Origin of the sequence: Synechococcus sp. CCY9202, from assembly GCF_034931685.1 — a bacterium.
Taxonomy (GTDB): Bacteria; Cyanobacteriota; Cyanobacteriia; order PCC-6307; family Cyanobiaceae; genus CBW1002.
Genome location: NZ_JAYGID010000043.1, coordinates 1 through 54,899 on the forward strand (window position 1 = coordinate 1; position 54,899 = coordinate 54,899).

Annotated in this window: 54 protein-coding genes and 1 tRNA gene (1 of these 55 running past the window's edge); 31 read left to right on the forward strand and 24 right to left on the reverse strand. The window is 68.7% G+C overall.

What is annotated here, in order from left to right:
• Positions 1-76 precede the first annotated feature (76 nt).
• The gene (locus VB777_RS06475) at positions 77-547 is read left to right on the forward strand and encodes a hypothetical protein (RefSeq protein WP_323247822.1); all 471 of its coding nucleotides are present in this window, start codon (positions 77-79) and stop codon (positions 545-547) included.
• Between the two features lie 75 nt (positions 548-622).
• On the opposite strand, the gene VB777_RS06480 is transcribed toward VB777_RS06475, so the two are convergent.
• On the reverse strand, positions 623-757 hold the full coding sequence (locus VB777_RS06480) for a hypothetical protein (protein WP_323247824.1): 135 nt from the start codon (positions 755-757) through the stop codon (positions 623-625).
• Between the two features lie 16 nt (positions 758-773).
• Between VB777_RS06480 and VB777_RS06485 the strand changes: the two genes are divergently transcribed.
• Positions 774-1,151, forward strand: coding sequence for a hypothetical protein (locus VB777_RS06485; protein ID WP_323247826.1), 378 nt, complete (start codon positions 774-776; stop codon positions 1,149-1,151).
• An 11-nt stretch (positions 1,152-1,162) separates the two neighbouring features.
• Here VB777_RS06485 and VB777_RS06490 read toward each other — a convergent pair whose 3' ends face one another.
• Entirely contained in the window at positions 1,163-5,908 is a 4,746-nt protein-coding gene (locus VB777_RS06490) for an EAL domain-containing protein (RefSeq protein ID WP_323247828.1), read from the reverse strand.
• 61 nt (positions 5,909-5,969) lie between these two features.
• Positions 5,970-6,356, reverse strand: coding sequence for a cupin domain-containing protein (locus tag VB777_RS06495; protein ID WP_323247830.1), 387 nt, complete (start codon positions 6,354-6,356; stop codon positions 5,970-5,972).
• A gap of 429 nt (positions 6,357-6,785) precedes the next feature.
• Between VB777_RS06495 and VB777_RS06500 the strand changes: the two genes are divergently transcribed.
• The 4 genes from VB777_RS06500 to VB777_RS06515 all read left to right on the forward strand — a co-directional run bounded on the left by VB777_RS06500 (position 6,786) and on the right by VB777_RS06515 (position 12,415).
• Positions 6,786-8,288: a serine hydrolase gene (locus VB777_RS06500; RefSeq protein ID WP_323247832.1), complete on the forward strand. Its 1,503-nt coding sequence runs from the start codon at positions 6,786-6,788 to the stop codon at positions 8,286-8,288.
• A 19-nt stretch (positions 8,289-8,307) separates the two neighbouring features.
• Positions 8,308-10,023, forward strand: coding sequence for a class I adenylate-forming enzyme family protein (locus VB777_RS06505; protein WP_323247834.1), 1,716 nt, complete (start codon positions 8,308-8,310; stop codon positions 10,021-10,023).
• Between the two features lie 11 nt (positions 10,024-10,034).
• Positions 10,035-11,306, forward strand: coding sequence for a hemolysin family protein (locus VB777_RS06510; RefSeq protein ID WP_197157365.1), 1,272 nt, complete (start codon positions 10,035-10,037; stop codon positions 11,304-11,306).
• A gap of 116 nt (positions 11,307-11,422) precedes the next feature.
• A complete protein-coding gene (locus VB777_RS06515; protein WP_197157363.1) occupies positions 11,423-12,415 on the forward strand; it encodes a Gfo/Idh/MocA family protein in 993 nt (330 codons plus the stop codon).
• Between the two features lie 3 nt (positions 12,416-12,418).
• On the opposite strand, the gene VB777_RS06520 is transcribed toward VB777_RS06515, so the two are convergent.
• A complete protein-coding gene (locus VB777_RS06520; RefSeq protein ID WP_323247836.1) occupies positions 12,419-15,676 on the reverse strand; it encodes a glycoside hydrolase family 15 protein in 3,258 nt (1,085 codons plus the stop codon).
• A gap of 89 nt (positions 15,677-15,765) precedes the next feature.
• Between VB777_RS06520 and VB777_RS06525 the strand changes: the two genes are divergently transcribed.
• On the forward strand, positions 15,766-16,512 hold the full coding sequence (locus tag VB777_RS06525) for a WecB/TagA/CpsF family glycosyltransferase (RefSeq protein ID WP_323247838.1): 747 nt from the start codon (positions 15,766-15,768) through the stop codon (positions 16,510-16,512).
• A 142-nt stretch (positions 16,513-16,654) separates the two neighbouring features.
• Here the strand turns inward: VB777_RS06525 and VB777_RS06530 are convergent, their stop codons facing one another.
• Both VB777_RS06530 and tgt read right to left on the reverse strand, forming a co-directional pair.
• Entirely contained in the window at positions 16,655-16,816 is a 162-nt protein-coding gene (locus tag VB777_RS06530; protein ID WP_370594667.1) for a photosystem II reaction center protein K, read from the reverse strand.
• 26 nt (positions 16,817-16,842) lie between these two features.
• Complete coding sequence (tgt, locus tag VB777_RS06535) at positions 16,843-17,970, reverse strand: tRNA guanosine(34) transglycosylase Tgt (protein WP_370594816.1); 1,128 nt, start codon at positions 17,968-17,970, stop codon at positions 16,843-16,845.
• Positions 17,971-18,078: 108 nt separating this feature from the next.
• Here tgt and VB777_RS06540 point away from each other — a divergent pair, with 108 nt between their 5' ends.
• Positions 18,079-18,867 (forward strand): adenosylcobinamide-GDP ribazoletransferase, encoded by a 789-nt coding sequence (locus tag VB777_RS06540; RefSeq protein WP_323247884.1) that lies wholly within the window; start codon positions 18,079-18,081, stop codon positions 18,865-18,867.
• Here VB777_RS06540 and VB777_RS06545 read toward each other — a convergent pair.
• Positions 18,833-19,963 (reverse strand): sensor histidine kinase, encoded by a 1,131-nt coding sequence (locus tag VB777_RS06545; RefSeq protein WP_323247840.1) that lies wholly within the window; start codon positions 19,961-19,963, stop codon positions 18,833-18,835. The genes VB777_RS06540 and VB777_RS06545 overlap by 35 nt on opposite strands.
• Positions 19,964-20,384: 421 nt before the next feature.
• Between VB777_RS06545 and VB777_RS06550 the strand changes: the two genes are divergently transcribed.
• Positions 20,385-20,756 carry a DUF3155 domain-containing protein gene (locus VB777_RS06550; RefSeq protein WP_197157360.1) on the forward strand — a complete coding sequence of 124 codons (372 nt, stop codon included), beginning with the start codon at positions 20,385-20,387 and terminating at the stop codon, positions 20,754-20,756.
• 153 nt (positions 20,757-20,909) lie between these two features.
• Here the strand turns inward: VB777_RS06550 and VB777_RS06555 are convergent, their stop codons facing one another.
• Positions 20,910-21,560 (reverse strand): alpha/beta hydrolase, encoded by a 651-nt coding sequence (locus VB777_RS06555; RefSeq protein ID WP_197171622.1) that lies wholly within the window; start codon positions 21,558-21,560, stop codon positions 20,910-20,912.
• Positions 21,561-21,726: 166 nt separating this feature from the next.
• Between VB777_RS06555 and purH the strand changes: the two genes are divergently transcribed.
• Together purH and VB777_RS06565 are read left to right on the forward strand one after the other, a co-directional pair.
• On the forward strand, positions 21,727-23,310 hold the full coding sequence (gene purH, locus VB777_RS06560) for a bifunctional phosphoribosylaminoimidazolecarboxamide formyltransferase/IMP cyclohydrolase (RefSeq protein ID WP_322757760.1): 1,584 nt from the start codon (positions 21,727-21,729) through the stop codon (positions 23,308-23,310).
• Between the two features lie 64 nt (positions 23,311-23,374).
• A complete protein-coding gene (locus VB777_RS06565; protein WP_197157357.1) occupies positions 23,375-23,845 on the forward strand; it encodes a DUF4079 domain-containing protein in 471 nt (156 codons plus the stop codon).
• A gap of 54 nt (positions 23,846-23,899) precedes the next feature.
• Here the strand turns inward: VB777_RS06565 and VB777_RS06570 are convergent, their stop codons facing one another.
• The 3 genes from VB777_RS06570 to sfsA all read right to left on the reverse strand — a co-directional run bounded on the left by VB777_RS06570 (position 23,900) and on the right by sfsA (position 26,808).
• Positions 23,900-24,553, reverse strand: a complete 654-nt coding sequence (locus VB777_RS06570) for a DUF1997 domain-containing protein (protein WP_197158937.1) — start codon at positions 24,551-24,553, stop codon at positions 23,900-23,902.
• A gap of 211 nt (positions 24,554-24,764) precedes the next feature.
• Complete coding sequence (locus VB777_RS06575; RefSeq protein ID WP_323247886.1) at positions 24,765-25,964, reverse strand: 4-hydroxy-3-methylbut-2-enyl diphosphate reductase; 1,200 nt, start codon at positions 25,962-25,964, stop codon at positions 24,765-24,767.
• Positions 25,965-26,031: 67 nt separating this feature from the next.
• On the reverse strand, positions 26,032-26,808 hold the full coding sequence (sfsA, locus tag VB777_RS06580) for a DNA/RNA nuclease SfsA (RefSeq protein ID WP_323247888.1): 777 nt from the start codon (positions 26,806-26,808) through the stop codon (positions 26,032-26,034).
• Positions 26,809-26,990: 182 nt separating this feature from the next.
• Between sfsA and murJ the strand changes: the two genes are divergently transcribed.
• Positions 26,991-28,607, forward strand: a complete 1,617-nt coding sequence (gene murJ / locus VB777_RS06585) for a murein biosynthesis integral membrane protein MurJ (protein ID WP_323247842.1) — start codon at positions 26,991-26,993, stop codon at positions 28,605-28,607.
• A gap of 47 nt (positions 28,608-28,654) precedes the next feature.
• Here murJ and VB777_RS06590 read toward each other — a convergent pair whose 3' ends face one another.
• Complete coding sequence (locus VB777_RS06590; RefSeq protein WP_322757758.1) at positions 28,655-28,981, reverse strand: hypothetical protein; 327 nt, start codon at positions 28,979-28,981, stop codon at positions 28,655-28,657.
• A gap of 180 nt (positions 28,982-29,161) precedes the next feature.
• Between VB777_RS06590 and VB777_RS06595 the strand changes: the two genes are divergently transcribed.
• From VB777_RS06595 to VB777_RS06605, 3 genes are read left to right on the forward strand one after another with little or no spacing between them, the layout of a single operon-like run.
• The gene (locus VB777_RS06595; protein WP_323247844.1) at positions 29,162-29,560 is read left to right on the forward strand and encodes a hypothetical protein; all 399 of its coding nucleotides are present in this window, start codon (positions 29,162-29,164) and stop codon (positions 29,558-29,560) included.
• A gap of 58 nt (positions 29,561-29,618) precedes the next feature.
• On the forward strand, positions 29,619-29,768 hold the full coding sequence (locus VB777_RS06600; RefSeq protein ID WP_323247847.1) for a hypothetical protein: 150 nt from the start codon (positions 29,619-29,621) through the stop codon (positions 29,766-29,768).
• Between the two features lie 31 nt (positions 29,769-29,799).
• Positions 29,800-30,114 (forward strand): hypothetical protein, encoded by a 315-nt coding sequence (locus tag VB777_RS06605; RefSeq protein WP_323247849.1) that lies wholly within the window; start codon positions 29,800-29,802, stop codon positions 30,112-30,114.
• Positions 30,115-30,298: 184 nt separating this feature from the next.
• Here VB777_RS06605 and VB777_RS06610 read toward each other — a convergent pair whose 3' ends face one another.
• From VB777_RS06610 to VB777_RS06620, 3 genes are read right to left on the reverse strand one after another with little or no spacing between them, the layout of a single operon-like run.
• Positions 30,299-30,565 carry a cytochrome-c oxidase gene (locus VB777_RS06610; protein WP_322757755.1) on the reverse strand — a complete coding sequence of 89 codons (267 nt, stop codon included), beginning with the start codon at positions 30,563-30,565 and terminating at the stop codon, positions 30,299-30,301.
• A 42-nt stretch (positions 30,566-30,607) separates the two neighbouring features.
• On the reverse strand, positions 30,608-30,895 hold the full coding sequence (locus tag VB777_RS06615) for a DUF3181 family protein (protein ID WP_197157346.1): 288 nt from the start codon (positions 30,893-30,895) through the stop codon (positions 30,608-30,610).
• 58 nt (positions 30,896-30,953) lie between these two features.
• Positions 30,954-31,199 carry a hypothetical protein gene (locus VB777_RS06620; protein ID WP_322757754.1) on the reverse strand — a complete coding sequence of 82 codons (246 nt, stop codon included), beginning with the start codon at positions 31,197-31,199 and terminating at the stop codon, positions 30,954-30,956.
• A gap of 187 nt (positions 31,200-31,386) precedes the next feature.
• Between VB777_RS06620 and VB777_RS06625 the strand changes: the two genes are divergently transcribed.
• From VB777_RS06625 to VB777_RS06640, 4 genes are all read left to right on the forward strand, one after another.
• Positions 31,387-31,460 (forward strand) — tRNA-Arg (locus VB777_RS06625).
• Positions 31,461-31,612: 152 nt separating this feature from the next.
• The gene (gene glyA, locus VB777_RS06630) at positions 31,613-32,899 is read left to right on the forward strand and encodes a serine hydroxymethyltransferase (RefSeq protein ID WP_322758889.1); all 1,287 of its coding nucleotides are present in this window, start codon (positions 31,613-31,615) and stop codon (positions 32,897-32,899) included.
• A gap of 67 nt (positions 32,900-32,966) precedes the next feature.
• Positions 32,967-34,109: an MraY family glycosyltransferase gene (locus VB777_RS06635; protein WP_197157342.1), complete on the forward strand. Its 1,143-nt coding sequence runs from the start codon at positions 32,967-32,969 to the stop codon at positions 34,107-34,109.
• Complete coding sequence (locus tag VB777_RS06640; RefSeq protein ID WP_323247852.1) at positions 34,096-35,403, forward strand: competence/damage-inducible protein A; 1,308 nt, start codon at positions 34,096-34,098, stop codon at positions 35,401-35,403. The genes VB777_RS06635 and VB777_RS06640 overlap by 14 nt, the downstream gene beginning before the upstream one ends.
• Here VB777_RS06640 and VB777_RS06645 read toward each other — a convergent pair.
• Positions 35,321-35,911, reverse strand: coding sequence for an antibiotic biosynthesis monooxygenase (locus VB777_RS06645; RefSeq protein ID WP_197157338.1), 591 nt, complete (start codon positions 35,909-35,911; stop codon positions 35,321-35,323). The genes VB777_RS06640 and VB777_RS06645 overlap by 83 nt on opposite strands.
• 88 nt (positions 35,912-35,999) lie before the next feature.
• Here VB777_RS06645 and VB777_RS06650 point away from each other — a divergent pair, with 88 nt between their 5' ends.
• The 3 genes from VB777_RS06650 (at position 36,000) to VB777_RS06660 (ending at position 39,178) form a co-directional block, all read left to right on the forward strand.
• A complete protein-coding gene (locus tag VB777_RS06650; protein ID WP_323247855.1) occupies positions 36,000-36,827 on the forward strand; it encodes a trimeric intracellular cation channel family protein in 828 nt (275 codons plus the stop codon).
• 51 nt (positions 36,828-36,878) lie between these two features.
• Positions 36,879-38,336 (forward strand): 3-isopropylmalate dehydratase large subunit, encoded by a 1,458-nt coding sequence (leuC, locus tag VB777_RS06655; protein WP_197157334.1) that lies wholly within the window; start codon positions 36,879-36,881, stop codon positions 38,334-38,336.
• A 182-nt stretch (positions 38,337-38,518) separates the two neighbouring features.
• Complete coding sequence (locus VB777_RS06660) at positions 38,519-39,178, forward strand: 3-isopropylmalate dehydratase small subunit (RefSeq protein ID WP_323247857.1); 660 nt, start codon at positions 38,519-38,521, stop codon at positions 39,176-39,178.
• A gap of 81 nt (positions 39,179-39,259) precedes the next feature.
• Here VB777_RS06660 and VB777_RS06665 read toward each other — a convergent pair whose 3' ends face one another.
• From VB777_RS06665 to VB777_RS06675, 3 genes are all read right to left on the reverse strand, one after another.
• Positions 39,260-40,195 carry a J domain-containing protein gene (locus VB777_RS06665; RefSeq protein WP_323247859.1) on the reverse strand — a complete coding sequence of 312 codons (936 nt, stop codon included), beginning with the start codon at positions 40,193-40,195 and terminating at the stop codon, positions 39,260-39,262.
• Positions 40,196-40,248: 53 nt separating this feature from the next.
• Positions 40,249-43,386 (reverse strand): DUF3769 domain-containing protein, encoded by a 3,138-nt coding sequence (locus VB777_RS06670; protein WP_323247861.1) that lies wholly within the window; start codon positions 43,384-43,386, stop codon positions 40,249-40,251.
• A 104-nt stretch (positions 43,387-43,490) separates the two neighbouring features.
• Positions 43,491-43,610 (reverse strand): photosystem II reaction center protein I, encoded by a 120-nt coding sequence (locus tag VB777_RS06675; RefSeq protein WP_006172424.1) that lies wholly within the window; start codon positions 43,608-43,610, stop codon positions 43,491-43,493.
• A gap of 124 nt (positions 43,611-43,734) precedes the next feature.
• Between VB777_RS06675 and VB777_RS06680 the strand changes: the two genes are divergently transcribed.
• Positions 43,735-46,905: an alpha-mannosidase gene (locus VB777_RS06680; RefSeq protein ID WP_323247863.1), complete on the forward strand. Its 3,171-nt coding sequence runs from the start codon at positions 43,735-43,737 to the stop codon at positions 46,903-46,905.
• Positions 46,906-46,972: 67 nt separating this feature from the next.
• Here the strand turns inward: VB777_RS06680 and psbN are convergent, their stop codons facing one another.
• Positions 46,973-47,116, reverse strand: a complete 144-nt coding sequence (gene psbN / locus VB777_RS06685) for a photosystem II reaction center protein PsbN (protein WP_197157326.1) — start codon at positions 47,114-47,116, stop codon at positions 46,973-46,975.
• 85 nt (positions 47,117-47,201) lie between these two features.
• Here psbN and psbH point away from each other — a divergent pair, with 85 nt between their 5' ends.
• The 4 genes from psbH to VB777_RS06705 all read left to right on the forward strand — a co-directional run bounded on the left by psbH (position 47,202) and on the right by VB777_RS06705 (position 48,823).
• Entirely contained in the window at positions 47,202-47,402 is a 201-nt protein-coding gene (gene psbH, locus VB777_RS06690) for a photosystem II reaction center phosphoprotein PsbH (RefSeq protein WP_197157324.1), read from the forward strand.
• A gap of 25 nt (positions 47,403-47,427) precedes the next feature.
• On the forward strand, positions 47,428-47,715 hold the full coding sequence (locus VB777_RS06695) for a TatA/E family twin arginine-targeting protein translocase (RefSeq protein ID WP_323247865.1): 288 nt from the start codon (positions 47,428-47,430) through the stop codon (positions 47,713-47,715).
• A 147-nt stretch (positions 47,716-47,862) separates the two neighbouring features.
• Positions 47,863-48,498, forward strand: a complete 636-nt coding sequence (gene pth, locus VB777_RS06700) for an aminoacyl-tRNA hydrolase (RefSeq protein WP_416238317.1) — start codon at positions 47,863-47,865, stop codon at positions 48,496-48,498.
• A 67-nt stretch (positions 48,499-48,565) separates the two neighbouring features.
• Entirely contained in the window at positions 48,566-48,823 is a 258-nt protein-coding gene (locus VB777_RS06705; protein ID WP_197157320.1) for a DUF3146 family protein, read from the forward strand.
• Between the two features lie 52 nt (positions 48,824-48,875).
• On the opposite strand, the gene VB777_RS06710 is transcribed toward VB777_RS06705, so the two are convergent.
• A complete protein-coding gene (locus tag VB777_RS06710; protein ID WP_323247867.1) occupies positions 48,876-49,343 on the reverse strand; it encodes a resolvase in 468 nt (155 codons plus the stop codon).
• 10 nt (positions 49,344-49,353) lie between these two features.
• Positions 49,354-50,589, reverse strand: a complete 1,236-nt coding sequence (locus VB777_RS06715; protein ID WP_197157318.1) for a DUF3084 domain-containing protein — start codon at positions 50,587-50,589, stop codon at positions 49,354-49,356.
• A gap of 211 nt (positions 50,590-50,800) precedes the next feature.
• Here VB777_RS06715 and VB777_RS06720 point away from each other — a divergent pair, with 211 nt between their 5' ends.
• Complete coding sequence (locus VB777_RS06720) at positions 50,801-51,631, forward strand: sulfotransferase (protein ID WP_323247869.1); 831 nt, start codon at positions 50,801-50,803, stop codon at positions 51,629-51,631.
• 20 nt (positions 51,632-51,651) lie between these two features.
• Here VB777_RS06720 and ntcA read toward each other — a convergent pair whose 3' ends face one another.
• Positions 51,652-52,386, reverse strand: coding sequence for a global nitrogen regulator NtcA (gene ntcA / locus VB777_RS06725; protein WP_197157314.1), 735 nt, complete (start codon positions 52,384-52,386; stop codon positions 51,652-51,654).
• Positions 52,387-52,714: 328 nt separating this feature from the next.
• On the opposite strand from ntcA, the gene VB777_RS06730 reads away from it, so the two are divergent.
• From VB777_RS06730 to VB777_RS06740, 3 genes are all read left to right on the forward strand, one after another.
• Positions 52,715-53,356: a cob(I)yrinic acid a,c-diamide adenosyltransferase gene (locus tag VB777_RS06730; RefSeq protein WP_197171646.1), complete on the forward strand. Its 642-nt coding sequence runs from the start codon at positions 52,715-52,717 to the stop codon at positions 53,354-53,356.
• Positions 53,356-53,949: a dCTP deaminase gene (dcd, locus tag VB777_RS06735; RefSeq protein WP_197157310.1), complete on the forward strand. Its 594-nt coding sequence runs from the start codon at positions 53,356-53,358 to the stop codon at positions 53,947-53,949. The genes VB777_RS06730 and dcd overlap by 1 nt, the downstream gene beginning before the upstream one ends.
• Before the next feature lie 348 nt (positions 53,950-54,297).
• Positions 54,298-54,444: a hypothetical protein gene (locus VB777_RS06740; protein WP_323247871.1), complete on the forward strand. Its 147-nt coding sequence runs from the start codon at positions 54,298-54,300 to the stop codon at positions 54,442-54,444.
• A gap of 79 nt (positions 54,445-54,523) precedes the next feature.
• Here the strand turns inward: VB777_RS06740 and thyX are convergent, their stop codons facing one another.
• Positions 54,524-54,899: the 3' portion of an FAD-dependent thymidylate synthase gene (gene thyX, locus VB777_RS06745; RefSeq protein ID WP_323247873.1), read on the reverse strand. It continues 350 nt past the right edge of the window; only the last 376 of its 726 coding nucleotides appear in the window; its start codon lies beyond the right edge, outside the window; its stop codon occupies positions 54,524-54,526.

Here is a 54,899-nt window from a genome sequence, read left to right on the forward strand (position 1 = left end):
TGTATAGGCGGCAGCTCTGCATCTCCACCTCCTCCCGCGGCTGGCGGGGCAGGCGGCGCTGGTGGGTGGCGAGGCGATGGCGCGCTTTCAGGATGCGGCCCACCTGGAGGCCCTGGGCCTGGTTCAGCTCTGCTGCGAGCGGCTGCAGAGCCTGCCGGAGCGGATCGAGCAGCGCCGCTCCCTGCTCGAATCCGGTGGCGGTGTGCTGCTCAGCGCCGAAGACCTGCAGCGGCGCCTCAAGCAGGAGGAGACAGCCCTGCGCCGCGAGCAGGCCGGCCCCCTGCGGCTGGAGCGCCAACGGCTGGTGGAGCAGCTGCGCCGCAATCTGGAGGCGGCCGAACAGGGCATGGACGAGCGCGAAGCCCGCCTGGTCGCCCTCTCCACCCGGCTGGAGCAGATCGATGGCGGCCTGCGCCATCTGCGCCGCCAGGTGGATCGCCAATGGCCCTCCAGCCAGGCCACCGATGCGGCGATGGCCGAGGCCCTGAATCCCCTCGATGCGGCCCTCGATCAGATCGAACGCCTGCTCGACGAAGGCTCCCGCTGAGGGGGGTCGCCCCTCTGGATTGGACCTCAATCGCTGCGGCCGCCCCGCCCCGATTGACGCGGCGGCCTGCGGGGCTCACCCTGGCGTCGATGCCGCCGCCTGCCGTGTTGCCGTGATGCCGCCGTTGCTTTCAACCCTCCGGCCCTGCTTCAGGGACGGGATCAGGTGCGGGATCAGGGTCTCGGCGTTCAGCCTGGCCCTGGCGGCCATCTCTGCAGGCGAGGCTGTGTCCCCAGGCGAGGCTGTCTCCGCAGCCAAGGCCGGCCCGGTGCCGGTGCCGCTGGTGGTGCAACCGGCCGGCTCCCGGGTCAAGACGCAGCCCACCGCCTCCAGGGCGGCGCTGCCGGGTCTGGGTGCCCGCAAACCGGAGTGGCGCCTTTACGGCCCCCTGCGGGTCGACTGGTCGAGCTGGACATCGATGGGGGGCAGTGTGGTGGCTCCCACCATCAATCCCAAGGGGCAGACCATCCATCTGTCGGTGAACTGCCAGGTGGGCAAGATCAACGTGGCCGGCGCCAACGGCGTCTGGCGGGGCTGGCAGGCACCCCAGGTTGATTTCGAAAACCAGCTGGTCAAGGATGCCTGCGCCGCCCGGCGCGGCTGAGCCGGCTGGGCCTAGGCCGGCAGCCCATGGGCTGACTCCAGCCAGCCCAGCAGATCCGGCAGGGGCATCGGCCTGGCGATGGCGAAGCCCTGCAGGTAATCCGCCCCCAGCTCCTGGCAGAAGGTGGCCATGCCCGGGTCACTGATGCCTTCCACCACCACGACGGCCCCGAGTCCATGGGCCAGCTCGATGGCGGATCGCATCAACTGCTTGCCGCGATCATCCTCAAGGCTGAGCAGCAGCAGGGAGCGGTCCAGCTTGATGAAGGCGGGCTCCAGCATCTTGAGCAGCCTGAGGTTGGAATAGCCGGTGCCGTAGTCGTCGATCGAAATGGCGGCGCCGTGATCGATCAGGCCATGCACCACTTGGAGGGCCGCGCTGTTGTCCGGCAGCAGGATCGATTCCACCACTTCCACCACAAGACCCTTGAGGCCGTGGGCCGCGGGCCAGCTCTGCAGCAGGGAGGAGAGCTGGGGATCTTCCAGCTGCTTCACCGACATGTTCAGGCTCACCGACAGATCGCTGCGGCCCCTGGCGCTGAGGCGCTCCAGATCGGCCCGCAGCAGGCGCAGGGTGAGGGGGCCGAGCTCGCGGATCAGGCCGCTCTGCTCAGCGAACTCGATGAAATCACCGGCGCTCACCACCTGCCCGTCGCGGTGCCAGCGAATCAGCGCTTCCACCCCCCAGAGCGTTCCTTGCGTGGCCGCCACGATCGGCTGGTAATACAGCTCAAACGACTCTGAGGCGATCGCCTCCGCCAGCGCGCGGCGCAGCAGGCGGCGCTGCTCGGCGGCAGCATTCATCGCCTCAGTGAAGTATTGAAAGGTGTTGCCGCCCTGCTTCTTGATGCCATACATCGCCGCATCGGCGGCGCGCAGAAAGTCGTCCACCGTGGTGGCGTCTTTTCCGTAGATCGCCACCCCCACACTGGTGCCCACCTTGAGTTCCACATCCGCCGCAAGAATTGGCTGGCTCAGTCCCAGCATCAGGCGTTCGAGGATGGCGTCGAGTTCGTGTTGGTCGGCGTAGCCGGCGATGATCACGCCGAATTCATCACCGCCCAGCCGGCCCACGTAATCCTTGCCGCTGCGGATTTCTTTCTGCAGGCGGTTGCCAATCGCGCACAGCACCTCATCGCCAGCGGCGTGGCCGTATTGGTCGTTGATCTCTTTGAAGTGATCCAGATCCACCCAGGCCAGGGCCAGGGGCAGCATTTCCCTGGAGGATCTGGCGATCTCGCGATTGAGGGCCTCCGAGAAGCTGAGTCGATTGAGCAGCCCGGTCGCGCTATCAAAGCGGGCCATTCGCTCCAGCTGCAGGGTCGATTCCCGCAGGCTGGTCACGTCTTGCACGATCACCAGAACCACGGCGTTGGTGATCGGTCGCGGTAGGCGCCGCACCTCGGCCGTCACCCAGGGGGCTTGGCCATCCTTGCCCTTGAGCTGCAGGGTCCGGGTGGCGGTGAGCGCATTGCCGCTGAGCACGTCTGTGGCGGCGGAGACAATCTCCTGCTCGAACCCCGGCGAGGCGATCAGGCTGATCGGAATGCCTTGGATCAACGTGGCATCCAGGTTCACCAACTTGCAGAGCGCTTCGTTGCCCATCACCACCCGATGCTGGTCATCGAGGATGGCCACACCGAAGACCTGGGTCTGGAACACCGCTTCGAAGATTGCGGACATGTCATGGGCCCGTTCCTCTGTGGCGTGCTGTTCGTTGATGTCGGCCAGGGTGCCCACCACGAAGGTGTCGCTGATCACCTTGGCTGTTTCGAGCACCCAGATGCGCTGGCCATCGCGACGGAGCAGCTGATAGCGCACGGCCCACCCATCGGGCGCTTGCCTGGCCAGATTGACGCGGTCGCGGTCGGCTGGATCGATCGCCTCATCCAGCTGTTCAGGGTGTTCGAGGAGCTCGGCCATGCTCCAGCCGGTGAGGCTCTGCATGCGCTGGCTCACATAATCAATCACCGTCATCGTTCGGTCCCGTTTCCACACGGCCTCCTGCAGGGCATCGGTGAGCTGGGTGAATTGCTGCAGCGATGATTCCGCGCGCTCGCGCAGAGAAACCAGCTCCGTCACATCGGTGAGCGTCACGATGGCGCCATGGCGGCCGCCGCGGTGATCCCGATACGGGAGGATCTGGGCCAGGTAGGCGATGTTGGGGCCTCGCGCCTCAATCGCCTCCCTGACGCCGGCCCGGATCACCCGCTCCAGCGCCTGACGCAGGTTCGGCAGGGGCACCGTGGTGGGCACACCGGGCAGCATCTGGCCGATATCGTTGTCCACCAGGGCGAACACCCGCACCGCCAGCGGCGTGAAGCGGGTGACCCGCAGATTCTGATCCACGATCACCATCCCCTGGCTCACCGACGACTGGATGTTCTCCATGTCGCCGTTCAGCGCCTGCAGTTCGTCGGTGCGGGATCGCAGCTGCTGGTTGAGGGTCCCCAGGGCCTCATTGGTGGCCTGCAGTTCCTCGTTGGAGGCCTCCAGCTCCTCATTGGAGGATTGCAGCTCCTCCGACGACGCCTGCAGTTCCTCGGAGGAGGCCTCCAGCTCCTCATTGGCGCTTTCCAGTTCGGCAAGGGAGCGGTGCAGCGAGTCCTGGCTGCTGAGCAGCTCCTCCTCCAGCCGCTTCACCTCCTGATCGAAGCTGGTGTCCCGTTCGACCAGGCGACTCCGCACGGGACCCGTTCTGGTCTCGGTGGGGTTCTCCGCGATGAAGCTCAGAATCGTGAGGCTCCGTTCACCCGCCCTCAGGGGCCGGGCCTCAAGGCGCACCTTGTCCTCCAGGCCCTCCAGCTGCAGCGGCTGGCCCACCACCGGCACGCCGTCGGCGCGGACAATCAGGAACAGAGCTCGCGCTTCGGCCTGCAGCTCCGGCCTCAGGTAGGAGCTGGCGGCGGTGGTGACCTGGCCCTCCGGCAGGCGGCAGTAGGGGGTCACGTTCCCATGCACCTCCACCAGGTCGTGGTGTTCGTCGAGGATGAGGCAGGGATGGCACAGCTGGCGGATCATCGCCTCCAGCAGGGTGATGTGCTGTTCCGGCACCTTCTCGCGCATGATCGCGACCCGGTTACCCGCCGCGCCGCTGAACGCCGTCAGCACCCGGAGCTGGGAGCTGCTGGTCAGGGGCGGCAGCAGCCGCGTCGGGCTTTCTGCTTCCTGCGTCCGCCTATACAGATGCTGTTCGGCGCAGGCCGCCTCAAACCCCGCGGTGCGGCTGTTGAGGGATTCGGAGCTCCCCAGAAACAGCAGGCCGCCGGGCAGGAGGCCGTAGCGAAACAGGCTCAGCACCCGATCCCGCAGGGGAGCGGTGAAATAGATCAGCGTGTTGCGGCAGCTGATCAGGTCCAGCCGCGGGAAGGGAGGATCTTCCCCGACGTTGTGACGGGCAAACACGGCGCATTCGCGCAGCGTTTCGCTCAGTGTCATCTCGCCGTTGGTGAGGGTGACGAACTTTGCGCGCAGGGCCTCCGGGATCGCCTTGGCGGCCGAGATCGGATAGATGGCTCGGCGGGCGATCGAGAGGCTCGCCTCATCGAGGTCTGTGCCGAAGATCTTCAGATGTCGGCAGAGATCGGCGGGATGATTGAGCAGTTCGCTCACCACCATGGCGAGGGAATACACCTCCTCTCCGGTGGCGCAGCCCGGTACCCAGACGCGGAGGCAGTAGCCCTCCTCCTGCTTGGCGAGGTAGTGCAGCAGCAGCTGGCCGAGGGCGGTGAAGGCGTCGGGATTCCGGAAGAATGACGTCACCGTCACCAGCAGGTTTTCCGCCAGGGCATGGGCCTCGACCGGATCGGCGCCCAGCAGGGGCAGATAGTCCTCGATTGAGCTCACCTGGCGGATCGCCATGCGCCGCCGCACCTGCCGGCGCAAGGTGGTTTCCTTGTAGCGGGAGAAGTCGATGCCGATCGCGTGTTTCAGCTGCCGGCTGATCGTCGAGAGCATCACCGGCTCCGGCTCCGGCAGGGAGCGGCCGATCCAGTCGGCGCCGCTGCTCACCAGGGCGGCCAGGCGCTGGCCGATCTCACGGGCGCTGAGCACCAGCTCGGCGCCACCGAGGGAGATGGCGGCCCGTGGCATGCCGTCGAAGCGGGCGTTCTCCGGGGACTGCACCAGGGTGAGCCCGCCGGCGGCCCGTACGGCCCGCAGCCCGCGGGCGCCATCGGAGCCGGTGCCGGAGAGCACCACCCCCACCGCCCGTTCGTCCCAGTGCTCAGCCAGGGATTCGAACAGAACGTCCACGCTGGGGCTGGGTCCGAAGCGCGGCAGGGGCTCGCTGATCACCAACCGGTTCTTCTCCACCGCCACGTCGTGGTTGGGAGGGCAGATGACAATCACGCCGTCCTGCAGCGTCATGCCGTTCACGGCCGCGACCACCTTGAGGCTGGTGGTATGGGACACCAGATCCACCAGCAGGCTGCGGTGGTCGGGGGCGAGATGCTGGGCCACCACGTAGCTCACCCCTCCACCCGGCAGCAGGTAGCTCACCAGCTCCTGCAGCGCTTCGAGGCCACCGGCGGAGGCGCCCAGGCCCACCACGTAGGCAATCTCGTCGTTGGCGGGCGTGGGTTGGGGCTCTGTGGTGTCGGTGGCGCCTGGGGATCCGGCTGCTTCTGGCGGGTCAGCGGTCTCCGGAGTGTCGGGCGTTGGCGACGAGCCAGGCAGATCAGGTTGCTCGGCTGGCTGCTGGGACGCGGTTGGGTCCTCCTTGGGTTCAGATCTCTGCTTTGATCCCAACGACTGCATCCGATCCCTGCAAGAAGCCTATGCAGGGTTTCCGAGGCCGGCTTGGAGTTGTTGCAGTCACTCAGATCAGGGCCGGATCGGCGCCATCGGGGCGTTCGGCCAGCGGCAGATCGGCCAGCAGGTCGAAGTCGGCGAAGTCGAATCCCGGTCCCACGCTGCAGTAGCTGAGGCTCCAGTCCCCCAGGCTGCGCGCCGCCTGCCACCAGTCGGCCGGGATCACCTGCACCGGCTGCTGCTGGGGGGCGGCTGGATCGAGGCGGCCCAGCCGCAGGTGCTCGGTGCCGCCGCCCTGGGGCGGCAGGCGCAGCAGGTCGAGCGGTGCGCCGCCGCCGTGATACCAGAGCTCATCCGCCTGGCGGACCCGGTGCCAACGGCTCGATTCGCCCGCCTGCAGCAGAAACGTGATCAGGGTGAGGCCGGCCCGGGGCTGGCCGTCGCCCTGGCGCACCACGCCAACGCTGGAGCGGTGCAGTTCCCGGTACCAGCCCCCTCCGGATGGGGCTGCAGCTCCAGCTGGCGGATCAGTCGTGCTGGATCAGAGGCCATGGGCGCCGTGGTCTTGCCCTGCCTAGCTTGCCGGGCAGGGCCCAGAGTTGAGGAGCGTCGGATGTCAGCACTCCCCCTTGCGGCTCGCCGGCTCCCCTTTGCGGCTCGCCGGCTCCACGCTGCGCCTGCTGCGGTCTCAGGCGCTCCGGTGCGGCGGCTGGGGGGTTTGCTGGGGCTGGTAGTTCTGCTGGGGCCCCTGGCTGGTGCTGCTGTGGCTTCAGCGCCTGCATCTTCAGCGCCTGAATCTTCAGCGGCTCCAGCTGCACTGGCGCCGGTTTCAGCGTTGCCCGTCTCAGCTCCCGCAGCCGCAGCGCCCGCAACGGAAGCCCAGGTGCAAGCGCAAGCCCAGGCGCGCCTGGTGGCCGCCCTGGCTCGCCTCGATTCCCTCGCGGCCGACACCCTGCGGCGCAGCGGCGTTCCGGGCCTGGCGGTCGCCGTGGTGGCCGATGGCGAGGTGGTGGTCGCCAAGGGCTTCGGGCGGCGCCAGGTGGACCGGCCCGATCCGGTGGATGCCGACACCGTGTTCCAGCTCGCCTCCCTCTCCAAGCCGTTGGCCACCACCGTGGTGGCGGCCCTCGTGGGAGACGGGCCGCTCGCCTGGGATACGCCCGTGCGGCGCTCTGTGCCGGAGCTGCGGCTCGGCCCGCCGGCCATCGCCGATGCGGTGACCCTGCGGGATCTGTTCAGCCATCGCAGCGGCCTGCCCGACCATGCCGGCGACGACCTCGAAGACATCGGCTTCGGCCGGATCGCCGTGATCGAGCGCCTGCGGTTCCTGCCCCTGGACAACCGCTTCCGCGCCAGCTACGCCTACACCAACCTCGGCTTCACCGCAGCGGCGGAGGCCGCGGCCCGCAGCACCGGCCGCTCCTGGGAGGAGATCTCCGCCGAGCGGCTCTATCGGCCCCTCGGCATGGACCGCACCAGCTCCCGCCATGCCGACTGGCTGGCCCAGGCCAACCGGGCCGTGCTGCATAGGCAGCAGGGGGAGCGGTGGCAGGCCCTGTTCGACCGGGATGCGGATGTGCAGTCGCCGGCCGGTGGGGCGAGTGCTTCGGTGCGGGATCTGGCCCGTTGGATGACGCTGCAGCTGGCCGATGGACGCTTCGCGGGCCAGCAGGTGGTGGCGGCCGAGGCGCTGGCTGAAACCCATCGGCCCCAGATGGTGAGCAAGGCGCCGGCCGATCCCGCCCGCGACCATGCCGGCCTCTACGGCCTTGGCTGGGGTGTGGGCTACGACGACCAGGGCCAGGTGCAGCTCAGCCACTCCGGTGCCTTCTTCCTTGGGGCCGCCACCACGGTGGTGCTGCTGCCGGCCCAGAAGATCGGCATCGTGGTGCTCAGCAACGGCCAGCCGGTGGGGGCGGTGGAAGCGTTGGCGCGCAGCTTCGTGGATCTGGTGCTGACGGGCACGATTCGGCGCGACTACCTGCCGGAGTTCGGCAAGGCCTTCGCCGCAATGATGGCCCAGCCCTATCCAGCGGTGGTGATCCCCCAGCGCCCGCAACCGGCGCGGCCGCCTGCGGCGTACACCGGCAGCTACGCCAACGATTACGTGGGTACCGCGGTGGTGCGCCTGGCGGGCAGCGGTGTGGCGCCTGGTGGTGCTGCTGGCGCAGGCAGCAACCTGGTGCTGGAGCTCGGCCCTGCCCGCCGGCCCTTTGCCCTGGAGCACGTCAGCGGCGACACCTTCCGTTATCAGCCAACCGGTGAGAACGCCGTCGGGCCCAGCGCCGTGGTCTTTGCGCCCGGACCCGGCGGCCGTGCCACCAGCGTGCGGATCGACAACCTCAACCTCCAGGGTCAGGGGACCCTGCGGCGCCAGGATCCCTGAAGCGCCGTGCCCAGCCGCCGTGACCTCCTCCTCCGTTCTGCAGGGTCCGCCCCTGGCCTGCCACACCCCGCTGGAGCAGTTGCTGCACCGCGGGCTCCAGCACCCTGATCCCAGGCGGCCGGCCCTGATCAGCCGGCGGGGGGTGATCGGCTGGCAGGAGCTCGACAACCGCAGCGCCCACCTGGCCGGCCACTACCTCCGCCTCGGCCTGCAGCGCGGCGACCGGGTCGCGTCGCTGCTGCCGAACCGGCTGGCGGTGATGCTGCATCTGCTGGCCTGTCTGCGGGCCGGCCTGGTGGCCACCCCTCTGAACTACCGCTACACGCCGGCGGAGCTCGATTACGCCCTCGAGCTCAGCGGCGCCCGGCTGCTGCTGTTCCATGCCGAGCGGCTCGCCGATGTGGCCGCCAGTGCCCAGGCCGCTGCCCTGCCCCTGGGCACCCTGATCTATGGCGCCGAGTCGGCTGGACTCGTTGGCGGTCGAGGTTGCGGTGGCGAGCCGCTGGTGGTGGCAGGCCTGAGTCGGCCGCCCCGTTGCTTCGAGGATCTGCTGCTCCCTTCGCCGGCTGGCCTGCCGCCGGAGGTTGCTGGGGCAGGCCTAGCGGATCCCACGGAGCACCACGACGACGACCCGGCCATCCTCTATTTCACCTCCGGCAGCACGGCCCGGCCCAAGGGCGTCACCCACAGCCGCCGCAGCCTCGCCGCCGTGCTCTCCAGCACCGCCCAGGGGCTGGGCTTCACGCCAGACGACAACTACCTGGCCGGCACCTCCATGGCCCACATCGGTGGCTCCACCAGTGCCCTGGCCGCCCTGCTGGCGGGCAGCACCGTGGTGCTCGCCCGCAGCAGCGACAGCGAAGAGATCCGCTGGCTGCTCGAGCAGACCAACCCCACGGTGCTGAAGCTGCTGCCGGCGGCCCTGTTCGCCCTGGTGCGCGATCCGGCGATCCGGCCCGCCGATTTCGCCAGCCTGCGGTTGTGCGTGTCCGGCGGGGATCACATCCCGTCGGAGCTGCAGACGGAGTTCCGCGCCGTGGCCGGCTTCCCGGTGAACGAGCTCTACGGCATGAGCGAGGTGGGCATGGTCATCCTCAATCCACCCGGTCAGGCCCTGCGGCCGGGCTCCCTGGGCAGGCCCGGTCCAGGCGTGGCGATGGACCTGCGCCGGCCCGATGGCAGCTCCTGCGCCCCGGGAGAAGCCGGCGACCTCTGGATCCGCACCGACGGCTGCATGAGCGGCTACTGGAACAATCCCGAGGCCACCGCCGCCGTGCTGGTCGACGGCTGGCTGGCCAGCGGCGACGTGATGCAGGCCGACGCCGACGGCTACCTCTGGTTCGACGGCCGACGCAAGCAGATCATCGTGCACGACAGCTCCAACATCTGCCCCCAGGACGTGGAGGACGTGCTGCTCGAGCACCCCGCCGTGGCCGGCGCGGGCGTGGTGGGGATCCACGATCTGGTGCACGGCGAAGACGTGCGCGCCTACATCTGCCTGCGCGGCCCCGTTGCGGATCGGCAGGCCCTGGAGCGGGAGCTGATCGGCTTTGCCCGAGATCGCATCGGCTACAAAGCCCCTGAGCAGATCGTGGTGCTCGACGACCTGCCGCTCAACGCCACCGGCAAGGTCGATCGCCTCGCCCTCAAGCGCCTGGCGGACAACCAGACGGCCCCCAGATCCGGGGCCACTCCCATGGATCAGGTTGCACCGACGGACCTAGCCTCCACCTAAACGCCCCTTCCATGCGGTTTCTGGCCCTGGCCATCCTCCTGGCATTGCTGGCCTTTTTTGCTGCCGGGGAGCTGGCCCTGATCCGTCTGCGGCCCAGCCGGGTGCAGCAGCTGGTGGAGGCCGGTGAACCGGGCGCCGCTGCCGTGGCGCGTCTGCAGCACCGGTTGCGCCGGGCGCTGGTCGCCACCCAGCTCGGCACGGCTCTGGCCCTGGTGGCCCTGGGCTGGACCGGCCGCGATCTCGTGGATGGGATGCGGCCCTTCGCCGCCGCCGCGCCGGAGCTGCGGCCCTGGCTTCTGGCCTTGGTGTTTCTGGTGCTGGTGCTGCTGGCCACCCTTCTGGGCGGCCTGGTGCCGAAGGCCTGGGTGCTGCATCAGCCCGAGCTTTCCGCCCTTCGCCTGGCGCCGTTGCTCGAATCGGTGAACCGCACCCTGGGGCCGCTGCTGCTCCTGATCGAGCGCCTGGGAGGCCTGCTGCTGCGCCTGTTCGGCCTGCCCCGCAACTGGGATGAGCTGGTGCCGGTGCTGTCGGCAGGGGAGCTCGAGACCCTGATCGAGAGCGGCAGCGTCACCGGTCTGCAGCCCGATGAGCGCAACATCCTCGAGGGTGTGTTCTCCCTGCGGGACACGCTGGTGCGGGAGGTGATGGTGCCCCGCTCCGGCATGGAGACCCTGCCGGTGGGCGTCACCTTCGCCGAGATGATGGACGCGGTGCATGCCACCCACCACGCCCGCTTCCCGGTGATCGGCCAGTCGCTCGACGACGTCCATGGAATGCTCGATCTGCGGCGCCTCGCTGAACCGATCGCCCGAGGGCTGCTGCAGCCCGATTCGCGGCTGGATCCCTTCGTGGTGCCCGTGCAGCTGGTCCAGGAAAGTGCCTCCCTGGCTGACTTGCTGCCGCTGATCCGCAGCGGCCATCCGCTGCTGGTGGTGGTGGATGAGCACGGCGGCACCGAGGGGCTGGTCACCGTCGCCGATCTCACCGGCGAGATCGTGGGAGAGGAGGACGGATCCCAGGCCGATGCCAACGACCTGATGCAGCTCCAGGACGACTCCTGGTCGGTGGCGGGAGACCTGGAGATCTTCGAGCTCAATCGCCAGCTGGGGCTGCGACTGCCCGAGGCGGAGGGGCATCACACCCTGGCGGGCTTCCTGCTGGAGCGGCTCCAGCACATTCCATCCCCCGGGGAAGGTCTGGGTTGGAAGGGCTACCAGTTCACCGTGGTCACCATGGATGGCCCGCGCATCGATCGGGTGCGGATCAACCAGCGCCCCGGCTGAGGACTCGATGCCTGTCAGATCCTCGTGAATCCCTGCAGATCGCGCACCGTCTGCTCTCCCGGGGCCCGGGGGCCCGGTCGCGCTGCGATGATCCCGCTGTGGTGAGGCCTGCCGACATGAAGCCCGTCAAGGTTGGTGTGATCGGCATCGGCAACATGGGCTGGCATCACGCCCGCGTGCTCAGCCTGCTGCGCGACGCCGAGCTGGTGGGGGTGGCCGATCCCGATGAGGCCCGTGGGCAGCTCGCCGTGGAGCAGTTCGGCTGCCGCTGGTTCGCGGATTACGCCGACATGATCGAGCACGTGGAGGCGGTGTGCATCGCCGTTCCCACCCTGTTGCACCACCGGGTCGGTCTCACCTGCCTGGAGGCGGGGCTGCACGTGCTGATCGAGAAGCCGATCGCCGCCAGCCAGGAGGAGGCGGCTGAGCTGATCCAGGCAGCCTCCGCCACGACCCGCCTGCTGCAGGTGGGGCACATCGAGCGCTTCAACCCCGCCTTCCGCGAATTGCTCAAGGTGGTGGCCGACGAGGAGGTGGTGGTGCTGGAGGCCCGCCGCCACAGTCCCAACGCCGATCGGGCCAATGATGTGTCGGTGGTGCTGGATCTGATGATCCACGACATCGACCTGGTGCTGGAACTGGCCGGGGCTCCCGTGGTGCGTCTGGCGGCTGCCGGGGGGCGCAGCGCCGATGGCCCGATCGACTACGTCAACGCCACCCTCGGCTTCGCCAATGGCGTGGTGGCCAGCCTCACCGCCAGCAAGATGGCCCATCGCAAGATCCGCAGCCTCAGCGCTCACTGCCGCTGCAGCCTGATGGAGACCGACTTCCTCAACCACAACCTGCGCATCTATCGCCGGTCCCACGGCTCGGTGAGCGCCGACCACGGCGAGCTGGTGTATCGGAACGATGGCTTCATCGAGGAGGTGAGCACCACCTCGATTGAACCGCTCTACGCCGAACTCGAGCACTTTCTCCAATGCGTGCGAGGCGTGGAAATCCCAGCAGTCGATGGCCTTCAGGCTTCCCGTGCCCTGCAGCTCGCCGACCTGATCGAGCAGTGCGTTGAGCAGCCCAACCTCTGCATGGCGCTGGATGCACCGATCTGATCCTCAGGCCGGCTGTCTGGCTTCAGCCGGCTGCTCCGCTTCGGTGAGCTCCCGCAGGGCCTGCAGTTGCCAGCGCCGGCAGGCGGCCGGCGAGGCGTTGTAGAAGCGATCCCAGGCATCAGCCTTGTGCAGGCCGTAGTCCGTGGCCGGCACATCGGGATGGTTCTGCTGCCAGCCGACGCGCACCGCGTGGCCGATCACCACGTCGAGGGCGAGGTCGTCGTCGAAGTGAACCTGGGGGTTGGCCCCCACAAAGGCCATCAGGGTGATCAGGGTCTCGATGCAGAGGCGCCGGTACTCGGAGGCCTCGATCTTGCTGAGCAGGTGTTCGACCAGGGTGGCGAAGTTGCGTTCGCCGGGGGTCTTTTCACTCAGCAGCGGGGCGCTTTCCAGCCGGTTGCGGCGCTCCAGCTTGTCGCCGATCACCAGGCCGTCGCAGTGGTGCAGCAGATCCCAGATGCCGGCATAGAAATCGCGCGGCACCCGCTGCAGGGTGCCCATCCGCTGGCGGTGCTGCAACCAGCTTCCGCCCTTGGGCAGCTCCTCGAGCGGATCGGGCACTTCCCAGCGCACCCGGCCCCGAACATGCAGGTGTTCCTTGCGTTGCAGGGAGGCGCGGGCGTGCTCCACATCGGCCAGCAGGTCCCGCAGGCGGCGACGCAGGCCGTGGGGCGGCAGGCTGCAGAGCGCCTCGAAGGCATCGCTCTGGCTGAGCTCGTGTTCCGTGGCCAGCTCGCCGGTGAGCAGCAGCAGCAGCTGGCCCAGCTGCAGGGTGAGGCTGCCGCTCAGCAGGGTCGGCTCCAGCCGTGCCAGCCCGTCGAGGGCGAGCAGCAGTTCCTGCTGCAGCATCCATTCGCGGCCGTCGTCGCCGCTGTAGCGGCGGATCCGCTCGCCGATCACCAGGCTGCTGGCTGGTTCGGTGATCAGGGAGTCGTGGGTGTAGTTGCGCCCCACCACCAGTTGCTTCTGCCGCACCAGCAGGTCGGTGAGGGCATCTTCGAGCTGAGGGTGCACCAGCCCCATCACGCCGGCGCATCGGCGCACCACATTCCAGTTGCCCTCGGCCAGGGCCCGTCGGTACACCTCATCCACCAGCAGGGGCAGCCGCAGGGGGGCGCCGCGGCCAGGCCCCTGCAGCACCGCGTGATTGCCGAGCCGCCGTACCAGCTGCTCCAGCACCTCACTCTGCTCCTCCAGGGAGGTGCTGGCCCAGAGACGCTCCGCCAGGCTGGAGATCGGCGTCTGCTGCAGTTCCAGCTCCTGCTCCTGCTGGGCGGTGAGCGGCTTCTGGCTGGTGCTGGCCCGCAGCGGCAGCTGGCTCGGGGGCGCCGGTGCCAGGGGGGCGGGGAGATCGGCGGGGAGCTCCACCAGGTTGAGCTGGTCCAGCACGGTCTCCAGGGGAGCCAGCTGCACCGGAACCCCCTCGATCTCACCGGACTGGAGGGCGCGTCCCAGCCGCAGGAAGGCCTCCGGGTCGCGATGGAAGGGGCCGGCGGCGACGGGTACCAGCAGCAGCGGCAACCGCTGGCTGCGCCAGTTGCGCTGCAGCAGCCGCAGCTCGCTGCACACCGCATCGGCCAGCTGCTCGGGATCGTCGGCCAGGTAGAAGGTGCCCTCCTCCAGCACGGCCGGCAGGTAGGCGTGCAGCGCGCCGGCCTGCCGGTAGAGCCGGGCCGTGGCCATGGTCTCGATCCGCACCGGTGGATGGCCGCTCAGCCCCAGCTGCGGGTTGGCACCCACCGCCGCCAGCTGGCGGCCCAGCTCCCGGGAGCTGCCCACCTGCACGCTCTCGTTGCTGCGGGTGATCGGCAGGCCCGCCTGCTCGAGCGCGGTCGCAATCGTGGCGTCGGCCGGTACCAGGCTGACCAGCACCCGATCGGCTCCGAGCTGCTGCGGCTGACGGCGGCCGCTGGGGTCGAGGTCGGCGGGGGTGATCAGCCCGTGCAGCAGCAGGTCTCCCAGCCAGGTGAGGCTCTGGGTCCAGAGCAGGGGCACATTCTCGTTCGGTTCGCGTTCCTGGCTGCCGGGAATGGCCCGTTCGGCCTCGATCGCCTGCTCCGGCACCAGGTACAGCTCCGGCAGCAGCAGCACCCCGTCCGCCTCCACGCTCACGGCCCGCAGGCGCTCACGCCAGCTGCGGGCCTCTTCCCAGCGGCCTTCGCAGCAGGCCGTGACCAGCTCGTAGGCGAGGAACAGGGGCCACTCGGATTCGATGTGTTCGAACTGGGCCAGCTCCTCGCGTTCGTAGTGCAGGCGGGTCACGTCTTCCACCACCGTCTGATGGCCGTCGCGGCGGAAGCGCTTGTAGCCGTAGGCGCCGCCCAGATCGCGGCGGATGCGGTGGCGGGTCCGTTCCACCAGGTCTGGATCCTCCACCGCCCAGGCGGGGTAGCCGATCACCGACAGGCAGGCGCTGTCGGCCTCCTTGCTGGCGGATTCGCGCGGCAGCAGGTTGAGCAGCGCCTGGCGCAGGCGCACGATCGCATCGTGGGGAATGGTGAGGCAGCAGCTGCCGTCGCCGTGGGGGCCGTACAGATCGAGATCCTCCAGGGCTTCGAGGGCCGCCTTGACCAGGCCGATCGAGCTGGCGTTCCGTTCCGGCAGGCCGTGATTGCCCTTGTCACCCCGCTCCCAGATGCCGTAGTCGGCCACGCGGTAGGCCCGCGCCACGTAATACACCAGGTTCTGGATGAAGTCGCGCTCGTGGCTGGTCTGCACGATCACCAGGCCGGAGCGGGTCAGCTGGGCCAGTTGCAGCAGGAACAGGGCGGTGGCGTCGAGCTGCAGATGGCCCCAGCCGTCGTCCGGCACCACCGGCTCACCGCTGTTGGTATCGAACTTGGCGTGGATGGCGTCAAGCCGGTCGAGGCTGGTCTTGAAGCGCTCCACTTTTGCCGCTTGCCGCAGCATCACGTTCAGCAGGCCGCGCATCAGCTGCAGCACCCGCTGCTGGAGTTCGTGGCCGCGGCGGGTGCTGCCGTGCAGGCGCTGGTGGGCCAGGGCCAGTCCCCAGACGCATTGGATCGAATAAACGCAATCGCGCACCCAGGCATCGCCGTAGTTGCCGTGCACCGTGTGGGCGGTGCTGGCCGGCAGCAATCCGGTGATCGGATGCTGCCGCCGCAGCACCACCTGTTCGATCTGCTGATCCAGTTCTTCGAGAAAGGCCTGAGCCTCGAGGCTGGTCTCCTCGCCGTTCGCGTCCGGCGGCAGGGGCTCCGGCATCAGGAGCCGGTCGGAGGAGGCGCTGGAGATCGTCATGCTGGGCCCTCAGCGGGTGCCGCCTCTGAATCCCCGCAGGTGGGTTTCAGGGTTGAGCCATAGATTCTCTCGCGCAGCGAACCCGGCCCATGGCAGCGAAGGCGACCGATCCCCGCCGCACCCGGGTGCTGGACGTGCCGGTGGATGTGTGCCCGGATGTGTTTGAGGCGGCCCTGGCGCTGCTGCCGCGGGGCGGCGGCCAGATCGTCACCCTCAACGCCGAGATGACGATGGCCGCCCTGGCGGATCCGCAGCTGGGGGCGGCGATCGAGGCGGCGACGCTGGTGATCCCCGATGGCGCCGGTGTGGTCTGGGCGCTGGGGCGCCAGGGCTTGCGGGTGCGCCGCGCCCCGGGCATCGAGCTGGCCCACCGCCTGCTCGTTCACGCCTCCACCCACGGCTGGCGGGTGGCCCTGGTGGGCGCCAGCCCGGAGGTGATGGAACGGCTGCGAGAGCGGCTACACCGCGACCTGCCGGCTCTGCAGCTGGCTTTTTCGGTCCATGGGTTTCAGAGCACCGAAGCGTGGCCGGGCCTGCAGCAGCAGCTGCTTGATGCCAGGCCGGATCTGGTGCTGGTGGCCCTGGGGGTACCGCGCCAGGAAACCTGGATCCAGCACTTTCCAGGCCGCAGAGGTGGCCTCTGGATGGGCGTCGGCGGCAGTTTTGATGTCTGGGCCGGGGTCAAGACACGTGCACCCCGGTGGATGGGAGCGCTTCACATCGAATGGCTCTACCGGCTGATTCAGGAACCGAGCCGCTGGCGGCGGATGCTGGCGCTGCCGGCCTTCGCCTGGGCCGTGCTGCGCCATGGAGTGAAGCGACCGCCTCAGTGCTGAACGCCACCGGAGGTCCCGGGAGATGTTGGGATCACGACCGCCGGGGCGAAAGGACAGGTGCCAGAGGGGCGGCGAGCCTCCGGATCAGCGGAAACCCAGCGGGTCAGCCCAAACCCAGCCGATCAGCCGAAATCCACAGGATTCAGCGGAAACCCACCGAGGCTTGCCACACAAAGGCGAGCAGCAGGAAGAACAGGGGGATGATCGGCAGGATGTCCACCAGGGGACCGAACGCCTGGTAGGCCTCGGGCAGCTGGGCCATGGTGTGGAGGGCGGAGCCGGCCAGCAGCGAGGAGAGAGCCATCCCTGAAACAGTGTGGTGGTCGGAACCTACCACGTGTGTGCGGCCGGAGAATTCGGCTCCCACGGAGCGAAATCCTCTGAAAAACAACCGTCCTGGATCGCCTGTGCCATGGCGGAGGTGAAGCGGATCAAGGTGGTGATGTTGTGCAGGCTGAGCAGCGTGCGGCCCAGCATCTCGCCGCTGCGGATCAGGTGGTGCAGATAGGCGCGGCTGTGCTGGCGGCAGGCCAGGCAGCTGCAGCTCGGATCGAGGGGGGTGTGGTCGTGGCGGAAGCGGGCATTGCGCAGATTCCAGCGCTCGCCTCCCACCAGGGCGGTGCCGTGCCGCCCCAGCCGGGTGGGCAGCACGCAGTCGAACAGATCGAAGCCGTGGGCCACCGCGATCGCCATTTCCCGCAGGCTGCCCACGCCCATCAGGTAGTGGGGCTTGGCTTCCGGCAGCAGCGGCGCCACCAGCCGCACGATCCGGTGCATCTCCTCGGCCGGCTCGCCCACGCTCACCCCGCCCACGGCGATGCCGGGCAGGTCCATCGCCGCCACCACCCGGGTGGAGTCCTGGCGCAGGTGCGAGTAGCAGCCCCCCTGGGCGATGCCGAACAGGGCCTGATCGGCTCGGTTGTGGGTGCTCAGGCAGCGCTCCAGCCAGTGGTGGGTGCGGCGGCAGGCCGCGGCCACCTCGGTTTCACTGGCCGGATAGGGAGGGCACTGGTCGAAGGCCATGGCCACGTCGGCGCCCAGGGCCATCTGGATCTCGATCGCCCGCTCGGGGGTGAGCTGGATGCGGGCGCCGTCGCGGGGGGAGCGGAACACCACGCCGCTGTCATCGATCTTGTTGATCGCCCCGAGGCTGAACACCTGAAAGCCACCGGAATCGGTGAGCAGCGGCCCGTCCCAGGCCATGAAGCGGTGCAGCCCACCGGCGTCGGCCACCACCTGCTCGCCCGGTTGCAGGTGCAGGTGATACGTGTTGGCCAGCACCATCTGGCTGCCGGTTTCGGCCAGCTGGGGTGTGGTGACTCCCTTGATGCTGGCGGCGGTGCCCACCGGCATGAACCGGGGAGTCTCCACGACGCCGTGGGGGGTGTGGAAGCGGCCGCAGCGGGCCCGGGTGCACGGGCAGCGGGCGGTGATCGCGAAGGAGAATGGGGGCTCGATGGCGCCGTGGTGGTGCTTCGCCGACGCTACGTGCCGCGTTCTTCACCTTCTGCCGCGCCACCACCGGCCAACCAGCTCGGTCCCAACCCCGACGGACGAGACGGCTGGCTGGCGGATCTGGCCGGCGCCTGGATCTTCTATTCGGTACTGCCGGCCTGGCCGTGGCCGCGGCCCCGCTTCAGCCGGATCGCCCGCTTCGCGTCCTGGATCGGCCTGGTGCTGGGCGGGCTGCAGGCGATGGTGTGGCTGCTGCTGGCGGGGCGAGCGCCGGCTCTCACCCAGGCGGCCCTGGTGATCGTGCTGGGCCTGGCGCTCAGCGGCGGCCTGCACAGCGATGGCGCCATGGATACCGCCGATGGGCTGGCGGCCGGCGATCGCTGCCTCGAAGCCATGGCCGACAGCCGGGTGGGGGCCAGTGGCGTGCAGGCCTTTGCCCAGTTGCTGCTGGTGCGGTTCGCCGCCCTCGTCTGGCTGGCGGCCGCCGCCGCGGCAGCCGCTCCGGCCGCCCTGGTCTGGGCCGCATTCTGGGCGCGGCTGTCCCCCCTGATCGCCATGGACCGCTTCCCCTACCGCAGCGCCCGCGGCACGGGTGCGTTCCACCGCCATCACTGGCGCGGCCTGGCGCTGGAACTGCGTCCATCGCTGCTGGTGCTGGCCGGGGTTGTGCTGCTGGTGCCGGCCGCTGGGGCGGCGGGATTCAGCCCCGGCGCGGCCCCGCACCCCTGGCTGCCCCTGCTGGCCGGAGCGGTGGGGGTGCTGCCGGCGGTGCTGGTGCCCCTGTGGCTGGGCCGGCGGCTCGGCAGCCACAGCGGCGACAGCTACGGCGCCTGTGTGGAGTGGGTGGAGGCCCTCAGCCTGCTGCTCACGGCTGCGCTGGTGGCGCTTCTGCCGCTGTAGGCAGGCTGAGCCGGAAGCCGTTGCCCTGCGGCGGCAGGGCTGGATCGATACGGGATGGCGGGATCAGCAGCTCCAGGTCGCCGCCGATCTGGCGGGCCAGGTCCCGGCCCAGGGCCAGGCCGAGCCCGGTGCCGGCGAGTTGCTGACCGGCCGTGCCCCGCACGCCGCGCCCGAAGATCGCCTGCCGCTCCGGCTCTGGAATCGCGGGCCCGGCGTCCCACACGGTGAGGCTGAGCCGCCCGTCGCTGCGGCCGACCAGCAGGCCCACGGCCGCTCCGGCGGGGCTGTAGCGGAAGGCGTTCTCCAGAAGGTTGGCGAGGATTTCGGCCACCGCACCGCTGTCGCCACGCCAGCTCGGCAGCGACGACGGGCCCTGCCAGGGCCGCTTCTGCAGTGCCGCAGTGGCGGCGGCCCGCTGCAGAAGCGGCTCCAGGACCTCCTCCAGGGGCTGGCCTTCCGGTCCGGCGAGCACCGGCGGCAGCAGCAGGGGCGTGGTGCCGCTGCTGCCCGTCAGGGCCTCCGGCGGCGCCAGGGCACTGATGGCTTCCACATAGCGGTTCAGCTGGCGTTCCTCCGCCAGCAGTCCGTCCACCAGGGGACGGCTGCTGCTGTCCTGCTCAAGCCGGCGCCGCAGCAGCTGGGCGAAGGTGCGCAGGGCGGCGAGGGGATTGCGCAGCTGATGGATCAGCAGCCGCAGCTGTTCGTCCTGGCGCTGCTGGCGCTGCAGGAGATGTTGCCGTTCCAGATCGATCCGCAGGGCCTCGGTGAGGCAGTGGGCCACCGCCTCGAGCCGCTCCACCAGCGGCATCGGCCAGCTGAGGCTGCGACTCTCCACCTGCAGGGCCCCCAGCAGGGCCCGGTCGTGGCGCAGGGGCAACCAGCGGCGGCCTTCGGCGGGCATCTGCAGGGTGCGATCCGAGGCCACCGCCGGCAGGGCCCTGCCATCACGGGGCCATTGGCCCACCGGCATCAGGCTGAGGCGTCCGTCTGCCCCAGGCAGGGCCAGATACACCACCACAGACTTCAGGTCTTCGCGGTCGGCGAACTGGGCCAGCTGGCTGGTCAGCAGGGCCAGAAACCGCTCGGAGACCTGCATCAGCAGAGACGGCGAGGGGGTTCGCGGAAGAAGTCCGGGGAGGGCGTTGAAAATCCCAGAAAAAGTCTTAAGATCCTGGTATCGACCAATACTTCCCAGTCCGCGAGCGGACGGTAAGTCGCAGTCGTCACGGCCAACATGTTGCACTTCTCCGCAAATGAGGCTACAGCAGAGCCAGGTTCGCCTCCCTCTCCTGGTCTGAGCTCCGCCGCCGCGGGTTCAGACGTTGTTGATGACGCGGCCACCGCAGGCGTTTTCCCGAAAACGTCTGCGGTGATCCGTTCCGGACGACAGACGTTTGGGCGTCTTCCGTGGCTTCTTTGCTGGAGCCGCGGATGACACGGTTCAGCTCGGCTTGCCGGCTGAATCTGTCGTCCCTCCTTCCCTCCTCTCTCAGCCTCCCGCCCGCGGGAGCCGTGTCATGTCGAAAAAGCGCAAGCGGATCAGCCGTCGCCGCCTCGCCGGCCAGCGTGTTCTGGCCCATGTCTCCACCCACAACCTCGAAACCGGCTCCCACAAGCCGGTCACCGCGGCGCGTCGCTACATCGCCGAAGTGGGACTGGAAGCTCCGGCCATCCTCAACGTGCGTCGCAACGAGCACACCACGGACCGCTTCTTCTGGGGTGAGAAGGGCCTGTTCAGCGCTCAGTACGCCGAAGAGAACCACTTCCTCTTCCCCTCCCTGCGTCTGATTGTCGATCAGATCGGCGAGGAGGTGCTGTTCGAAGGTCTGGAAGCCATGGCCTCGGACGACTGGGAGGAAATGGAGGAATACGAGTACGCCTTCGTTTGAGGGCGGCAGCGGAGCGGAGCCAGCGGCCACGGCACCTCACGGGTCGCTGGACTCGCTGGCTCCTGCATCACGATCCCTGGCGCGCATCAAGTCCTGCATCGCGTTCTGAATCTCAGGGGCGGCTGAAGGTCACCCAAGATCAGGCATGCCTCATCAGCCAGCTGTCGAGGCTTGCAGGTGCTGGGCCAGAAAGGCTCGGATCCGCGGCAGCAGGTCTTCATCGATCGTGTGGCCGCCGGCGAAAGCCAGGCGTTGCACCGGATGTTGTGCCTGTGCAACGCCGGTGAGCTGGCGCTCCAGCTCGAGGCTGGCCGCGAAGGGCACCACCGGGTCCTGTTCGCCATGGGTGAGCAGCACAGCCATGTGCAGAGGGCCTGGCTGCCAGCCGGGATGGGGGTAGCCGCTGCAGCTCACCAGCGCCGCCAGTGGCAGCCCCTCGCTGTCAGCGCTGGTGCCCACATCGATCGCCATGGCGGCTCCCTGGGAGAAGCCCAGCAGCGCCGTGTTCGCCAGGGGAACACTGGTCGCCAGTTGCTCGAGCCGCTGGCGCAGATCCCGGCGGGCCTGGGGCAACTGCGGCCATTCCGGCTGCTGCAGGTCGTACCACTGCCGCCCCTGGCCGGCGGGATGGGGATCGGGCGCCCGCAGTGCCACCACGCTCACCTCCGGGCCCACCAGCAACGCGCCCAGATCGAGCAGGTCGTCGGCATCGGCCCCCCAGCCATGCAGCAGTACCAGCCGCGTGGCCGCCTGGTCCGGGCCGAGGCGGATCTGCTCAGGGTCCGGGGAGAAGGGGCTGGTCATGGCGTCGACGGCAGGAGCGTTCCAATCATGCGGAGAGGCCCTGCAGGGCTGTCTGCACCATGCAGGGGCCGCAGGACTGGACCAAGCGATAGCGGGGCCGTGGCACCGGTGGAGCAGCCCAGGGTCTGCTGCGTAGGTTGGGCCTTACGCCCCCTCATCTGCCGCCATGGCGCCCACGGCCCTCCTGAGTGTGTCCGACAAGCGGGATCTGGTGCCCCTGGCTCAGGGCCTGCTGCAGGCCGGCTACCGGCTGATCTCCAGTGGCGGCACCGCCGCGGCCCTGGCCGCCGCTGGCCTGAGCGTCACCAAGGTGGCTGAGCACACCGGAGCTCCCGAGATCCTCGGCGGCCGGGTCAAGACACTGCACCCCCGCATCCATGGCGGCATCCTGGCCCGCCGCTCCGTGGCCTCGCATCTTGCCGACCTGGCCGCCCAGGACATCGAGGCCATCGATGTGGTGGTGGTGAACCTCTATCCCTTCCGCGAAACCGTGGCCGATCCGGCCGTGGCCTTTGAGACGGCGATCGAGAACATCGACATCGGCGGGCCGGCGATGGTGCGCGCCGCTGCCAAGAACCACGACGATGTGGCGGTGCTGACCGATCCGGACCAGTACCCCAGCTTCCTGGAAGCCCTGGCCGCCGGCCGGGTGGACCGGGCCCTGCGCCGGCAGCTGGCCCTGGCGGCCTACCGCCACACCGCTGCCTACGACGCCGCCATCAGCACCTGGCTGGCGGAGCGTCTGGCGGCTGAGGAGCCTGCGGCAGCGACCTCCGGCACGAGCGAGTCTGCGGTGGCCGCGCCCCTGCGACTGGACCTGCCAGCGCGCCAGAGCCTCCGTTACGGCGAGAATCCTCACCAACGTGCCACCTGGTACAGCGCGCCTGCCGCCGGCTGGGGCGCGGCAAGCCAGCTGCAGGGCAAGGAACTCAGTTACAACAACCTCATCGACCTGGAGGCCGCTCTGGCCACCGTGCGGGAGTTCGGCTACGGCGAGCAGCGCCAGCAGCCGGCGGCGGTGGTGGTGAAGCACACCAATCCCTGCGGCGTCGCCACCGGCAGCAGCAGCGCCGAGGCCCTGCTGCGCGCCCTGGATGCGGATCGGGTGTCGGCCTTCGGCGGCATCGTGGCGCTGAACGGCCCGGTGGATGGCGCGGCAGCGGCCCATCTCACCGGCCTGTTCCTGGAGTGCGTGGTGGCACCGGCCTACGACGCCGACGCCCGCGCCGCCCTGGCGGCCAAGGCCAACCTGCGCTTGCTGGAGCTCAGCCCAGCCGCCATCGCCGCTGCGCCGCACCAGCAGTTGCGCAGCGTGCTCGGTGGCGTGCTGGTCCAGGCGTTCGATGATCAGCCCGTGGAGGAAGACGCCTGGCAGGTGGTGAGCCGCCGCCAGCCCACGGAGGCGGAGCTTGACGACCTGCGCTTCGCCTGGCGGGTGGTGCGCCATGTGCGCTCCAATGCCATCAGCGTCGCCCGTGGCGGCCAGAGCCTCGGCATCGGTGCCGGTCAGATGAACCGGGTGGGATCGGCGCGGCTGGCCCTGGAGGCGGCCGGCGAACGGGCCCAGGGTGCGGTGCTCGCCAGTGATGGCTTCTTCCCCTTCGACGACACGGTGCGGCTGGCCGCGGCCCACGGCATCAGCGCCGTGATCCAGCCGGGCGGCAGCGTGCGCGATGGCGACTCGATCAGCGCCTGCGATGACCTCGGCCTGGCGATGGTCTGCACCGGCCGGCGCCACTTCCTGCACTGAGTTGGCGGTGAGTTGTAGCTTCGCTGCCATCCCCCGAGCCGCCCCTGAGCGGCCGAATCCCGCCATGCCCATCGCCCTTCCCAGCTCCCTGGCCTTCGGCCTCAACTTCCTGCATCCCCTGATGATGTGGGGGCTGCTGGCCCTCTCGGGCTACGCCATGCTGCTCGGCATCAAGGCCAAGAAGACCCGCACCGCCGCGGCCGAAGATCGCAAGGAGCTGATCAAGGGGCAGTTCGCCCGGCGCCACTACCAGCTCGGCAGCGTCGTGCTGGCGGTGATGGTGCTGGGCACCTTCGGCGGCATGGCCGTCACCTACCTCAACAACGGCAAGCTGTTCGTGGGGCCGCACCTGCTGGTGGGCATCGCCATGACCTCCCTGATCGCCCTGGCTTCGGCGCTCTCGCCGCTGATGCAGCAGGGCAATCTGATCGCCCGCAAGGTGCACGTGGGTCTGAACATGAGCGTGATGACCCTGTTCCTCTGGCAGGCGTTGAGCGGCATGCAGATCGTCAACAAGATCTGGACCAGCCGCTGAGACGGATCCAGATCCTGCAGGCCCAGCCCGATTCTGAGCCGGTGAGGTGCCGCCTCAGAACTGGGCGCGGCGCCGCGGCGGACAGGCGAGCCCGTGGGTGGCGTGGAAATCCTCCTGCACCTTCCAGGTGAGGCGACGTGAGATCTGCCGCACGATCTGGCGGAGCAGATGGTCACCGCTGCTCTGCACCAGGGAGTCCGGCAGCAGGGTGATCACCTTGGGCAACCGAATCCAGACGCTCAGATCCAGCTCCCAGCGCACCAGGGTGAGTGGACCGTCTTCCTCGTTCTCTGGCGTGGTTTCATCAAGCCGCAGGGCGGCGTTGAAGTCGACGTCGTAGAGGCCCTCCAGCCCTGTTCCGGCCATCACCTGCGGTGGCAAGGTCACGATCCGGTAGACGCCTTCAGCCTGGGGGAGCAGTTCCAGGCCGATCGTGGGCTCCACCTCAAAGCCGAAATTGCCGAAACGCCCCAGGGTGAGCACATAGCCGTTGCTGCCATGGGGCTGAACGGTCATCGGGGCGGCGCAGCGCCGGAACCAGCCTTCGTGGCGATCCAGGTACTGGCCCACCTGCTCGGCAGGAGCCCGCATTTCCATCAGGTCGGCGAAGGTGGAGGCATAGCGCCGCACCCGATCATCGTCGCCATCCCGCAAGCTCACCTCTGGGGCCATCGGCTCGAAACCCTCGGCGGCAGCGGCGTCGCTCATGGGGTTGGAGTGGAGATCGCTCAGGGCGGTCGTCGTCAAAGCGGGACAGGCAACGGACGAAGCGGCAGCCCCACCGGCCAAGCCATCAAGCAATGTAAAGGAATCCTTGCCATCGAGGCCCTTCTGCGGTGGTTCCCCGATTTCAGAGGCTGCTGCCGCTGCAGAGGCAGCACGGTCATCGGGTGATTCAGGTGATCAGGCCTGTGGGTGGTCAGCAGGTCAGGCCGATCAGCCGCTCGATCACGTCTTCCACCACCCGGTCCGGCGTGGAGGCGCCTGAGGTGATGCCCACCCGGATCGGCCCGTCCGGCAGGAAGGGATCTTCCACCGCCAGCTCGGCGCCGAGGGGCATGTGCTCGATCCGGTTGCCCGGTCCTATCCGCTCGGGGGTGTCGATGTGGAAGGAGCGGATGCCGCGGCTGACCGCGATCTCCTGCAGGTGGGTGGTGTTGGAGGAGTTGTAGCCGCCGATCACCACCATCAGATCGAGGGGCTCATCCACCAGGGAGAACATCGCGTCCTGCCGTTCCTGGGTGGCGTCACAGATGGTGTTGAAGGCCAGAAAATGCTCGTTCAGTTCCACCGGACCGAAGCGTTCCAGCATGGTGCGCTCCACCAGGCGGCCGATCTCCTCGGTTTCGCTCTTGAGCATGGTGGTCTGGTTGGCCACGCCCACCCGGAACAGGTCACGGTCGGGATCGAAGCCGGGGGAACAGGCCTTGGCGAAGCGGGCCATGAAGGCGTCGCGGTCGGCGGTGCCGCGGCCGAGGATGTAATCGCAGACCATCTGGGCCTCGGCCAGGTCGAGCACCACCAGGTAGGTGCCCGCAAAGGAGCTGGTGGCGAGGGTCTCCTCGTGTTTCACCTTGCCGTGGATGATCGAGGTGAAGGCGTGCTTCTTGTGCTTCTCCACCGTGTTCCACACCTTCGAGACCCAGGGACAGGTGGTGTCCACGATGTGGCAGCCGCGCTCGTTGAGCAGCTGCATCTCCTGCACGGTGGCGCCGAAGGCGGGCAGGATCACCACGTCGCCACGGGCCACGTCGGAGAAGTCCTTGACGCCACCCTCGACCGGGATGAACAGCACGTTCATCTGCCGCAGGTGATCGTTCACCGAGGGGTTGTGGATGATCTCGTTGGTGATCCAGATCCGTTCGCTTGGGTAATGGCGCCGGGTCTCGTAGGCCATGGCCACGGCCCGCTCCACCCCCCAGCAGAAGCCGAAGGCTTCGGCCAGCCGCACCGTCAGGCGGCCGCGTTGCAGGGTGTGGCCGTTCTCGCGCAGGGTGGCGATCAGATCGCTCTGGTAAGCCGTCTGCAGGCTGCCGGCCACCTCCTCGCCGAGGCCGAAGCCGCGGCGGTTGTAACGCTCCGAGTGATGCAGCGAGCGTTTGAAGGCGCGGGTATCCACAGCGGCCTGGCACGGGTTGGGCAACTCTATGGGGGGTGCCGCGGCTGGTGGGGCCGGCAGCGGGGCCTCACCCCCCGTCGTCGCTGTGGGGCTGTACCGCGGCCAGGCCGCGCCAGCGCACCCCATCGGCCTGCACGTCGTAGATGCAGGGCAGCACCTCCACCCCCGCCGCCAGGGCCTGGCGGAACAGCTCGCCGTAGCGGGGATCGGCTGAATCACCCGGCGCGAAGCGGCGCACGTCGGAGCGGCTCAGGCAGGGCAGCAGTACGGCCCGCGCCTCGGGCAGCACGCCGATCAGTTCCTCGAGGTGCTTCTGGCCCCGCTCGGTCACGGTGTCGGGGAAGAGGGCCAGATCGCCGCGGGTCCAGGTGGTGTTCTTCACTTCCAGGTAGATCGGGCGGGGATCGGCGCTGCCTTCGGCCGGGCTGAGCAGCAGGTCGATGCGGCTGCGGCTCCCCTGGCCGTAGGGCACCTCGGCCCGCACCGCTCCGATCGGCCCCAGCCAGGGCTCCAGCAGGCCCGCTTCGATCGTGGCCCGCACCAGGCGGTTGGGCAGGGCGGTGTTGATGCCCACCCAGAGCGGCGTCCCATCGGCGCCCGGCACTTCGGCCTGCTCCCAGGTCCAGGCGAGCTTGCGGCTGGGGGATGGGGCGTAGCGCAGCCGCACCCGGCCACCGGGATGGAGCACGCCGGTCATCGGGCCGGTGTTGGCGCAGTGGGCTGTGACCACCGTGCCGTCGTCGAGCTGCACGTCCGCCAGGAAGCGCTTGTAGCGCTTCAGCAGCACCCCTTCCTGCAGCCCCTCGAAGGGCAGCACCAGCTGGTCCACTCCCTCCGTTGCCAAGGCGGGCGATGGGGAGGGCGCCAGGGAAGGCGAGCTGGCCTTCGACACCGACTGCTTCGAAGCCAAGGGTTGCGCCGCAATTGCCCGGATTCTGTGCCGGCCCCATCGCCGGCGCGGCCCGGGGGGGTGCCGCAGGACCGCGATGGAGAATCCCGAGCAGTTCTGGCCCTGGATCGAACCGGATGGCGAAATCCCTGCGCCGCATCGCCCTGATCGTGGCCGTGGCCACAGGCCTGAGCAAAGTGGCGGGGCTGGTGAGGCAGCAGGTGATCGCCGCAGCCTTCGGCGTGGGGGCCGCCTACGACGCCTACAACTACGCCTATGTGTTGCCCGGCTTCCTGCTGATCCTGCTGGGGGGCATCAACGGGCCTTTTCACAGCGCCATGGTGAGCGTGCTGGCGCGTCGGCCCCGCCAGGAGGGCGCCCACGTGCTGGCGGCGATGAACACCCTGGTGGGCGTCGGACTGCTGGGGGTGACCCTGATTCTGGTGATCGCGGCCAATCCTTTGATCGACCTCGTCGGGCCGGGCCTGGAGGCCACCCGCCACGACATCGCCGTGCAGCAGCTGCGCTGGATGGCGCCGATGGCCCTGTTCGCCGGTCTGATCGGCCTTGGCTTCGGCGCCCTGAACGCCGCCGATGAATTCTGGCTGCCGGCGGTGAGTCCGCTGCTCTCCAGCGTGGCCGTGATCGGTGGCATCGGCCTGCTCTGGTGGCAGCTGGGGGCGGCAATCACCCTGCCAGCCACGGCCCTGATCGGCGGCATCGTGCTGGCGGGCAGCACCACGCTGGGGGCGGTGTTGCAGTGGCTGATTCAGCTGCCTGCCCTGGCCCGCCAGGGCCTGGGCCACTTCCGCCTGGTGTGGGACTGGCGCGATCCGGGCGTCCGCGAGGTGCTCCAGGTGATGGGGCCGGCGACGCTCTCCTCGGGAATGCTGCAGATCAATGTGTTCACCGATCTGTTCTTCGCCTCCGGGATCGTGGGGGCTGCAGCGGGTCTGGGGTACGCCAACCTGCTGGTGCAGACGCCCCTGGGCCTGCTCTCCAACGCCCTGCTGGTGCCGCTGCTGCCGGTGTTCGCCCGGCTCACCGCTCCCGCTGATCGGCCTGAGCTGATCGCCCGCATCCGCCAGGGTCTGATGCTCTCCAACGCCAGCATGCTGCCGATGGGGGCGCTGATGGTGGCCCTGGCCGGGCCGATCGTGGCGTTGATCTACGAGCGTGGCGCCTTCGATGCCGGCGCCGCCGCCCTGGTGGGTGGACTCCTGATGGCCTACGGCGTGGGCATGCCGGCCTATCTGGCCCGCGATGTGCTGGTGCGGGTGTTTTATGCCCTGGGCGACGGCACCACGCCGTTCCGCTTCTCGATGGCCGGCATTGGCCTCAATGTGGCGTTCGACTGGCTTCTGGTGGGTGGCCCCAGCCCCTGGGGTCTGCAGCTGCCGGCCCTCAACTTCGGGGCACCGGGCCTGGTGCTCGCCACGGTGGCGGTGAATCTGATCACCTGCGCCGGCCTGCTGCTGGCCCTGCAGGCACGGCTGGGGGCGATGCCGCTGCGCCTCTGGGCGCGAGACACCCTGCTGCTGCTGCTGGCGGCCCTGGCTGCTGCACTGGTGGCCTGGGCCCTGTCGGTGTGGGTGGCCTGGCCGGCGGGCCTGTTGGGACGCCTGCTGCAGACCAGTCTCTGCGCCGGGCTGGGGCTGGCGATCTATGGACTCGCTGCCAGTGCCGCTGGGGTGCCGGAGGCGCGCCAGATGCAGCGGCAATTGCTGGCACGCCTGCCCGGCGGGGGCCGTTAAGCGTTCGCTGAACAAACGCCGGCTCCGCGCCTGAATCTGCTCAGGGATTACTTGCGACGAATCGGGCCGGAAGTCTGGGCGTCGGAATCAAACCAACGGCTCTCATTCCTGATCTTTGGATCGCCTTGAATCGTGAAGGTGATGAAGCCGGTTTTGAACACCAGGGCCCCATCACTGAGCCTGCTGGCCACAGGTTTGCCGTTGACAACCACCTGATTCTTGTTGTCGATTTGGATGGTGGCGTCGGTCTGTCCAGTTCCGCTGTTCTTGGCGACCCAGCGACCGGCGTAGGTCGATGCTGTGGCAGCCGGTGCCGTTCCGAAGCCCGCTTTGGCGTTTTCGGCCTTGGTCTTGTTGATGTCGCAACCTTGCATTTCCGTGACCTGGGTGCAGCCTGATTGTTCGAGCTTCTTCGCATACGCTCCGGGTCCATCGCATGGGAGGCAAGCGGAAGCAGAACGGCTATGGCGGCGACGCTGCAGACGACACGATGGTTTGTGCGGTTCATTCGGAGCTTCTGCGCGTTGCGCGACACAATGTTGTGACCGGAGGCGTTGAGCGCCGCGGGCACGATTGCCATTCTGACGGACAGAATTGTTAGTCTGCCATGGCTACTGCTGTCAGTCGGCAGCCACGGCTCCGGCAACAGCCTTCAAGATCCCGACGCCATGGATCTGCTCGTGCCGCTGTTCGTTGGCAAGCCCCAGACCATTCTGCTGGTTGCCGTGGTCTTCATCGCGGTTGATCTTGCCCTGCGGTTCCGCTGGCCCGGTCTTGCCCGCCATCCTGGCGCGCTGCGGATCGGGGCCATCGCCTGGGGGGTTTATGCCGGCTGGGAATGGCTGGTGCAACTGAGAACGCCGGAGGCGAACATCAGGGTCGATCTCCTGCTGATCTGGCCCGCGTTGATGATCCTCTCGGCCTGGGCGCTCCTGCGCACATTGCGAGCGTGAGCGCTGCCCCCTTTCGGATCTGCTGTTCCGCGCAGTGCTTCTTCTCTCGCTGGGTGGAATGGGTCTTCTGGGACTGGACAGCTATCGCTTCCACACGGTGCCCGAGCACAGGCAGGTGCAGTGCATGACGATCATCCTGGTGCCGATGCTGCAATCGACCCTTGCGATCGCGATCGGTCTGATGCTGCAGGCCAGTCGGATCGTGTGACACTGACTGAAGCTCCTGGCCCTCATACCGCATGAACCGCTCAGCACTCGCCGCGCTGGCCGTCGTCGTCAGCACCACCCCGGCCTTGGCCGACTCGACAGTGGCGTATTGCGAGATGGTTCGCGACAACGGCGAGATGCTCAAAGGACGCTGTATCTGGTCTCAGATGCAGGGCAATGTCTACATCAACGATTTCAATCATTACGCCTTTGCCTTTCCTGCCGCTGAGCAGGGCAAGACCTATGAACGCACCAACCGTGAGGGTGCAGGTCCCTCCTTCAAGCGCCCTGGCTACGTGATCAATGTGTACTGGGACAAGCCGGCCCGTGAGCCTGGCGGTTTCTGAGGGGGTCTCCAGTTCCCCGGCTTCGGTGGTGCATGAGGGCGGTTTCAGCTGGGAGAGGCGGCCTGTTTGTAGGGCTGTTGGCCGGGCGTTGGTCCGGACGTCCCAAGGCTCCCTGGGGCTGATCACCGCACGAGCAGTGTGATCACGCTTGCCGCACAATGCCTCTTGCGAAAACGCTTGGCCCTCAGTCCGGATCCGGCAGTCGCACCTGCCGCTCCTCGCGTACGTGCAGGGGGATCTCGAGGCGGGAGCGCCCCACCATCTGGGGCCCGTCGATCGAGAAGATGCGCGCCTCGATGCCGAATTCCTTGAAGGCGCTCTCCAGTTCCTGGATCAGCACCTTCTCCACCTGGGCCTCGGCGTCCACCACCTTGCCGATCAGGCGGCTTCCGAGGCGGCCGATGCGCTGCCGCACCACGTCGCGGGCGTTGGTGACCTCAATGACCAGCACGTCCCGTCCGCAGGAGCGGCAACCCTATCGGCCTCGGCTGGATCAGCCAAACTCCTGCAGCACGTCTTCCAGGTCGCGCAGCTGGCCGGGGGGGATCAGGCGGGCCAGGGGCAGGCGGGTGCTGCCGCCGCCGATCGGTACCTGCACGGCCTCCAGGGCCTGACGGGCACAGACGCCGGGTCCCTGCTCCAGCCGGGCCACGCATTCGATCGCCAGGGTCTCGGCCAGGCCCGCATCGCCCAGATAGAGGTGCCAGCCGGCCACCTGCAGGTAGAGCCGATCGGCCAGGGCCTCAGTCAGCTGTCGGATCGTGGCGGCGTCCATGCCCATGGCGGTGTCCGGAATCGGTGGAGGGATCTGAAGCAGGTGGAGCAGCAGCCGGGTCCGCTCAGGCCGGATCCTGGCGGGGCGGGCGCAGGGCGATCACCACGCCGCCGTGCACCACCAGCATGGCTCCCCAGGTGAGGGTCACCAGGTCGAGGTGGCTGAAGGGATGGCGCAGCTCCTGCAGGAACCAGAGGCCGCTGTTCACCGCCGCGAACACGGCGCCGTGCAGGGTGAGATTCACGATCCGCTCGAAATGGCGGTAGGTGGGGTCACCCGGGTCGGCGGGACCGTACCAGCGGATCGGCATGGGTCTGGGGGAGGGCGAAGTTCCGCCGTGGCGGGTCGGAACGGGATGGCCCGATTCTGGGGGGCGCCCTTGCACTCCGCTCCGGCGCCGCGGCGGGGCCGCTGGTTGGGGGCGGCTGCTGGAGGCGGTTGGTTGGAGGCGGTTGGTTGACGGAGGGGCCCCCCGTGCGGTCAAAATGCCTGCACACGCGCTTGTAGCTCAGCGGATTAGAGCATCTGACTACGGATCAGAGGGTCGGGAGTTCGAATCTCTCCAGGCGCGCTTCTTCACCGTCCCAAAAGGGGCGGTTTTTTTTGGCCGGCCTCCGCGCCTGGCTTGGTGAGGGTCTGTCGCGCCAGGACTGCCGCTGCAGGTTTGTGACGGCAGACGAACCCCTCCGTTTCATTACGATGAGCAACCCCCGCATCCGGCCCATGGCGGACACCTCGGCAGCGCTCAACCAGCCCCTGGTCGCCGGGGATCCGGCCGTGGCGGCCCTGATCGGCAAGGAGCTCCAGCGCCAGCAGACCCATCTGGAGCTGATCGCTTCGGAGAACTTCGCCTCCCGCGCTGTGATGGAGGCCCAGGGCTCGGTGCTCACCAACAAGTACGCCGAGGGGCTGCCCCATAAGCGCTACTACGGCGGCTGCGAGCACGTCGACGCGATCGAGGAGCTGGCGATCGAGCGGGCCAAGCAACTGTTCGGTGCCGCCTGGGCCAACGTGCAGCCCCACAGCGGCGCCCAGGCCAACTTCGCTGTCTTCCTGGCCCTGCTCAAGCCCGGCGACACGATCCTGGGTATGGACCTGAGCCATGGCGGCCACCTCACCCACGGCTCGCCGGTGAATGTGAGCGGCAAATGGTTCAAGGCGGTGCACTACGGCGTGGATCCCGAGACCCAGCAGCTCAACTACGACACGATCCGCACCCTGGCGCTGCAGCACCGGCCGAAACTGATCGTCTGCGGCTACTCCGCCTACCCCCGCACGATCGACTTCGCCGCCTTCCGCGCCATCGCCGATGAGGTGGGTGCCTGGCTGCTGGCGGATATGGCCCACATCGCCGGACTGGTGGCGGCCGGCGTGCATCCCAGCCCGGTGCCCCATTGCCATGTGGTCACCACCACCACCCACAAGACCCTGCGCGGTCCGCGGGGCGGCCTGATCCTTACGGGCGATGCCGAATTCGGCCGCCAGTTCGACAAGGCCGTGTTCCCCGGCAGCCAGGGCGGCCCGCTGGAGCACGTGATCGCTGCCAAGGCGGTGGCCTTCGGTGAGGCGCTGCAGCCCGAGTTCACCGCCTACAGCCAGCAGGTGATCGCCAATGCCCAGGCCCTGGCGGAGCGCGTCCTCGAACGTGGCATCGATGTGGTGAGCGGCGGCACCGACAACCATCTGGTCCTGCTGGACCTGCGCAGTATCGGCATGACCGGCAAGGTGGCCGATCTGCTGGTCAGTGACGTGCACATCACAGCCAACAAGAACACCGTGCCCTTCGATCCCCAGTCCCCCTTCGTGACCAGTGGCCTGCGGCTCGGCACCGCCGCCTGCACCACCCGAGGCTTCGATCAGGAGGCCTTCCGGGAGGTGGCCGATGTGATCGCTGATCGTCTGCTCAGTCCGGAGGATGGCGCCATCGAGCAGCGCTGCCGCGACCGGGTGGCCGCGCTCTGCGATCGCTTCCCCCTCTACGCTTTCGAGCGTCAGCTGCAGCACGCCTGAGCAGGCTCTGAGTCCATAAGGTGGCCCGCGAAGGCCCGCTCCTGGCACCCCCACCGGCCCCGTTGCTGTGACCCTCGCCTACAGCCCCAACGCGGCGGCCCTGCTCACCTTCTTCGCCGCGTCGGTGCTCACGGCTCTGATCGTGCCCGTTGTGCGGCGCCTGGGTCTGCGCTGGGGACTCACCGATCAGCCTGATCCCCGCAAGCAGCACACCACGCCGATGGTGCGCCTCGGCGGCATCGGCATCGTGGCTGGTTTCAGCCTCGGGCTCATGCTCACCTGGGCCTTCGGTGGCTTCGCCGAGTTGCCCGTCAGCAAGGACACGGCGATCTGGACCACCCTGGCCGGCTCGCTCTGCTTCTTCGTGATCGGCCTGGCGGACGATCTCTTCGCTCTGCCGCCCCTGCCGCGTCTGGTCGGTCAGGTGGCCGTGGCCACGGTGGTCTGGGGTGAAGGGGTGCGGATCGGCACGATCGAGCTGCCCTTTTCCTTCGGCGATGCCCTGGCGCCGGTGCTGGTGCTGCCCGAACCGCTGAGCCTTTTGGCCACCGTGATCTGGCTGGTGGGGATCACCAATGCGATCAACTGGCTGGATGGCCTCGACGGCCTGGCCGCCGGGGTGAGTGGCATCGCCGCCGTGGGCCTGCTCTCGGTCAGCTTCAGCCTGCATCAGCCGGCGGCGGGCCTGCTGGCTGCGGCCCTGGCGGGGGCCTGCCTGGGCTTTCTGCGCCACAACTTCAACCCCGCCCGCATCTTCATGGGCGATGGCGGCTCCTACTTCCTCGGTTTCGCCCTGGCGGCGATCAGCATCGTGGGCCCGGCCAAGGGCCTCACCAGCGTCAGCCTGCTGCTGCCTCTGCTGATCCTGTCCCTGCCGCTGGCCGACATGTCGGCCGTGATCATGGGACGCCTCAGCGAGGGGCATTCGCCCTTCTATCCCGATCGTCGCCATCTGCACCACCGCCTGCTCAGGGCCGGCTTCAGCCATCGCCGCACCGTGGTGCTGATCTATGCGTTCACCCAGTGGCTGGCTTCCCTGGCCCTGGTGCTGGCCAATGCCGAACTGCGCTTCCTCTGGCTGGCCCTGGCCACCGCGATCCTGATCGGGGTGGTGGTGGCCAGCCGCCGCCTGCAGGAGGAACCGTGGGATGGGGCGGAGCCGGGCGAGCCCTCCTCTCTCCCCGAACGTCCTTCCCATGGCCAGCGCTGAGGTTCTCTGCGTCGGGACCGAGCTGCTGCTCGGCAACATCACCAACGGCAATGCCCGCTGGCTGGCCGAAGCCCTGGCCGGCCTGGGAATCCCCCACTTCCGCCAGGGGGTGGTGGGTGACAACAGCGAGCGCCTGATCGCTGCCGTGCAGGAGGCGGCGGGTCGCTGCCGGTTGTTGATCACCACCGGAGGTCTCGGTCCCACCCCCGACGACCTCACCACCGCCGCCATCGCCGCCGCCTTCGGAGCACCGCTGATGGAGCATCCCGAGGTCTGGGATGACATCCAGGCCAAAGTGGCCGCCCGTGGTCGGCCCCTGTCGGACAGCCTGCGACGCCAGGCCCTGCTGCCCGAGGGGGCAGCTGTGCTGCCCAATCCCACCGGCACTGCGCCGGGGATGATCTGGACCCCCGATCCGGCCGGGCTGCCGTTCCCCGTACAGCCGGGTTTCACGCTGCTCACCTTCCCGGGTGTGCCAAGCGAGCTCCACGCGATGTGGCAGCAGACCGCCGTTCCCTGGTTGCGGCAGGAGGGCCTGGCCGCCGGGGTGTTCGCCAGCCGGCTGCTGCGCTTCTGGGGGATCGGTGAATCCACGCTGGCCGAGCAGGTGCACGACCTGCTGGCCCTGGAGAACCCCACGGTGGCCCCCTACGCCGGCACCGGTGAGGTGAAGCTGCGGATCACGGCCTGCGCTGCCACGGCCAGCGAAGCCGAAGCCCTGCTGGCGCCGGTGGAGGCGGAGTTGCGTCAACGCACCAGCACCCTGTGCTATGGCGCCGACAGCGACAGCCTCGCCTCGGTGGTGCTGGCTCTGCTCCGCAGCCGCGGCGAGACCCTGGCCGTGGCTGAATCCTGTACGGGCGGCGGGATCGGCGCGGCCCTGGCGGCGGTGCCGGGGGCGTCTGAGGCCTTCCTGGGTGGGGTGATCGCCTATGCCAATCGCGTCAAGCTGGACCTGCTCGCGGTGCCCGCCGCCTCGCTGGAGGGTGATGGGGCGGTGAGCGATCCGGTGGCGATCGCCATGGCCGAGGGGGTGCGCCGCATCACCGGGGCCACCTGGGCCATTGCCGTGAGCGGCATCGCCGGTCCGGGAGGCGGCAGCGTCGACAAGCCCGTGGGCCTGGTCCACATCGCCGTGGCCGGACCGGATGGCAGCAGCAGCGAGGGGGTGCGGTTCGGCGCCAGCCGCGGCCGCGGCTGGATCCAGGCGCTCACCGCCGGCGAGGCCCTGAATCGTCTGCGGCTGCGGCTGGAGCTGCCCGGGGATAGAGCCAGCGCTTCAGTAGGCGCGTGAGCCGGGGCATGACGCCGTAGGTGAGCAGCAGCACGGTGAGGCCGCTGGTGATCAGCAGGGCCAGCCAGGCCGGCAGGGGATGGAGCAGCGGGGCCAGCACCTGGCTCAGCAGGCGGATCAAGGTGTACACGGCCACCCAGGTGACCAGGGCCATCTTGTGGCGCGACGGCGGTGGCAGCACCTCCCCCGGCAGCGAGAACCAGGCCTCCAGCCCCGAGATGTGTCGGACCTGGGGATCGCTCGCCACCAGCGGCTCGGCCCGCTCGATCCAGCGCCGGCGCGCCTCGGAGGTCATCCAGGCGCGGAAGTGGTCGTCGGTGTCGAAGCGGAAGATCACCACGTACTCCGGCCGCACCCCGGGCTGGGGCCGGATCACGTGAGTTCCCATGTGGCCAGTCCAGGCGCTGCTCTCGCGGATGATCCCGCTGATCCAGGCCTCGTAGTCGTTCTCCCGACCGGGCCGCACCCGCTGGGCGATCACGGTGGTGATGGGGTCCTGCGGCTGCACCGGCAGGCGGCTCCGATGAGCAGTTGAATGGCGGCACCGTACCGCGACAGACTGGGCCGCAACTGCTCTGCGAGCCCTTGGAGCGTTGATGGACAGTCCTTCGCCGCGCTGGGTCCGCTGGCGGCATGGATGGGCCCCCTGGGCCCTGCTGCTGCTGTTGCTGCTGCTGGTGGCGCTGATTCTGCTGACGCTGCAGGGTGAGGCCCAGGTGCCGCTCGGGCCGGAGGGCCGCAGCCACATCCAGCGGCTGGCCCAGGTCCGCCGCTACCGGCATTTCGATCTGATCGGCACCGCTGCCTTTGCCCTCGCCGGTTTTCTGCGGGCACTGCAACGTCGCTACGACCTCTGGGGCACCTTTGTGCTCACGCTCCTGCCGGCCGTGGGCGGCGACGTGATCCGGGATCTGCTGATCGGCGGTGATCGCCTGCCGCTGGGTCTCTTCCGTGAGCCCGTCTATCTCGTGATCGTGCTGATGGTGCTGCTGCTGGGCACCGTTCTGTCCAACCTGATCAGCCCCAGCCGGCTGGCGTCGCCGGTCTGGGGTGCGGTCTTCACGGTGTGCGACAGCATCGGCCTGGCCACCTTTGCCGTGATCGGCACCCGGGTGGCATTGCTGGCCCAGCTCGACTGGTGGTGGCTGCCCCTGTCGGCGGCCCTCACCTGTTCCGGCGGCGGGGTGATCATGGATGTGGTGAGTGGCCGCGAACCGCGCAGCTTCCAGGGTGAGCCCTACGAAGAGCTGGCGATCCTCGGCAGCCTGGTGCTGATCCTGCTCTGGTCCTTCGCCGGCCGCTTCGAGCCGCTCACCTGGCCGATCACCGCGGCGATGGGATGCACCTGGTGGCTGGTGTTCCTGTTGCGGTTGCTGGTGGTGCGCTTCGGCTGGCGTTCCTGGCGCCTGGGGCCGGCCCGCTGATCTCGCACCCGCCCGTCTTAGGCTGGACTTTCGATGGAAACAGGCACACCCTTGAGCGCCGGCACCCTCTACGACAAGGTCTGGACCCTGCACCAGGTCGCCGAGCTGCCCGGTGGTTCCACCCAGCTGTTCATCGGTCTGCACCTGATTCATGAGGTGACCAGCCCGCAGGCCTTCGCCGCCTTGCGGGATCTCGGTCTGGGCGTGCGCCATCCGGAGCGCACCGTCGCCACGGTGGATCACATCGTGCCCACCACCTCCCAGGCGCGGCCCTTCGCCGATCCGCTGGCCGAGGAGATGCTCGCCACGCTCGAGCGCAACTGCGCCGAGCACGGCATCACCCTGCACGGCCTCGGCAGCGGCCGCCAGGGGATCGTGCACGTGATCGCTCCGGAGCTGGGTCTCACCCAGCCCGGCATGACCGTCGCCTGCGGCGACTCCCACACCTCCACCCACGGCGCCTTCGGGGCGATCGCCTTCGGGATCGGCACCAGCCAGGTGCGCGATGTGCTGGCCAGTCAGAGCCTGGCGATGGGCAAGCTCAAGGTGCGCCGGATCTGGGTGGACGGAGCCCTGCAGAACGGTGTGTACGCCAAGGATCTGGTGCTCCACATCATCCGCAGCCTCGGCGTCAAGGGCGGCGTGGGCTACGCCTATGAATTCGCCGGTCCGGCGATCGCGGCGCTCTCGATGGAGGAGCGCATGACCCTCTGCAACATGGCGATCGAGGGCGGCGCCCGCTGCGGCTACGTCAACCCCGACGCCACCACCTTCGCCTACCTCCAGGGCCGTCCCTGCGCCCCGAGCGGCGAGGCCTGGGATCGGGCCGTGGCCTGGTGGAGCTCCCTGGCCAGCGGCCCTGATGCCGTCTTCGACGACGAGGTGCGCTTCGATGCCACCAGCATCGCCCCCACGGTCACCTGGGGGATCACGCCGGGCCAGGGCATCGGCGTGGATGAAGCGGTGCCCACCCTGGAGCAGACCGAACCCGACGAACGCCCCCTGGCGCAGGAGGCCTATCGCTACATGGACCTCACCCCCGGCGCCCCGATCGCAGGCCTGCCGGTGGATGTGTGCTTCATCGGCAGCTGCACCAACGGTCGTCTCAGTGATCTGCAGGCTGCCGCCGCGGTGGCGAAGGGACGCCACGTGGCCCCCGGCATCAAGGCCTTCGTGGTGCCCGGCTCCGAGCAGGTGGCCGCCGCAGCCGAGGCCGAGGGCCTCGATCGGGTGTTCCGCGAGGCTGGCTTCGAGTGGCGCGAGCCCGGCTGCTCGATGTGCCTGGCCATGAACCCCGACCGGCTGGAGGGCCGCCAGATCAGCGCCAGCTCCAGTAACCGCAACTTCAAGGGGCGCCAGGGCTCGGCCTCCGGGCGCACCCTGCTGATGAGCCCGGCGATGGTGGCCGCTGCCGCCATCAGCGGCCAGGTGAGCGATGTGCGCACCCTGCTGGACACGGCCGGCACCAAGGCGCCGGATCGGGCGCCGGTTCCGGCGGCCGCGGGCTGAGGTGATCCGGCCGGAGTGCTGCCGCGCCGGCCCGCTGGAGCCGCCTCCCCTGCTGCCGCTGGCCGTTCTCCTGTCCCTGCCGCTGCCCCTGCGCCGCACCGTTCCGCCTTCCCCTGTCCCCAGGCCTCTGGCGGGCACCCTTGTTCCGTCCTGTTCCGCTTTCGCTCGCTTCGCCTGCCGCCATGACCAGCATCAGTGCCCCCTTCCCCTTCGGAGCGATCGCCTCGGTGGTCGGCACCGCCGTGGCGGTGCGCGGCGACGACATCGACACCGACCGGATCATCCCGGCCCGCTTCCTCAAGTGCGTCACCTTCGAGGGTCTGGGTGAGCAGGCCTTCGCGGACGACCGCGTCGAGCTCAAGGGCGCCCATCCCTTCGATCGTCCCGAGCACCAGGGGGCCACGGTGCTGGTGGTGAACCGCAACTTCGGCTGTGGCTCCAGCCGTGAACATGCTCCCCAGTCGCTGATGCGCTGGGGGATCCGGGCCGTGATCGGTGAGAGCTTCGCCGAAATCTTCTACGGCAACTGCCTGGCCCTGGGGATTCCCTGCCTCAGCGTCAGCCACGCCGATGCCCTGGCTCTGCAGGCCGCGATCGAGGCCGATCCAGGCGCGAGCGTCGTGGTGGACCTCGACACCCTGCGGGTCAGCCTGAACGCTGCCGCCGACTCCGCTGCGGTGATCTCGGAAGGCGCTTCCTGGCCCCTCACCCTGGCCGATGGACCCCGCCGCATGCTGCTCAGCGGCCAGTGGGATGCCACCTCCCAGCTGCTCGCCCACGATGACCAGCTGCGGGCCACTGCAGCCCGGCTCCCGTATCTCACGTCCTTCTCGGCGGCCTGAGCGCCCCTGGTTCCGCGAGACGTCTCTGCATCCCGAGCCGTTGATGCTCAGTGGGCCGGTGGTGTTCAGGCGATCAGCAGTTCAGGCGATCAGCAGCTGATAGGCGGCATGAATCCGCTGGAAGGACGCGGCGTTGCCGCCCCGATCGGGGTGATGGGTCTTCACGAGCCGGCGGTGGGCCTGCTTCACCGCTTCGCGGCTGGCACCCCACCCCAGCCCCAGCAGATCCAGGGCCTCAGCCCTCTGCCGATCCATGCCGACCCGGTTCTCCGCCGGTGGCCTGTGCGTCTGTCTCTGCTCTTCCTGGTGCCGCTGTTGCTTCTGCTTGGTCTGCGTTTGCTGCTGCTGCCGCGCGTTCTGTTTCTGCCTTCGCGTCTGTTCCTGTTTGTCCTCCTGCCGCTGCCTCTGCGTGTGCTGCTGCGCTTGCTGCTCTGTGCGCGCGGCGGCCTCCAATCTGGTGATCCGATCCAGGAGGTCGTCCACCACCCGCATCGGGGCTTCGTTGAGCCACTCCGGCGCGCGCACGCCGTAAAGCGCGAAGGCAGCCTTCACCGCCAGTCGGGCCTTGCTCTGGGGCCCGCGCAGGGCCTGGCGCAGCTCGGTGCCGAGCCCGGGCGAGCGGCGATTGAGCTCCTGCTCCAGATCGGCGCGGGGAGCCTGCCCGTGGCGGCGACGCTCCTCGATCAGGCCCCTCAGGCCGCTGAACACCAGGGTGTCGGCCTGGCGCAGAGAGGTCCCGACGCGCAGCGCGCTCCAGCGGGGATGGTCTGCCATGGCCTCGCCCCAGCGCCGCACCTGCTCCACCGTGATGCGGGGTGATGGGCCGGTGGTCTCCTCCGGGCGGGATGGCTTCACGCCGGAGCGGAATCCCCGGGTCTGGAGCTGGGCGAGCTGCTGGCGCAGCTGCAGCACCTCCTGCCGCAGGGCCTCGTTCTCGGCCAGCAGGGAGTCGATATTGCAGGTGACCTGACGGCCCGGAGATGGTGTGCGGGCCCAGCTGCGTGGATCGAAGCCCATGGGTCAGGGTTCGTGGGGGCGGTGCAGACGGGATTCGAGCAGTGCGGACGGGCTCAGAAGGGTCTGCGCGGAATGGCCTGGGCTGGATGGAAGGGCACGAAGGGGGTGCCGGGGCCCTTGAAATTGAAGTCGTTCAGCTTCACCCGGATGCCGCCCAGCTGTTCGTAGGGGCTGTAGAACACGCCGATCTCATAGGCCCGCCGCTGCCAGCGCAGTTCCACGTAGGAACCGGTGACATCGCCGTAGAACTCGGAGTTGGGGTCCACGTTGAGGCCGATGCCGCCACTGAGCACCAGCGGACCCACCAGCTGCTGGGTGAGGCCCACGCCCAGGGTGCCCAGGTCCACGGCCCGATCGAAGCTCAGGGGGCTCACCCCCTCCCGCAGGGTGCCGCCGCCGGTGATCGAGAACACGGTGTAATCGAGGAAGGGCTTGCTGAAGTGCCCCAGGGTGAACGTGGGGCCGCCGGAGAGGGACAGGGTGTTCTGGTTGGTGCCGTCGCCGAAGTAGGCCACCGTGCCCGTCAGGTTGGCGTTCAGCCGCACGCCCGGCACCACGGGCGTGGCGGAGTAGGGGTTGGCCTGACCCTCCAGCGGCCCCGGGGGCAGGGGCTTGCCGGTCCAGAGGGGCAGGCTGGCGTTGATGGCCACGATGGCGTTGCCGCGCCAGAGATCCAGCAGGTTGCTGCTCTGGAAGGCATTGGCCTGGTAGCGGCCCACGCCGAAGCGCCAGAAGTAGTTGCCGCTCAACTGTCCCCAGGCGGGCAGCTTGCCCTTGTCCTCCAGGGAGATGCCGTAGGCGCTGTAGATGTCCTGCTCGCCGAGGGAGCCGTTCCAGACGCGGTAGCGGTAGGCGCCGAACAGCCGCAGGGTTCCTTTCCCCACCAGCGGCAGGTCAAGCTTGCGGCTCAGGTCCCCCCAGCTGCGGGTGCCGTCGGGGATGTTCTCCGGGTTGAAGGTGGACATGTCGAGGTTGGCGTTCACCCCGAAGCCGAGCAGCCTGCTTTCGAGCTGGGCCTCGAGGCCGAACATGTCGGCGCCGGTGATCCCCTGCTCCTGGGGGGAGGCGCCGGCTGGCTCACCGGGCAGGGGATAGCTGTCGGTGCGGCCTTCGATCGCCCGCTGCACCAGGAACTGGGGCTGAAGTGTCAGGGTGGTGTCCGTGCCGATCTCCAGCGGCCGGATCTTGTAGCCGATGAAGAAGCCGTCGCGATCCTCGCCGTCGTTGCCGAGTACCCAGCGGTTCTGCACCTCCTCCTGCTTCTGGATCCGGGTCTCGCGGGTCACCGGGATCGGCAGCCGGTCTTCCAGGATCAGCCGGTTGCGGCCCGCGCGGATCAGGGTGTCGCCGTTCGGCTGCAGCGTGGCCACCACCTGCTCGGAATCCAGCCAGTTCTGGGCCGGCGTGTAGGGGTCGTTGGTGAAGGAGGCCCGGTCGGCCCGCAGTTCGCCGGGGGCCAGGCGCACCTGCTTGGCCTGGAAGCGCCAGCGCGTGATCGTGCCGGTCACCAGCTGGCGGTTGCTGCGTGCGTTGAGATCCTGAAGCTGCGGAGGACGGACGGCGCCGAAGTCGTTGCTCAGCTGGGTCGTGCCCTCGCTGTCGGTGTCGCCGAAGGAGCGGCGCCGCTGCGCCGTGAAGCTCTGCTGGAACTGCACCTCGCTGACGCGCTGATCGATCCCGGCGATCACCTGGCGCCGCTCTGCCTCCCGTTGCCGTGCCTCCTGCCAGACATTGGCCGGCGCCTTTCGGCGCACAGGCGTGGAGGGAGGGCCTTCGGGCTCGCTGGTCCCCACATCCTTGACCTGGGTGGGGCCCATGGCCACGTCTTCCAGGCTTTCGGCCAGGCTGGGCGATTGATCGCCAGTGGGTGGAGCGCTGCCCGGGCAGCCCAGGGAGGGCGGCATCGGCACATCCAACCGGGCGAACTGGCGGGAGGGATCCCGCTGGCCGAAGCGATAGCGGAAGCCCAGCAGGTAGGCGTTGCTGCCCTCCTTGACGCCGCTGTAGGTGCCGTAGGCGCCGGAGCGGTGATGGATCCGCCCCACCACCGACCATTGGGGATGGACGAGGGCCTCTGCCTCGAAGGCGAGGTAGTTGAGGAACTGGGCGAAGTTCTCGCGGAAGGTCTTCTCGTAGTTGCTGACGCTGGTGTTGAAGCTCACCCCTTCCACGAAGTAGAGGTTCAGCCAGGGCCGCAGCCAGAAGCGCAGGCCGATGCCGGCTGTGATCTCGCCGAAGCTCTGGGAGGGCGTATCGGCGAAGGGCACGGCCTGGTTGAAGCCGCCGCCGGGCTGTTGGGCGGCGCGGTGGCCCATCAGGTTGGTGTCCAGCTCGAGGGCCAGCGGGCCGCCATCCAGGAGGCGCCGCTGCAGCCCCAGGCCCATCAGGTACTCGGGCCGCCAGTTGCCCTGAAAGACAAAGGTGTCGCCGAAGTTGGCATCCACCATCTGGCCGCCCCAGGCGGTCACGGCCCAGGGGTAGGGATGCCAGTCCGGCAGCGGCGGCATCTGGGGCGTGCAGCTCACCGGCTCCGGCGGTGGCAAGGGTGCAGCCGGAGCCGTTTCCAGGTCGAGATCCTGCTGGGTGCTGTCGAGATCGAGAACGCCGTAGACGTCCTCCAGATCGCCGACCAGCTCCAGCAGGTTGTATCGCAGCCGGCTGGCCTGCAGATACTGCTGTCCTCGCTGGAAGCGAACGCTGCCGATCGCGTAGAGAGTGCGGCCGTCGATGTCGTATTCGATCCGATCGGCGAGCACCCGTCCTCCGGCGATCAGGGCGCTGGCGTTGCCGATCGCCACGAAGCGGTTCAGCCGGGAGTCGTAACCCTGTTCATTGGCGCTTACCTGCAGCTCGAGGGGAGGCTCCTGTTCGGCACCGGCGGGGCCGTCGATGCGAGCGGGTCTGGGGGCGGCCGCGTCGGGAGGCGCACCGATTGCCTGGGCGGCGGGAGCCAGGGAGGCGGCAGGATCCCGAGCGGCAGAGGACTCTTCGGGATCGCCAGGCAGGCCGGTGGTGGATGGTTCGGAGGACTGCCCAACCGGTGCGGCCGGAAGTGCCAGAGGCTCGGCGGGCAGCCGCGGGCTCGCTGCTGGTTCAGCGGCCAGGGCGGCGGGCAGGCCGGCACTCAGCCACAGAACCACCGCACCGCTGGCGCCACGGGCCCATTGCACTGGCCGGGGGGTGGGCGCCACGGGGTGATGCGAAACGGGGCAGATCCTGACACGGGAGACTGGCCGCTCAGGCTTCGCGGCGGCCGGTTGGTGTCACGGCAGGAGGAGCGGCCCCAGGGCTCGGGTCAATCCTCGAGGTCCTTGCGGCTGGGGGTACGGCTGGGATCGCTCGCCAGGAAACCGAACACGAAGATCCCGATGAAGAAGAAAACGACGGAGTAAACCGAGATCTTGAGGGCGAGCATGGTCTGACCTGCTGGGGCAGGGGCGAGGGAGACAACGGGTGACAGGGAGTGACAGGCTCCGGGAGGTGCCTCGCAGGCCCTGCGGCAGCCGCATCATCCTATGGGTCCTGGCCGGCCATCCAAAATGCCCGAGGGCCCTGAGCAACAGGAATCCCCCCGGATTGAAACGTTTCAGTCATGTTCGCGCCTGGAGCTTCAGCCCCTCTGGCTCTGCCCCTGGCCCGATGGCTCGGAAGCTCCGGCCCTGGCCCACCCGTGGGCGCCGCAGGCCCGGCCCGACTGGACAGCCCGCGGCCTGATCGTCTGGCCGCGGGGCCAGCAGTGGTGGCGGCTGCGGCTGCGCCTGAGCTGTCCTTCCGCCTGGGTTGACCTGGCTGGGGCGGCGGAGGCCCGTCTGGTGCTGCGCTGGTGGGCCGATCGCGCCGAGCTGTGGGTGAACGGCACATGCCGGCACCGCGGTGATCTGTTCGACACCGCCTGTCGCTGGCTTCTGCCGCGCTCCTGGTGGCAGGGCGAGCCGCTGGAGCTGGAGTTGCGGCTGCGCAGCCCCCTCCACGACGACGGCGCCCTGATGCACAGCCGCCTTGAACTCGAACCGACCGACCCGGCCGATCCCCAGGGGCTGCTTGCCGAGACGGCCGCCGCTCTGGTGAAGCTGCGCCAGGGGCGGACGCTGCCGCTTGCCGCCCCAGTCTCCCTGGAGCCAGGCCAGCCGGGGTTTCATGTGCTCGGCCATGCCCACCTCGACCTGGCCTGGCTGTGGCCCGTGGCGGACACCTGGCAGGCGGCCGAGCGCACCTTCGCCTCGGCCCTGGATCTGATGCAGCGCTTCCCGCAGCTGCATTTCGGCCATTCCACCCCGGCGCTCTACGCCTGGTTGGAGCGGCACCGTCCGGCCCTGTTCGAGCGCATCCGCGCCGCCATGCGGGCCGGTCGCTGGGAGCCGCTCAACGGTCCCTGGGTCGAGACCGATTGCGTGCTGGTGAGCACGGCCTCCCTGCTGCGCCAGTTCCAGGAGGGGCAGCACTACAGCCAGGCCGCGTTCCCCGAGTGGGAGCACAGCCTCGCCTGGTTGCCGGACAGCTTCGGCTTCGGGGCCGGTCTGCCGGCGGTGGCGGCCGCCACCGGAGTGCGCTGGTTCTGCACCCACAAGCTCGCCTGGAATGCCTCCACTCCCTTCCCCCACCGACTGTTCCGCTGGCGCAGCCGCGGCAGTGGTGAGGTCCTGGCGCTGATGACGGCGCCGATCGGCACCGATGGCGATCCGGAGGCGATGGAGCGCTACCGGCTGGAGTGGCAGCAGGCCAGTGGCCACGCGACCGCCCTGTGGCTGCCGGGGGTGGGTGACCACGGCGGCGGCCCCACCGCCGAGATGCTCGAGCAGCTGGCCCTCTGGCAAGCCCAGCCCGAGGCGGCGCCCCAGCGCCACGGCAGCCTGCGCCAGTACCTGGCGGATCTGGCGCCGTTGGCGCCGACGCTGCCGGTGTGGCGCGACGAGCTCTACCTGGAGCTGCACCGTGGCTGCCCCACCAGCCGGCCAGACCAGAAGCGCCACAACCGCAGTCTGGAGCGCCTGCTGCGGGAGGCGGAGCTGGCCCAGGCGCTGCTGCAGGGTGGCAAGGCAGAGGGAGTTCAGACCGAACGAAGCCAGCTGGCGGGGGCCGAAACGGACCTGCCGGACTGGCGCGACCTGCTGTTTCAGCAATTTCACGACATCCTTCCCGGCAGCTCGATCCCGGAGGTGTTCGAGCAGGCGGAGCCCCAGTGGCGCCGCGCCCGCCGCAGGGCGCGCCGGCAGCGGGATCAGGCTTTGGGGCGCTGGCTGGGGGCTGCAGTGGCGGGGGAGGCTGGGTCGGTTGGCTCGGCCACTGGAGCAACGAGTCAAGATTCGGCGGCGGCCGGCCAGAGGGACGACCAGGCGTCCGACCACACGGCCGAACAGAAGAATGACCAGAGGTGGTGGATCGCCCAGCTCCAGCCCCTGGCTGCGGCCTCTTGCACCGTGCGGTTGCCTGCGGGCCAGTGGAGCCTGCCGGGGCCCGCAGGCGATCAGCCCATCACCAGCCAGCCGGCCGCGTCCGGTGGGGTGTGGGTGCAGCTGCCCGTTCCGGCAGGTGTGACGGCCCTGCCCCTGTGGCGAAGGCCACCGGGGCGAAGCACGGTCGGACCGGACCCCGCCCCGCGCCCTGTCGCCTCCGGTGTCGAGGCGCTAGCCCTGCGGGATCCTGTACGGCTGGAGCCCGATCCGGAACGGGGGAGCGACCGCTGGCGGCTTTCCAATGGACTCCTGAGTGTGGCGGTCGGGCCCGCGGGTGTGGAGCAGCTCTGGGATGCCAGCGGCGCGGCCCAGCTCGCTGCGCCGCTGGCCTGGCGGCGCTATGGCGATCGCGGTGAGTTCTGGGATGCCTGGGATCTGGCGGCCGACTACCGCGACCATCCCCTGCCCTGGATCTGGGACGGGCCGCCGCAGTGGCTGGAGCGGGGGCCCCTCTGCGCGGCGTTCCGCTGGCGGGGCCGCTGCGGTACCAGCCCACTGCGGCTCGATGGGCGCCTGCGCGCTGGCAGCCCCTGGCTGGAGCTCAGCCTCGCGGTGAACTGGCGCCAGCGCCATGAACTGCTGCGACTCGAGGTGCCGCTGGCCTGGCCTGCCGTTCGCTGGGCCACCGACACCAGCGGCGGCGTGATCGAGCGTCCAGCCGAGCCCCAGACCAACCGCGAGCGCAGCCGCTGGGAAGTGGCGGCGATCGGCTGGCTGGCGGCGATCGGTGCCTCGGCTGCTGGGGGGGGCGAGCCTGGGATGGCGGTGCTCCTCGATGGACCTCAGGGGGTATCGGCCAGCCAGCAGGCGCTGGGGGTGTCGTTGCTGCGGGGCCCCACCTGGCCCGATCCATCCGCCGACAACGGCTGGCAACGCCAGCAGCTGGCGCTGATGCCCTGCGCCGGAGGCTGGCGCCGCGGAGGAGTGCCGGCGGAGGCCCTGCGGCTGCGCGAGCCCCTCTGGGGGCGCCCCACGGCTACGGCCGGAGCCCCCAATCCGCCACCCGGTTTTCCCGCCCTGGCCGAAGATCTGCAGATGATTGCCTTGGCGCCCGATCCGGAGCTCGGCGTGGTGCGCCTCACAGTGCAGAACCTGGGCCCTTGCCGGCGCTGGCTCGATGTCGGGCCCGACTGGCAGCTGCTGGAGCGGGGCGACGGTCTGTTTCAGCCGCTGCCGCAGGAAACGGGAGATTGGGTGCAGGCAGCGGTGCTGGGGCCCTGGGAGTTCGGCTTCTGGCGAATCCGCCGGCGGGCCTGAAGGTCAGGGTTGGCGCTGAGCTGAGAACTGCACTGGCGACACCGGTGACGATTCCGGGAACCGGTGTTCAGTCCTCGTGATCGTCGAAGGGATCGGTGAGTTGCTTCGAGGGCGGCCCGAAGGCCTGGTAGACGCCGAAGCCTGTGAGGGCCAGTAACACTGCCAGCACGGTGAGGGCAATGGAGAGGGCGGGCGAACCTGTGGATTCCATACGAGTCTCGAAAGCTGTCGCAGGCGGCCCTGGTGTGACCTTTAGAGTACCCGTCACGATTCCTTGATCGAGAGGACTGAGCTCCATGGCCCAACGCACCCCCCTCGGAAATCTGCTGCGACCCCTGAATTCCGAATACGGCAAGGTCGTTCCCGGCTGGGGCACCACCCCGGTGATGGGGGTGTTCATGCTCCTCTTCCTGGTCTTCCTCCTCGTGATCCTGCAGCTCTACAACAAGTCGCTCCTGCTCGAGGGCATCACCGTCAACTGGAACGGCGTCGGCTGATTCCTGACCCAGCCGCATTTCCTGCATGAATTTCTTCGGTATCGGCTTGCCCGAACTGGCGGTGATCGCCGCTATTGGCCTGCTGGTGTTCGGGCCCAAGCGGCTGCCTGAACTGGGCAAAACCCTGGGTCGGACGCTCAAGGGTTTTCAGTCGGCCTCCCAGGAGTTTGAGAAGGAGTTCCGCTCCGCGATCACCACCGAGCCGGAGCCGTCTGCGTCACCGGCGCTTCCTGAGGGGTCTGCGCCTGCAACGGCCAGTGGAGAGGTTGGGTCTGCCATGGCCAGTGGGGAGTCAGCCACGCCAATGGCCTGAAGCCTTGCCACTCCTTGTCACAAGCCTTTCGAAAGGTTGTGCTGTCTTCTCGAGGGGCTGAGCGGTGTTGCCCATCCCCCGCGCCGTAGCCTCGGGCAGACCTTTTCGGGGGATGTTTCCCTGCAATCCGTGAGTCCAACGCCTCCGGTGACCACTGAGACCACGCTGCCGGGAGTGGACCTGCGGCTGCTGGTCGGCTTGGGAAATCCGGGTTCTAAATACGTCGACACGCGTCACAACGTGGGCTTTATGGCCCTCGAACGCCTGGCACGCCAGGAGGGCGTCGGGTTTCGCCAGCAGGCCAAGCTTCACGGCTTGCTGGCGGAGGTGGGCCATGGCGATCGGCGCCTGCGGCTGCTCATGCCGCAGACCTTCATGAACGACAGTGGACGCTCGATTCGTGCAGCCCTCGACTGGTTCGACCTGAAACCCTCCCAGATGCTGGTGGTGGTGGACGACATGGATCTGCCCTTCGGTCGTCTGCGCCTGCGTGCCAGCGGAAGCGCCGGTGGACACAACGGCCTGCGCAGCACGATCCAGCACCTCGGCGCTCAGGAGTTTCCGCGGCTGCGCATCGGCATCGGCGCTCCAGCGGAGCATCCCGTCGAGCGCCGGGCCCGCACGGTGTCCCACGTGCTGGGGCGCTTCTCGGCGGACGAGCAGCCTGGCCTGGCCGCAGTGCTCGATGAGGTGGTGGCCGGCATCGACCTGATCCGCCGGCTCGGGATCGAGCGGGCCGGCAACCGCCTGAACAGTTTTTCGCTTCAGGCTGCGGCAGCCTGATGTCTGCCATGGGCTTTTGTCAGCCTTGATCTGCCTGTCGTGAGCCCTTCGCCGTGATGTATCCCTCGTGAGCCGCCTGCCCGCCACCACCGCCCAGCTGCGGGTCCTGCGCCAGAGTTTCAGCCAGCGGGTGCTGGAGGGTGAGGTGTCCGCCGGCGGGTTCCAGTGGACCTTCTGCTGGGCCTTCGATCGTGGTGAACTCAACGTGGAGCCCTCCCTGGGCCGCGCCCTGATCCAGGATGCTCTGCTGCGCTTTCTGCTCCAGGCCGATTACCAGCTCGAGGCCGGCGGCGACTACGCCTTCACCGTGCGCGCCAGTCTCTGAAATCGGGCTGGGCATCCCGGGCTCAGCGCGGAGCCGGACCTCCCCTTCTGGATCAGGAGCGCGGCAGGGTTCGACCCAGGAACCGTTCGAGCAGCAACTGCGCCACCACATCATCCCAGTCGCGGGGCGGCTGCCGCAGCCCTCGGGGCAGGCAGCGCCGCCAGCCCCGAGGCGGGAACAGCTCCCAGAAACGCTGCCGCGCCGCCAGGGTGCTGCCATGCTCCTCCACCACATGCACAGCAGCGATCGTCGCGAGTCTTGTCTGCCAGTGCCGGCAGCCGGTGCCGTTGCCCAGCACGATCTCAGCCACCAGCCCCTCGGCGCACCAGCTGTTCAGTTGGTGCCAGGTCGCTTCCGGGGTCAGCACCGCCGCCGCCACAATCCGCTGCCCCGTGGCATCGGTGCACACCAGGCCGCACTTGCAGCGGCCCGGATCCAACCCCGCCAGTCCGGCTCGCTGCTGCGGTGCATCGCCGTGAGGGATTCGATCACTCGGCTCGGGTGAGGCGTGGGTGGCCATGGCACGGCGTTCAGGGGCGTCCGTTGCGTGGCCGGATCCAGCGGAGCTCCACCACGATCGGATCGGGAGTGTCGGCATCCTGCACGGCCACGGCTTCCAGCTGGGCCGCCTGATCTTCCGGTCGCTCGCTCAGGGAGCGGGCCAGCTGGTTGAGCAGGGCCGCGTCGAACTGCAGGCCATCGGTGATCGAACCCTGGCGCTGCACCTTGGCGTAGGCGGCAGCGAGCAGCAGGTTCAGCCGGCTGTTGACCTGCTGGGGGCTGTGCACCTCCGGTTCGAGGCTGGTGGTGGCCAGCACGTCGCCCGCCCGCGCCACGGGGCGGTTCGGCCGCAGGTCTGGAAAGGCCAGCACCTGCTGCTCACCGCGCAGCACGTTGGCGGCCGAGAGCAGGCTCACCACCCAGGAGCCGGGGCGGGCCAGCAGAGTCTCCAGTTTGGCGATGTCGTTCCTTGGCACCAGAAGGATCTGGCGGTCCGGCGGCTCCCCCGGCAGCACCCGCTGGAACGCGAGCCGGTTGGCCTGCTGCAGCAAGGTGTTGATCACGTCCCGGGCCTGTTCCGGTCGCTCCAGAGTCACCTTGGCGGTGGCCAGGGGCTGGCCGCTGCTGATCACCACATCGCCGCGGCGCAGGGCGATGATCTTGGTTTCAAGGCCCTGGAGTTCCTTCTCCCCTTCCTTGATCTGCTCCTGCACCGCCGCCAACTCGGTTTCGGTGCGGCGGATCTCCTGGTCCCGGTTAGCCACATCGCGGCTGAGGCGATCGCGCTCGGCCTCCAGCCGGGCACGCTGCTGCTGCAGGGGCAGCAGTTCGCGCCGCAGTTGTTGCAGCCGCTTCTCCGCTTCATCCCGCTGGGCCTGGGCCCGTTTTCGCTCCCCTTCCACCCGCTTGGTGGCCGCCTGGGCTCGGCGGCTGGCCTGCTGGGCGGTGGCGCTGGCGGCCTGGGCACCGACCAGGTCGCGGCGGCTGCGTGCCAGATCGTCGCGGCTCTGCTGCAGCCTCTGCTCCAGCTGGTCCAGTTCGAACAGGCCCACCCGCAACCTTTGGCTCACCAGAAGCATCAGGCCCAGGGACATGGCACTGATCAGCGATCCGGTGAGCACCGTGATCAGCACGGCGGTGCGGCGCGGTCGCAGGTTGAACAGGCTGAGGCGCGCCTTGCCCACGCGGCTGCCGAGCCGATCACCGAGGGTGGAGAGCACGCCGCCCAGCACCAGCAGGACCAGGATCAACAACCAACCCGTCATCGCTGCCTCACCACGCCGTCGTTCCGCTGTCAGCCTTCGGATCCGGGGGATCCGAAGGCTGCATCCTGCAGCACAGACCCCGTCGTCCGGCACGGTGCGGACAGTCTGGGGAGGCGTCCCGCCGGGTCTGATCCTTGGCCTGTTCCGATGTCTGTGGTCCGGTCGGTGCTTCTGGGTCGTTTAATGTCTGGCCCGCCCGGCTTGCACCGCGATGGTTCCGGACTTCATGGTGATCGGGGCCCAGCGTTCCGGCACCACCTGGCTGCACAGGGTTCTCAGCCAGCATCCGGATCTGTGGCTCACGCCGGTCAAGGAGCTCCACTACTTTGACAAGCCCCAGATCCGCTTCGGCGTGTTCGACGCCGATGAGCGGCGACGCGCCAGGTTCTGGGACCTGAAGCGTTTCGCCCGCGATCCCCGCTGGTTCGGCCGCTACTGGTTCCTGCCGCGCAGTGATGCCTGGTATTGCCGCCTGTTTGGTCAGGGACGTCGCCAGGGCAAGCGGGTCGGCGAGATCACCCCCGCCTACGCCACCCTGGAGCGGCCGGTGTGGGAGCGGATGCAGCGTCTGGCACCGGAGCTGAGGCTGGTGTTCGTGATGCGCGATCCCGTGCTGAGGGTCTGGTCGGCGATCCGCAACCGGGTCCGCAAGGGCCAGTTCGACGGTGAGGCCGACATTGCCGCTCTGCTGGAGCAGGCCCGCATGCCCGGGGCCGTGAGCCGTTCCAACTACCTCCGCACCATCGAGACCGTCGAGGCGGTGTTCCAGCCCGCTCAGTTGCACTGCTGCTTTTTCGAACAGCTCAGCAGTGATCCTGCAGCCTTCGCCGACGACCTGTTCGACTTTCTGGCCGCGCCCCCTTTGAACGAGCGACTGCGTCTGCCGCCGGCCGTCAACGTGGCCGCCGGCGGCCGGGAACCCCCCCTGGGCTTTCAGCGGGAGATGGCGCGCGACTATCTACCGATGGTGGAGCGTCTGGCAGAGCGTTTCGGTGCCGTGCCGCAGGGCTGGCTGGATCGCTACCGCAATCTGCTCAGCTGACCTGGTTGGAGTGGAGGCGGTCAGCTGAAGCGTTTGGCCAGGGCGATCGGGTCGAAGACCGTGATCTTCTTGCGATCCACCTGCACCAGCCCGTCGTTGCGCAGGTCGCCCAGCAGCCGCGTGATCGTCACCCGGGTGGAGCCGATCGCCTCGGCGATCGCCTGGTGGGAGAGGCGCAGGTCGATCGTGATCCCCTCCTGACTGGGCACACCGAAATCGCGGCAGAGCACAAGCAGAAAGCTCACCAGCCGGGAGGACATGTCCCGGTGGGTGAGGGTTTCGATCATGGTTTCGGTCTGCAGGATGCGGGAGGACAAGCCCTGCAGCAGCAATAGCCCGACGCTGGCATCGCGCTCAATGGCCTGGCGGACCGAGGTGGCGGGAGCGGTCACCATCTCCACGCGGGTGAAGGCGATGGCGTGATAAAAGCGATCGGATCGCTGCCCGGTGAGCAGCGACAGCACACCGAACAGACTGTTTTCCCGCAGCAGTGCCACGGTGATTTCTTCACCGGATTCGTAGACCCGCGATAACCGCACGGCGCCGCGACGCAGCAGATAGACCCGTTCGGCCGGATCTCCGGGAAAGAAAATGGTTTTGCCACGCTCCACGGTCTCGACGCTGCTGCCGCCGAGACCGCGCATCACTTCGAGAAGGGTGGCTCCGGCTCCGCCGGACACACCCGACCCGGTGCCAGCGGAGCCGCTGGGGGGAGGGGGGGCGTAACGGCTGAAGCCGCGAGTAGCGCCGACCATGACGGCGGGGCAGGAACTGGGAAGCTACGGAGCGACCCTGCTCTTTCTTGTAGCAACCAACACGGTTGCTGTCAGGGCCTCCGCTTCCGCTCCCGCTCGCCAGCCCCTGGCGCTCTGGGCCTGTGCGGCTGTTGACGCCTGTCGCAGCCTGTGCCGCCGTTTCCGCGAAACCGTCTGTTCCCACCAGGGATGGTGTTTGTGGCTTGTCCAGGGCGCAGATGCCGCTACATTCAGGTTTCAGCGCAGCGTCCGATCCCATCGCTTCGGTCCCTGTCCAGGTCGGCCGGAATGATCCGCTCGCCCGGCCCCATCGCCCTCCGGGATGTCCATGACCGCCAGTCTTGCCAGCCCCCAGGGCAGCCATCGCCCCTCCCAGCGGGGTGACATCTCTGTCCGGGGTCAGCGGCTGGAGGCCCGGCCTGAGCAGCGAACTGACCCTGTCCGCCCAGCGACTCGCGCTGTAGTGCCCCTTCGGCCCGTGCCTCAGGCCGAAGGGCTGCTTCAGGTGCACACAGCCCCTTTCCGCGGCAGCTTCGGCGCCGTGTTCAGCCAGGCCCTGCGCACGGCGGGTCTGGGCAGTCGCGTCCTGGTGAGTCAGTTTCTCAAAGGTGGCGTGGATCAGGGGCTGGGCCGCAGTCTCTGGCTTTGCGGCCGCCTGCAGTGGCTGCGGCCGGCGGTGCCCGCCTGCCTTGCGGCTCCCCTGCAGGCTGAAGCCGAGCAGGACCTTGCCCTGGCGGCTGTCCGGGAGGTGTGGGATTTCAGCCGCCAGCAGCTGCTGGCGGGCGCCGTGGATCTGATGGTGCTTGATGAACTGGGGCTGGCGATCGAGCTGGGTTATCTGTCTCTTCTGGATGTCACCGAGGTGCTGGAACAGCGGCCGGCTCAGCTGGATGTCATCCTGACGGGCCCGGCGATGCCCGCCGCTCTGATGGCCATGGCCGATCAGGTCACCCAACTGCGCCGCGGCTGATGCTCAAGAACGACCGCTGGATCAAGGAGCGGGCCGATGCCGGCATGATCCAGCCCTTTGAGGGCCATCTGGTGAGGCATCTCGAACCCGAGACCTCCAGCGCGCCGGTGCTCAGCTTTGGTTGTTCCTCTTATGGCTACGACCTGCGTCTGTCGTCGCAGGAGTTTCTGATCTTTCGCCATGTCCCCGGCACGGTAATGAACCCGAAGCGGTTCAATCCAGCCAATCTGGAGCCGGCCCCCCTGCATGAGGACATCGATGGCGCCTTTTTCATTCTGCCGGCCCATTCCTATGGCCTTGGCGTTGCGATGGAGAAGCTGAGGGTGCCGCCCAACATCACGGTAATTTGCCTGGGAAAGAGCACTTACGCCCGGCTTGGCATCATCGTCAACACCACACCCGCTGAAGCGGGGTGGGAGGGCCATCTCACGCTTGAATTCAGCAATTCTTCCGGCGCAGATTGCCGCATTTATGCCAACGAAGGTATCTGTCAACTGCTGTTCTTCGAAGGCGATCCCTGCGACACCACCTACCAGGATCGTGCCGGAAAGTATCAGGATCAGCCCGAGCGGGTCACCCTGGCCAGGGTCTGAACCGACTGGTAGCCCGGGCAATGAAGAGCCCGTCATCCTGCTGCTCTGCGGTCCTCATGGCCTGCCAGGCCATGAGGATCAATGGCGCCATGCTCTGTTCCGTGAGCGTCCGTTCAACCCCATGGCTCGCTGAATAGCGCCCAGGCAGGGAAAACCGCTGCTGCACAGGAGGACGGGCTGGTCGTTGATCCAGAACACTGGATCTGAGCCTGTGGTGGGTGCTGCCACTGCCGCCCCGGAGGTCTCGACCGGGGGGGTGCTGCTGCTCCCTGAGCCCGCGGCACTCTGTGGATTTCTGAGTGTTGCCCCGGACTCGTTGGAGAGGCGCTGGCGAATCTTGTCCAGGACTTGGCCATAGCCTGCCCCACCCTGCTGCTGCAGAATGCCTTGGACCGATCCGGCACCTGCCGCATCCAGAAGCATCTGGGCATGGCCTGCCGATCCGGCCAGCCCGCCTGTGGCCACAGCCATCCCGAGCAGGGTCAGGAGCAGTGAGTCGCGGACGGGAGGGAACACGGGAGCTGCTAGGTAGAGAGGCGATCAGGCAACTTCAAGTTTGGCGAAGGATCGCTGCTCAGGGGGCAAGACGGGCCTTGTGCAGCCGGCTTTTCGCGTACCAGTCAGCAAATTCAGGTGCCCATCGCTCCAGGTGGGGCCACATCAGATCGCAGAGGGCGCGGATTTCCTGTTGGGCATCGAGCTTGGCCCGCAGATCGAGAAAGTGGAGGAAGGCCCGCAGCGAAAAGCTCACCACAAAGTGCTGGCGGTAATCGAATGGCAGGATGCCGCGGGCATGCTCTTCGGCAAAGCCAGCCGCCAGCAGGTCGCGGTAGCGCTCAGCGGCCTGTTGGCAGAGCTGCAGATCGATCGCCCGCTGCTCCTCGCTGTAGAGGTAGCGCTTGCCCTGACGGTCGCTGTAAGAGCCCACCGGCCGCAGGTAGAACACCTCC

Coding starts and splice junctions, on each gene's coding strand:
- VB777_RS06510 (WP_197157365.1), top strand. CDS start 10,035: ATGCGGTTTCTGGCCCTGGCCATCCTCCTGGCATTGCTGGCCTTTTTT.
- VB777_RS06615 (WP_197157346.1), bottom strand. CDS start 30,895: ATGGGCATGGACGCCGCCACGATCCGACAGCTGACTGAGGCCCTGGCC.
- VB777_RS06620 (WP_322757754.1), bottom strand. CDS start 31,199: ATGCCGATCCGCTGGTACGGTCCCGCCGACCCGGGTGACCCCACCTAC.
- VB777_RS06605 (WP_323247849.1), top strand. CDS start 29,800: ATGAACCGCTCAGCACTCGCCGCGCTGGCCGTCGTCGTCAGCACCACC.
- VB777_RS06555 (WP_197171622.1), bottom strand. CDS start 21,560: ATGACCAGCCCCTTCTCCCCGGACCCTGAGCAGATCCGCCTCGGCCCG.
- VB777_RS06715 (WP_197157318.1), bottom strand. CDS start 50,589: ATGACGGGTTGGTTGTTGATCCTGGTCCTGCTGGTGCTGGGCGGCGTG.
- VB777_RS06730 (WP_197171646.1), top strand. CDS start 52,715: ATGACCGCCAGTCTTGCCAGCCCCCAGGGCAGCCATCGCCCCTCCCAG.
- VB777_RS06475 (WP_323247822.1), top strand. CDS start 77: ATGGCGCGCTTTCAGGATGCGGCCCACCTGGAGGCCCTGGGCCTGGTT.
- glyA (WP_322758889.1), top strand. CDS start 31,613: ATGGCGGACACCTCGGCAGCGCTCAACCAGCCCCTGGTCGCCGGGGAT.
- VB777_RS06525 (WP_323247838.1), top strand. CDS start 15,766: ATGGCAGCGAAGGCGACCGATCCCCGCCGCACCCGGGTGCTGGACGTG.
- VB777_RS06480 (WP_323247824.1), bottom strand. CDS start 757: ATGGCCGCCAGGGCCAGGCTGAACGCCGAGACCCTGATCCCGCACCTG.
- VB777_RS06565 (WP_197157357.1), top strand. CDS start 23,375: ATGCCCATCGCCCTTCCCAGCTCCCTGGCCTTCGGCCTCAACTTCCTG.
- dcd (WP_197157310.1), top strand. CDS start 53,356: ATGCTCAAGAACGACCGCTGGATCAAGGAGCGGGCCGATGCCGGCATG.
- VB777_RS06720 (WP_323247869.1), top strand. CDS start 50,801: ATGGTTCCGGACTTCATGGTGATCGGGGCCCAGCGTTCCGGCACCACC.
- VB777_RS06545 (WP_323247840.1), bottom strand. CDS start 19,963: ATGCAGGTCTCCGAGCGGTTTCTGGCCCTGCTGACCAGCCAGCTGGCC.
- VB777_RS06665 (WP_323247859.1), bottom strand. CDS start 40,195: ATGGGCTTCGATCCACGCAGCTGGGCCCGCACACCATCTCCGGGCCGT.
- VB777_RS06695 (WP_323247865.1), top strand. CDS start 47,428: ATGAATTTCTTCGGTATCGGCTTGCCCGAACTGGCGGTGATCGCCGCT.
- purH (WP_322757760.1), top strand. CDS start 21,727: ATGGCGCCCACGGCCCTCCTGAGTGTGTCCGACAAGCGGGATCTGGTG.
- VB777_RS06515 (WP_197157363.1), top strand. CDS start 11,423: ATGAAGCCCGTCAAGGTTGGTGTGATCGGCATCGGCAACATGGGCTGG.
- VB777_RS06650 (WP_323247855.1), top strand. CDS start 36,000: ATGGACAGTCCTTCGCCGCGCTGGGTCCGCTGGCGGCATGGATGGGCC.
- psbH (WP_197157324.1), top strand. CDS start 47,202: ATGGCCCAACGCACCCCCCTCGGAAATCTGCTGCGACCCCTGAATTCC.
- ntcA (WP_197157314.1), bottom strand. CDS start 52,386: ATGGTCGGCGCTACTCGCGGCTTCAGCCGTTACGCCCCCCCTCCCCCC.
- VB777_RS06710 (WP_323247867.1), bottom strand. CDS start 49,343: ATGGCCACCCACGCCTCACCCGAGCCGAGTGATCGAATCCCTCACGGC.
- VB777_RS06675 (WP_006172424.1), bottom strand. CDS start 43,610: ATGCTCGCCCTCAAGATCTCGGTTTACTCCGTCGTTTTCTTCTTCATC.
- VB777_RS06590 (WP_322757758.1), bottom strand. CDS start 28,981: ATGCAAGGTTGCGACATCAACAAGACCAAGGCCGAAAACGCCAAAGCG.
- VB777_RS06660 (WP_323247857.1), top strand. CDS start 38,519: ATGACCAGCATCAGTGCCCCCTTCCCCTTCGGAGCGATCGCCTCGGTG.
- VB777_RS06520 (WP_323247836.1), bottom strand. CDS start 15,676: ATGACGATCTCCAGCGCCTCCTCCGACCGGCTCCTGATGCCGGAGCCC.
- VB777_RS06530 (WP_370594667.1), bottom strand. CDS start 16,816: ATGGCTCTCTCCTCGCTGCTGGCCGGCTCCGCCCTCCACACCATGGCC.
- VB777_RS06680 (WP_323247863.1), top strand. CDS start 43,735: ATGCCCGAGGGCCCTGAGCAACAGGAATCCCCCCGGATTGAAACGTTT.
- murJ (WP_323247842.1), top strand. CDS start 26,991: ATGGCGAAATCCCTGCGCCGCATCGCCCTGATCGTGGCCGTGGCCACA.
- VB777_RS06490 (WP_323247828.1), bottom strand. CDS start 5,908: ATGCAGTCGTTGGGATCAAAGCAGAGATCTGAACCCAAGGAGGACCCA.
- VB777_RS06550 (WP_197157360.1), top strand. CDS start 20,385: ATGTCGAAAAAGCGCAAGCGGATCAGCCGTCGCCGCCTCGCCGGCCAG.
- psbN (WP_197157326.1), bottom strand. CDS start 47,116: ATGGAATCCACAGGTTCGCCCGCCCTCTCCATTGCCCTCACCGTGCTG.
- VB777_RS06570 (WP_197158937.1), bottom strand. CDS start 24,553: ATGAGCGACGCCGCTGCCGCCGAGGGTTTCGAGCCGATGGCCCCAGAG.
- VB777_RS06640 (WP_323247852.1), top strand. CDS start 34,096: ATGGCCAGCGCTGAGGTTCTCTGCGTCGGGACCGAGCTGCTGCTCGGC.
- VB777_RS06600 (WP_323247847.1), top strand. CDS start 29,619: ATGGGTCTTCTGGGACTGGACAGCTATCGCTTCCACACGGTGCCCGAG.